This is a genomic window from Croceicoccus mobilis, from assembly GCF_001661965.1.
In the GTDB taxonomy this organism is placed as follows: Bacteria; Pseudomonadota; Alphaproteobacteria; order Sphingomonadales; family Sphingomonadaceae; genus Croceicoccus; species Croceicoccus mobilis.
The window spans coordinates 286,377-341,651 of record NZ_LYWZ01000022.1 but is presented as its reverse complement, the minus strand read 5'-3'; the positions used below and the strand labels follow the sequence as shown (position 1 = coordinate 341,651).

General features: G+C 61.7%; 60 protein-coding genes and 1 tRNA gene (2 of these 61 running past the window's edge). 35 read left to right on the top strand and 26 right to left on the bottom strand.

Annotated elements, in window-relative coordinates; all coding sequences use genetic code 11:
- The 5 genes in view from A9D13_RS09160 to A9D13_RS09140 are tightly spaced (at most 29 nt apart) and all read left to right on the top strand, a layout consistent with a single transcriptional unit that may run on beyond the window.
- Positions 1 to 1,153, top strand: partial view of a TadA family conjugal transfer-associated ATPase gene (locus A9D13_RS09160; RefSeq protein ID WP_066773936.1) — the 3' portion only. It extends 167 nt beyond the left edge of the window; 1,153 of the gene's 1,320 nt are visible here — the last part of the coding sequence; the start codon falls outside the window, past its left edge; it ends in the stop codon at positions 1,151 to 1,153.
- Positions 1,150 to 2,151, top strand: a complete 1,002-nt coding sequence (locus tag A9D13_RS09155; RefSeq protein WP_066772693.1) for a type II secretion system F family protein — start codon at positions 1,150 to 1,152, stop codon at positions 2,149 to 2,151. Before A9D13_RS09160 ends, A9D13_RS09155 begins: the two co-directional genes overlap by 4 nt.
- Positions 2,152 to 2,155: 4 nt before the next feature.
- Complete coding sequence (locus tag A9D13_RS09150; protein WP_066772691.1) at positions 2,156 to 3,133, top strand: type II secretion system F family protein; 978 nt, start codon at positions 2,156 to 2,158, stop codon at positions 3,131 to 3,133.
- Between the two features lie 24 nt (positions 3,134 to 3,157).
- Positions 3,158 to 3,934: a tetratricopeptide repeat protein gene (locus A9D13_RS09145; RefSeq protein WP_066772689.1), complete on the top strand. Its 777-nt coding sequence runs from the start codon at positions 3,158 to 3,160 to the stop codon at positions 3,932 to 3,934.
- Positions 3,935 to 3,963: 29 nt separating this feature from the next.
- Complete coding sequence (locus tag A9D13_RS09140; protein WP_066772687.1) at positions 3,964 to 4,437, top strand: A24 family peptidase; 474 nt, start codon at positions 3,964 to 3,966, stop codon at positions 4,435 to 4,437.
- An 8-nt stretch (positions 4,438 to 4,445) separates the two neighbouring features.
- Here A9D13_RS09140 and A9D13_RS20815 read toward each other — a convergent pair whose 3' ends face one another.
- Positions 4,446 to 4,844 (bottom strand): response regulator transcription factor, encoded by a 399-nt coding sequence (locus A9D13_RS20815; protein ID WP_066772686.1) that lies wholly within the window; start codon positions 4,842 to 4,844, stop codon positions 4,446 to 4,448.
- A 130-nt stretch (positions 4,845 to 4,974) separates the two neighbouring features.
- On the opposite strand from A9D13_RS20815, the gene A9D13_RS09130 reads away from it, so the two are divergent.
- The 6 genes from A9D13_RS09130 to A9D13_RS09105 all read left to right on the top strand — a co-directional run bounded on the left by A9D13_RS09130 (position 4,975) and on the right by A9D13_RS09105 (position 11,852).
- On the top strand, positions 4,975 to 5,682 hold the full coding sequence (locus A9D13_RS09130; RefSeq protein WP_172808136.1) for an energy transducer TonB: 708 nt from the start codon (positions 4,975 to 4,977) through the stop codon (positions 5,680 to 5,682).
- Positions 5,683 to 5,866: 184 nt separating this feature from the next.
- Positions 5,867 to 8,242: a glycosyltransferase family 4 protein gene (locus tag A9D13_RS09125; RefSeq protein ID WP_066772684.1), complete on the top strand. Its 2,376-nt coding sequence runs from the start codon at positions 5,867 to 5,869 to the stop codon at positions 8,240 to 8,242.
- Entirely contained in the window at positions 8,196 to 9,500 is a 1,305-nt protein-coding gene (locus tag A9D13_RS09120; RefSeq protein WP_229665204.1) for a glycoside hydrolase family 130 protein, read from the top strand. The genes A9D13_RS09125 and A9D13_RS09120 overlap by 47 nt, the downstream gene beginning before the upstream one ends.
- 9 nt (positions 9,501 to 9,509) lie before the next feature.
- On the top strand, positions 9,510 to 10,547 hold the full coding sequence (locus tag A9D13_RS09115) for a mannose-1-phosphate guanylyltransferase (RefSeq protein ID WP_066772683.1): 1,038 nt from the start codon (positions 9,510 to 9,512) through the stop codon (positions 10,545 to 10,547).
- Complete coding sequence (locus tag A9D13_RS09110) at positions 10,544 to 11,353, top strand: class I mannose-6-phosphate isomerase (protein ID WP_066772682.1); 810 nt, start codon at positions 10,544 to 10,546, stop codon at positions 11,351 to 11,353. The genes A9D13_RS09115 and A9D13_RS09110 overlap by 4 nt, the downstream gene beginning before the upstream one ends.
- A gap of 58 nt (positions 11,354 to 11,411) precedes the next feature.
- Positions 11,412 to 11,852 carry a DUF2721 domain-containing protein gene (locus A9D13_RS09105; RefSeq protein WP_066772680.1) on the top strand — a complete coding sequence of 147 codons (441 nt, stop codon included), beginning with the start codon at positions 11,412 to 11,414 and terminating at the stop codon, positions 11,850 to 11,852.
- A gap of 4 nt (positions 11,853 to 11,856) precedes the next feature.
- Here the strand turns inward: A9D13_RS09105 and A9D13_RS09100 are convergent, their stop codons facing one another.
- From A9D13_RS09100 to A9D13_RS09085, 4 genes are all read right to left on the bottom strand, one after another.
- Positions 11,857 to 12,153, bottom strand: coding sequence for a polyhydroxyalkanoic acid system family protein (locus A9D13_RS09100; RefSeq protein ID WP_066772678.1), 297 nt, complete (start codon positions 12,151 to 12,153; stop codon positions 11,857 to 11,859).
- A gap of 14 nt (positions 12,154 to 12,167) precedes the next feature.
- A complete protein-coding gene (locus tag A9D13_RS09095; protein ID WP_066772672.1) occupies positions 12,168 to 13,046 on the bottom strand; it encodes a hypothetical protein in 879 nt (292 codons plus the stop codon).
- Positions 13,047 to 13,056: 10 nt separating this feature from the next.
- On the bottom strand, positions 13,057 to 14,265 hold the full coding sequence (locus tag A9D13_RS09090) for a toxic anion resistance protein (protein ID WP_066772670.1): 1,209 nt from the start codon (positions 14,263 to 14,265) through the stop codon (positions 13,057 to 13,059).
- Positions 14,266 to 14,395: 130 nt separating this feature from the next.
- Positions 14,396 to 15,502 carry a transporter substrate-binding domain-containing protein gene (locus A9D13_RS09085; protein ID WP_229665202.1) on the bottom strand — a complete coding sequence of 369 codons (1,107 nt, stop codon included), beginning with the start codon at positions 15,500 to 15,502 and terminating at the stop codon, positions 14,396 to 14,398.
- 124 nt (positions 15,503 to 15,626) lie between these two features.
- Between A9D13_RS09085 and A9D13_RS09080 the strand changes: the two genes are divergently transcribed.
- On the top strand, positions 15,627 to 15,758 hold the full coding sequence (locus A9D13_RS09080) for an entericidin A/B family lipoprotein (RefSeq protein WP_066772669.1): 132 nt from the start codon (positions 15,627 to 15,629) through the stop codon (positions 15,756 to 15,758).
- Between the two features lie 21 nt (positions 15,759 to 15,779).
- Here the strand turns inward: A9D13_RS09080 and A9D13_RS09075 are convergent, their stop codons facing one another.
- Together A9D13_RS09075 and A9D13_RS09070 are read right to left on the bottom strand one after the other, a co-directional pair.
- The gene (locus A9D13_RS09075; protein ID WP_082922239.1) at positions 15,780 to 17,633 is read right to left on the bottom strand and encodes a glycoside hydrolase family 15 protein; all 1,854 of its coding nucleotides are present in this window, start codon (positions 17,631 to 17,633) and stop codon (positions 15,780 to 15,782) included.
- Positions 17,634 to 17,747: 114 nt separating this feature from the next.
- On the bottom strand, positions 17,748 to 18,914 hold the full coding sequence (locus A9D13_RS09070; RefSeq protein ID WP_066773929.1) for a nucleotide sugar dehydrogenase: 1,167 nt from the start codon (positions 18,912 to 18,914) through the stop codon (positions 17,748 to 17,750).
- 232 nt (positions 18,915 to 19,146) lie between these two features.
- On the opposite strand from A9D13_RS09070, the gene A9D13_RS09065 reads away from it, so the two are divergent.
- The 6 genes from A9D13_RS09065 to A9D13_RS21415 all read left to right on the top strand — a co-directional run bounded on the left by A9D13_RS09065 (position 19,147) and on the right by A9D13_RS21415 (position 23,676).
- Positions 19,147 to 19,545 carry an MAPEG family protein gene (locus A9D13_RS09065; RefSeq protein WP_066772667.1) on the top strand — a complete coding sequence of 133 codons (399 nt, stop codon included), beginning with the start codon at positions 19,147 to 19,149 and terminating at the stop codon, positions 19,543 to 19,545.
- Between the two features lie 211 nt (positions 19,546 to 19,756).
- Entirely contained in the window at positions 19,757 to 20,671 is a 915-nt protein-coding gene (gene rfbA, locus A9D13_RS09060; RefSeq protein WP_066772662.1) for a glucose-1-phosphate thymidylyltransferase RfbA, read from the top strand.
- A 4-nt stretch (positions 20,672 to 20,675) separates the two neighbouring features.
- On the top strand, positions 20,676 to 21,221 hold the full coding sequence (gene rfbC / locus A9D13_RS09055) for a dTDP-4-dehydrorhamnose 3,5-epimerase (RefSeq protein ID WP_066773924.1): 546 nt from the start codon (positions 20,676 to 20,678) through the stop codon (positions 21,219 to 21,221).
- The gene (gene rfbD, locus A9D13_RS09050) at positions 21,218 to 22,075 is read left to right on the top strand and encodes a dTDP-4-dehydrorhamnose reductase (RefSeq protein ID WP_066772660.1); all 858 of its coding nucleotides are present in this window, start codon (positions 21,218 to 21,220) and stop codon (positions 22,073 to 22,075) included. Before rfbC ends, rfbD begins: the two co-directional genes overlap by 4 nt.
- Positions 22,068 to 23,138, top strand: a complete 1,071-nt coding sequence (rfbB, locus tag A9D13_RS09045) for a dTDP-glucose 4,6-dehydratase (RefSeq protein ID WP_066772658.1) — start codon at positions 22,068 to 22,070, stop codon at positions 23,136 to 23,138. The genes rfbD and rfbB overlap by 8 nt, the downstream gene beginning before the upstream one ends.
- 379 nt (positions 23,139 to 23,517) lie before the next feature.
- Positions 23,518 to 23,676, top strand: a complete 159-nt coding sequence (locus A9D13_RS21415) for a DUF6961 family protein (RefSeq protein WP_373288737.1) — start codon at positions 23,518 to 23,520, stop codon at positions 23,674 to 23,676.
- A gap of 1,119 nt (positions 23,677 to 24,795) precedes the next feature.
- On the opposite strand, the gene A9D13_RS20460 is transcribed toward A9D13_RS21415, so the two are convergent.
- The 7 genes from A9D13_RS20460 to A9D13_RS09010 form a co-directional block, all read right to left on the bottom strand.
- Positions 24,796 to 25,254: a MarR family winged helix-turn-helix transcriptional regulator gene (locus A9D13_RS20460; RefSeq protein ID WP_156521980.1), complete on the bottom strand. Its 459-nt coding sequence runs from the start codon at positions 25,252 to 25,254 to the stop codon at positions 24,796 to 24,798.
- Complete coding sequence (locus A9D13_RS09035; protein ID WP_156521979.1) at positions 25,251 to 26,012, bottom strand: JAB domain-containing protein; 762 nt, start codon at positions 26,010 to 26,012, stop codon at positions 25,251 to 25,253. Before A9D13_RS09035 ends, A9D13_RS20460 begins: the two co-directional genes overlap by 4 nt.
- Positions 26,013 to 26,305: 293 nt before the next feature.
- A complete protein-coding gene (locus A9D13_RS09025) occupies positions 26,306 to 26,644 on the bottom strand; it encodes a hypothetical protein (RefSeq protein WP_066773922.1) in 339 nt (112 codons plus the stop codon).
- Between the two features lie 39 nt (positions 26,645 to 26,683).
- Entirely contained in the window at positions 26,684 to 27,187 is a 504-nt protein-coding gene (locus A9D13_RS09020) for a helix-turn-helix domain-containing protein (protein ID WP_066772652.1), read from the bottom strand.
- A gap of 163 nt (positions 27,188 to 27,350) precedes the next feature.
- Positions 27,351 to 27,533, bottom strand: coding sequence for a hypothetical protein (locus A9D13_RS09015; protein WP_066772650.1), 183 nt, complete (start codon positions 27,531 to 27,533; stop codon positions 27,351 to 27,353).
- 305 nt (positions 27,534 to 27,838) lie between these two features.
- Positions 27,839 to 28,114, bottom strand: a complete 276-nt coding sequence (locus tag A9D13_RS21410; protein WP_082922236.1) for an HGGxSTG domain-containing protein — start codon at positions 28,112 to 28,114, stop codon at positions 27,839 to 27,841.
- A complete protein-coding gene (locus A9D13_RS09010; protein WP_156521978.1) occupies positions 28,111 to 28,704 on the bottom strand; it encodes a hypothetical protein in 594 nt (197 codons plus the stop codon). Before A9D13_RS09010 ends, A9D13_RS21410 begins: the two co-directional genes overlap by 4 nt.
- Before the next feature lie 229 nt (positions 28,705 to 28,933).
- On the opposite strand from A9D13_RS09010, the gene A9D13_RS09005 reads away from it, so the two are divergent.
- The 7 genes from A9D13_RS09005 to A9D13_RS08975 are packed head-to-tail and all read left to right on the top strand — an operon-like array spanning position 28,934 to position 36,597.
- On the top strand, positions 28,934 to 30,094 hold the full coding sequence (locus A9D13_RS09005) for an isovaleryl-CoA dehydrogenase (RefSeq protein ID WP_066772646.1): 1,161 nt from the start codon (positions 28,934 to 28,936) through the stop codon (positions 30,092 to 30,094).
- Positions 30,095 to 30,101: 7 nt separating this feature from the next.
- Positions 30,102 to 31,055, top strand: a complete 954-nt coding sequence (locus A9D13_RS09000; RefSeq protein ID WP_066772645.1) for an NAD-dependent epimerase/dehydratase family protein — start codon at positions 30,102 to 30,104, stop codon at positions 31,053 to 31,055.
- Positions 31,052 to 31,333: a hypothetical protein gene (locus A9D13_RS08995; RefSeq protein WP_066772644.1), complete on the top strand. Its 282-nt coding sequence runs from the start codon at positions 31,052 to 31,054 to the stop codon at positions 31,331 to 31,333. Before A9D13_RS09000 ends, A9D13_RS08995 begins: the two co-directional genes overlap by 4 nt.
- The gene (locus tag A9D13_RS08990; RefSeq protein ID WP_066772643.1) at positions 31,330 to 32,937 is read left to right on the top strand and encodes a carboxyl transferase domain-containing protein; all 1,608 of its coding nucleotides are present in this window, start codon (positions 31,330 to 31,332) and stop codon (positions 32,935 to 32,937) included. The genes A9D13_RS08995 and A9D13_RS08990 overlap by 4 nt, the downstream gene beginning before the upstream one ends.
- Before the next feature lie 5 nt (positions 32,938 to 32,942).
- Positions 32,943 to 33,431 carry a hypothetical protein gene (locus A9D13_RS08985; protein WP_066772642.1) on the top strand — a complete coding sequence of 163 codons (489 nt, stop codon included), beginning with the start codon at positions 32,943 to 32,945 and terminating at the stop codon, positions 33,429 to 33,431.
- Positions 33,428 to 35,320, top strand: a complete 1,893-nt coding sequence (locus tag A9D13_RS08980; RefSeq protein ID WP_066772640.1) for an acetyl/propionyl/methylcrotonyl-CoA carboxylase subunit alpha — start codon at positions 33,428 to 33,430, stop codon at positions 35,318 to 35,320. Before A9D13_RS08985 ends, A9D13_RS08980 begins: the two co-directional genes overlap by 4 nt.
- 50 nt (positions 35,321 to 35,370) lie before the next feature.
- The gene (locus A9D13_RS08975; RefSeq protein WP_066772638.1) at positions 35,371 to 36,597 is read left to right on the top strand and encodes a mechanosensitive ion channel family protein; all 1,227 of its coding nucleotides are present in this window, start codon (positions 35,371 to 35,373) and stop codon (positions 36,595 to 36,597) included.
- Here the strand turns inward: A9D13_RS08975 and A9D13_RS08970 are convergent.
- The gene (locus A9D13_RS08970) at positions 36,572 to 38,758 is read right to left on the bottom strand and encodes a spermidine synthase (protein ID WP_172808135.1); all 2,187 of its coding nucleotides are present in this window, start codon (positions 38,756 to 38,758) and stop codon (positions 36,572 to 36,574) included. The two genes, A9D13_RS08975 and A9D13_RS08970, sit on opposite strands and share 26 nt — an antisense overlap.
- A 190-nt stretch (positions 38,759 to 38,948) precedes the next feature.
- Here A9D13_RS08970 and A9D13_RS08965 point away from each other — a divergent pair, with 190 nt between their 5' ends.
- The 4 genes from A9D13_RS08965 to A9D13_RS08950 all read left to right on the top strand — a co-directional run bounded on the left by A9D13_RS08965 (position 38,949) and on the right by A9D13_RS08950 (position 42,914).
- The gene (locus tag A9D13_RS08965) at positions 38,949 to 39,866 is read left to right on the top strand and encodes a LysR family transcriptional regulator (RefSeq protein ID WP_066772636.1); all 918 of its coding nucleotides are present in this window, start codon (positions 38,949 to 38,951) and stop codon (positions 39,864 to 39,866) included.
- An 89-nt stretch (positions 39,867 to 39,955) separates the two neighbouring features.
- Entirely contained in the window at positions 39,956 to 40,450 is a 495-nt protein-coding gene (locus A9D13_RS08960; protein WP_082922235.1) for a DUF2141 domain-containing protein, read from the top strand.
- A 122-nt stretch (positions 40,451 to 40,572) separates the two neighbouring features.
- The gene (locus tag A9D13_RS08955) at positions 40,573 to 41,814 is read left to right on the top strand and encodes a Gfo/Idh/MocA family protein (RefSeq protein ID WP_216635496.1); all 1,242 of its coding nucleotides are present in this window, start codon (positions 40,573 to 40,575) and stop codon (positions 41,812 to 41,814) included.
- A 152-nt stretch (positions 41,815 to 41,966) separates the two neighbouring features.
- Complete coding sequence (locus A9D13_RS08950) at positions 41,967 to 42,914, top strand: complex I NDUFA9 subunit family protein (protein WP_066773916.1); 948 nt, start codon at positions 41,967 to 41,969, stop codon at positions 42,912 to 42,914.
- A 21-nt stretch (positions 42,915 to 42,935) separates the two neighbouring features.
- On the opposite strand, the gene A9D13_RS08945 is transcribed toward A9D13_RS08950, so the two are convergent.
- A complete protein-coding gene (locus A9D13_RS08945) occupies positions 42,936 to 43,607 on the bottom strand; it encodes a glutathione S-transferase family protein (protein ID WP_066772633.1) in 672 nt (223 codons plus the stop codon).
- A 278-nt stretch (positions 43,608 to 43,885) separates the two neighbouring features.
- On the opposite strand from A9D13_RS08945, the gene A9D13_RS08940 reads away from it, so the two are divergent.
- Both A9D13_RS08940 and dcd read left to right on the top strand, forming a co-directional pair.
- Positions 43,886 to 44,368, top strand: a complete 483-nt coding sequence (locus A9D13_RS08940) for a UPF0262 family protein (RefSeq protein ID WP_066773914.1) — start codon at positions 43,886 to 43,888, stop codon at positions 44,366 to 44,368.
- Positions 44,369 to 44,468: 100 nt separating this feature from the next.
- Entirely contained in the window at positions 44,469 to 45,023 is a 555-nt protein-coding gene (dcd, locus tag A9D13_RS08935) for a dCTP deaminase (RefSeq protein WP_066772631.1), read from the top strand.
- Positions 45,024 to 45,030: 7 nt separating this feature from the next.
- On the opposite strand, the gene A9D13_RS08930 is transcribed toward dcd, so the two are convergent.
- Together A9D13_RS08930 and yghU are read right to left on the bottom strand one after the other, a co-directional pair.
- Complete coding sequence (locus tag A9D13_RS08930) at positions 45,031 to 46,356, bottom strand: GntP family permease (RefSeq protein ID WP_066772630.1); 1,326 nt, start codon at positions 46,354 to 46,356, stop codon at positions 45,031 to 45,033.
- A gap of 112 nt (positions 46,357 to 46,468) precedes the next feature.
- Complete coding sequence (gene yghU / locus A9D13_RS08925) at positions 46,469 to 47,299, bottom strand: glutathione-dependent disulfide-bond oxidoreductase (RefSeq protein WP_066773912.1); 831 nt, start codon at positions 47,297 to 47,299, stop codon at positions 46,469 to 46,471.
- 82 nt (positions 47,300 to 47,381) lie between these two features.
- Between yghU and A9D13_RS08920 the strand changes: the two genes are divergently transcribed.
- Both A9D13_RS08920 and A9D13_RS08915 read left to right on the top strand, forming a co-directional pair.
- On the top strand, positions 47,382 to 48,245 hold the full coding sequence (locus A9D13_RS08920; RefSeq protein WP_066772626.1) for an XdhC family protein: 864 nt from the start codon (positions 47,382 to 47,384) through the stop codon (positions 48,243 to 48,245).
- Positions 48,242 to 48,823, top strand: a complete 582-nt coding sequence (locus A9D13_RS08915) for a nucleotidyltransferase family protein (RefSeq protein ID WP_066772625.1) — start codon at positions 48,242 to 48,244, stop codon at positions 48,821 to 48,823. Before A9D13_RS08920 ends, A9D13_RS08915 begins: the two co-directional genes overlap by 4 nt.
- Positions 48,824 to 48,881: 58 nt before the next feature.
- Here A9D13_RS08915 and A9D13_RS08910 read toward each other — a convergent pair.
- Positions 48,882 to 48,956, bottom strand: a tRNA-Gly gene (locus A9D13_RS08910).
- 253 nt (positions 48,957 to 49,209) lie between these two features.
- Here A9D13_RS08910 and A9D13_RS08905 point away from each other — a divergent pair.
- Both A9D13_RS08905 and A9D13_RS08900 read left to right on the top strand, forming a co-directional pair.
- Entirely contained in the window at positions 49,210 to 50,118 is a 909-nt protein-coding gene (locus A9D13_RS08905) for a tetratricopeptide repeat protein (RefSeq protein ID WP_066773910.1), read from the top strand.
- Positions 50,119 to 50,132: 14 nt separating this feature from the next.
- A complete protein-coding gene (locus A9D13_RS08900) occupies positions 50,133 to 50,756 on the top strand; it encodes an LON peptidase substrate-binding domain-containing protein (RefSeq protein ID WP_066772624.1) in 624 nt (207 codons plus the stop codon).
- 15 nt (positions 50,757 to 50,771) lie between these two features.
- On the opposite strand, the gene A9D13_RS08895 is transcribed toward A9D13_RS08900, so the two are convergent.
- From A9D13_RS08895 to A9D13_RS08865, 7 genes are all read right to left on the bottom strand, one after another.
- The gene (locus A9D13_RS08895) at positions 50,772 to 51,395 is read right to left on the bottom strand and encodes a MarC family protein (protein ID WP_066772623.1); all 624 of its coding nucleotides are present in this window, start codon (positions 51,393 to 51,395) and stop codon (positions 50,772 to 50,774) included.
- Position 51,396: 1 nt separating this feature from the next.
- Positions 51,397 to 52,143, bottom strand: a complete 747-nt coding sequence (locus A9D13_RS08890) for a hypothetical protein (protein WP_066772621.1) — start codon at positions 52,141 to 52,143, stop codon at positions 51,397 to 51,399.
- A 1-nt stretch (position 52,144) separates the two neighbouring features.
- Positions 52,145 to 53,017, bottom strand: a complete 873-nt coding sequence (gene folD, locus A9D13_RS08885; RefSeq protein WP_066772620.1) for a bifunctional methylenetetrahydrofolate dehydrogenase/methenyltetrahydrofolate cyclohydrolase FolD — start codon at positions 53,015 to 53,017, stop codon at positions 52,145 to 52,147.
- 2 nt (positions 53,018 to 53,019) lie between these two features.
- A complete protein-coding gene (locus A9D13_RS08880) occupies positions 53,020 to 53,319 on the bottom strand; it encodes a YggT family protein (RefSeq protein WP_066772619.1) in 300 nt (99 codons plus the stop codon).
- 102 nt (positions 53,320 to 53,421) lie between these two features.
- Complete coding sequence (locus A9D13_RS08875) at positions 53,422 to 53,904, bottom strand: hypothetical protein (protein ID WP_066772618.1); 483 nt, start codon at positions 53,902 to 53,904, stop codon at positions 53,422 to 53,424.
- Position 53,905: 1 nt separating this feature from the next.
- Positions 53,906 to 54,814, bottom strand: coding sequence for an acetylglutamate kinase (argB, locus tag A9D13_RS08870; protein WP_066772615.1), 909 nt, complete (start codon positions 54,812 to 54,814; stop codon positions 53,906 to 53,908).
- Between the two features lie 67 nt (positions 54,815 to 54,881).
- Positions 54,882 to 55,275, bottom strand: the 3' end of a protein-coding gene (locus A9D13_RS08865; RefSeq protein WP_066772613.1) for a phosphoenolpyruvate carboxylase. The gene runs 2,408 nt beyond the window's last position; the window shows 394 of its 2,802 coding nt (coding positions 2,409-2,802); its start codon lies beyond the right edge, outside the window; its stop codon occupies positions 54,882 to 54,884.

Genomic DNA, 55,275 nt, shown 5'->3' with positions numbered 1-55,275 from the left:
AATTCTCATCCAGCGTCATGAGCCGCTCAACCGATCCGAACGTAACGATCTGATCGACGATGTGATGGATGAACTGCTCGGTCTCGGCCCGCTCGAGCCTTTGCTGCAGGACGATTCGATCACCGACATCCTGGTAAATGGGCCGGAGACGGTTTTCGTCGAACGCAATGGTCTTCTGGAAAAGGTCCCGACCGAATTCCAGAACGACAAGCACCTGATGCGCATTATCCAGAAGATCGTCAGCGCGGTAGGCCGCCGCATCGACGAATCCTCGCCCTTTGTCGATGCGCGTCTTGCCGACGGTTCGCGTGTGAACGCCATCGTGTCGCCGCTTGCTGTCGACGGCTCGCTGCTTTCCATTCGTAAATTCGCCAAGAAGCGGATCGGCATCGAACGCCTGATCGAGCTGGGTTCCGTGCCGGAACCGATGGCGCAGGTCATGCGCGCGGTCGTGGCCTCGCGGCGCAATGTGCTGATCTCAGGCGGCACCGGTTCGGGTAAGACGACGCTGCTGAACGCCATGAGTTCCTTTATCGATCCGCGCGAACGCATCGTCACGATCGAGGATTCGGCCGAACTGCAATTGCAGCAGGACCATGTCGCCCGTCTCGAAACGCGCCCGGCCAATGTCGAAGGCAAGGGCGAGGTTACCCAGCGCGAACTCGTCAAGAACGCGCTGCGTATGCGTCCTGACCGCATCATCGTGGGCGAGGTGCGTGCCGGAGAGGCATTCGACATGCTGCAGGCCATGAACACCGGTCACGACGGATCGATGACTACGGTTCACGCCAATACGGCGCGCGATGCGCTTTCGCGACTGGAGCAGATGATCGGCATGAGCGGCATCGAGATGCCAGCCCGCGCGGCCCGCGCACAGATCGCTTCGGCCATCAACGTGGTCGTGCAGGTGGGTCGTCTGGCTGACGGTCGCCGCCGGGTTCTCAGCCTTTCGGAACTGATCGGCATGGAAGGCGAAACGATCACCATGCAGGAGATCTATCGCTACAAGATCACGGGCCGTGACGAGCACAACAATGTCATCGGCCATTTCGAGGCGACAGGCATTCGTCCCAAGTTCCATGGCGATGCAGTATCGGCAGGAATCACCCTGCCGCCCGAACTGTTCCGCCCAGACTTCGAGATGGGTACATGATCGACGACCTTCTTAGGTGGCTTGCGATCCTGGCCATTGGCGGGACCGTGTTCCTGTTCGTCCAGCTCGGCCTTGATTATACCTTTGCCAAGACGGCGCATACGCGCGCTATCAACAAGCGCCTTTCCATGATCCGCGAGGGGACGAGCCGCGACGAGATCCTAGCCCGCCTGCGCAAGAACACGCCGCAGGATCATGCCAATCTCCCGCCGATTCTTGCAGCGATGCTGCAAAAGCTCGAACGCACGATGATGGCTGCGCAGGTCGGATTCAGCCCGATGCAGATGCTGACCGTGATGGGGTTGGCATTCGTCGTGATTTCGGTGCTGCTGATGCTGTTGATCGGCGGGTCGGGCTTCACCTTTTCTGCCGGTGTCGTGATGCTGGCGCTTGTCCTTGCGGCAACGGCATCCTTCGTCCTGCCGGTCATGGTGCTGTCCGCGATCGCGACGAAACGGCGCAAACGGGTGGAAGAGCAGTTTCCCATTGCCCTCGACGTGTTCGTACGCGCCTTGCGCGCCGGTCATCCGATCGCGGCCGCTCTTGAACTGCTGACGCAGGAGATGGAGGATCCGATCGGCAGTGAGTTCGGCCTTGTTTCCGACGAGGTTGCCTATGGCGCCGACCTTACCGACGCCCTGACAGCTATGGCAGAGCGTTGGGACCTCGACGATATTCGCATGTTTGTCGTGTCGCTTTCCGTGCAAAGCGAGACGGGCGGCAATCTGGCCGAGATCCTCCAGAACCTGTCGGAAGTGATCCGCGCCCGCGCCAGCCTCTACATGAAGGTCCGCGCCCTGAGTTCGGAAGGGCGCATGACAGGGTGGATGTTGACCATCCTGCCGGTTGCCGCGTTCCTTGGCCTGTTCATGGTGAACCCGGAATTCTATCTTTCCGTCGCCGAGGACAGGATGTTCATCATCGGCTTCATCGTGCTGATGACCATGTATGTTGCCGGGTTCTTCTGGATCCGCAAGATCATCGACCTGAAGGTCTGACGCCATGCTCGATTTCATTCTCAACAATCAGGTCGCGCGACTTGCCACGTTGATTGGCCTGTTCGCGATCGTCGCGGCAATCGCCTATCTCGCGATGGGGGCCATGTCACGCCGGGCGCAGATCAGGGCCGGGCTTCAGACCCTTGGCACTGAACGCCGTTCATCGGAAAGCCAAAGCGCGGCCAGCCTTCGCGAATCGAATAATCGGTCCGCCTGGGCGAATCTCGCCGACATGGTTGAGCGAAGCGGTCTCAACCTGACCGATACCAAGAACGAACGCCTGCGCGGCAAGCTGATCGAGGCGGGCTATACCCATCCTTCGGCACCGCGCATCTTTACGCTGGTGCGGCTCGTGCTGCCGTTTATCCTGGTCCTTGGCTTCGTGCTCGTCGTCTATACCCGGCCTGAACCGCCGGGATTCCTGACGATCTATATCTTCGGCTCCGTTCTCGGTTTTCTCGGTCTTTACCTGCCCAATATATTCGTTCAGGCAAAGGCTGACCGGAGGCGGGAGGAGATCGTCAACGGTTTCCCGGACTGTCTCGACTTGCTTCTCGTTTGCGTCGAGGCGGGCCTTGGCATCGAGGCGGGCATGGACCGCGTGGGCCGCGAAATGGTGCAGTCGCATCCGTTGGTGTCGCAACTGCTGTCGGTCGCGGTGCTTCGCCTGCGCGCCGGTGCCAGCCGCGAGGAGGCATTTCGCAAGATGGCGGACATGGCCGGCGTCGACGAGATCCGTTCTTTCACGACTCTGCTGATCCAGTCGGACAAGCTGGGAACCAGCATGTCCTCGACCCTGCGCGTATATGCCGGTGAAATGCGTGAGAAACGCCGCATGCGCGCCGAGGAAAAGGCGCATCGTATCCCGGTGCTGATCTCGATACCGCTGGTCGTGTGCATGCTGCCGACCATGATCGGGGTGCTCATGCTTCCTGCCAGCATTCGTGTGGTGCGGGACATTTTCCCGCTGATGAACAGCTAAGAAATTGAAACGGGGGACTTAGACATGACCATGAACGCACGGCGCGCCAACGGCCGCTTGAAAAGGGCCATCGCTCTAACCGCTCTGGCTGCCGCATCGATGGGGCTTTCGGGCTGCCAGTCCATCTTCGGCACTTCGCATGCCGAGGCCGAGGCAACCAATGTCGACATGGGCGATTATTTCGAAGGGCGGCTCGCCGTCGGCCGTTACTACCTCGAAAAAGGGCTGGTGACGAAAGCGGTCATCGCGTTCCGGCAGGCGTCCTATGATCCCGAATATGCGGGCGAAGCCTATAACGGGATGGCTATCGCCTATGACCGTCTGGGCCGCACCGATCTGGCGCACCGCTATTTCACCATGGCGGTGGCTGCTGCGCCCAGGGATGATCGCTTCACGCGCAATCTTGCCCGGCTGGAAGGCAGCATGCCGATCATGCCCGATCAGCCCGCTACGCAGCAGGTCGAGATGGCGGAACTGGAAATGCCCGTTCCTGCGGCCCGGCAGCGTGAGCATCGCGGGGCGATCACGATTGGTGCGCTGCCGGGGCCGGCAGCGGTGAGTGTCGGCAAGGTCCCGAACAGCTCCGTCAAGGTTGCGAGCCGCGAGGCAGCGGACGCTGCCGCACCCGTGCGGACAGCCTCTCGCCCGGCGATCGTGAAGGTGGGAAGTGCCCAAGCGCCTGCCGTCCGGGTTGAGAAGCGCGAAACCCTGAGCGCAAGCCGGAGCGTGGTGCAGCGTGCCCGACGCAGTGCGCAGGCCCGTCGCGGCTATCCGATCCGCTTCAGCTTCAATGATCAGTGATCGACCTGATCACACAGGAATAGAATATCGTGCAGACTTATCCGGCCGCTTTTCTCGCGGTCTTTTCCATCCTCGCCCTGATCGGGGCGGGGCTGGACCTTCGCAGGCAGATCATTCCGAACTGGCTGAACCTGACGATACTGGTGGTCGGCCTGATCGCCGTGCCGCTGGTATTTGGCTGGACCATACTGCTTTGGGGCCTGTTGCATTTCATCGCTGCGCTGGCGGTTGGCATTGCGCTTTTCGCCATCGGCGTGTGGGGCGGGGGCGACGCGAAATTCTTTGCAGTCTGCGCGCTGTGGATACCGGCGTGGCAGACCGCGGCCTATCTGGTTGGGCTGGCGCTGGCTGGTCTGGTGCTTTTGATCGCTTGGTATTTCTGGTCACTGGCGCGCGGCACAAAGCTGACTAGCAAAAGTCCGCTACCCTATGGCGTGGCGATCGCAATCGGGGGCATCTTCGCCATTGTCTCGAACCCGCTGATGGGCGTGTGGCCTGCCTGACCTGCTGATCAGGCAGGGCCGCCTTGGCCACCGATAGCAGCTCGCGCGGCGAGCACGCCGTCCACCCGGGCCAGAAGCTCGGCGGGCAGGAAGGGTTTCGTCATGTAATCGCTCGCCCCGGCGCGCAGCGCGGCCAGCAGGGCGCTCTGTTCGTGCCCGGCCATCATCATGATGACGGGGATGCCGGCCAGCCGAGGGTCTGAACGTATGTCGGCCAGCGCCTCCATGCCTGAACCGTCAGCCACCGACCGTTCGAGCAGGACCGCATCGGGCCGGCGAAACATCATCCGCTGCCGCAATAATTCGGCCGTTCGGTAATGCGCTGCCGTGTGCCCCTTTGCCGCCAGCAGATCGCACAGCATTCCGGCAAGCATTTCGTCATCGTCCACCACAATCACATAACTCATGTTCCACCTCACGACCCTTGCGATTCCCTGCCAACAAAAGTTACCGCAAGCGTCCCCGGAGTCCTCGCGGCATCGGATCGGGAACGGTGGCAAGGGGATATGGATTTGATCCAGGATGGAGGGATCTCGCTTGAAATCACCGGCGCGCCGGCGCTTCACCCCGCGTAAGCTGGGGATCATGGTTGCGGTCGGACTGCTGCATCTGGTCGCGATCCTCGCGCTCTTGCGCGCTTTCGACATCGACGTGGTGCCGCAGGTGACGCAGACGATCACATCGTTTGCCGTCGATGCACCCGAAGAGCCCGCGCCCCCACCGACAGAGCCTGAGCCTGAGGGCGCCTCTGCTCCGCCTGCGCCCAAGGCGGAGCCCCAGCCCAAGGCCGCGCCAGAACCCAAGGTCGTCGTGAAGCCTGATCCCCCGTTGCCCGTGGTCGTGGCAGATGGGACGGAAAGCCGGTCGGGTGCTTCCGAAGCAGGCGCAGGATCGGGAGGTGGCGGTGATGGCATCGGCACTGGCAGCGGCGGATCAGGCAGCGGCATGGGCGGTGCGCCTATTGCGCGCAGGGCTGTGAAGATCGCGGGCGATATCAATGACGCGCGCGACTATCCGCGCCGCAGTTCGCGCGACCGGCTTGGCACGTCCGTCACGGTATTCTTCGACATCGGCGTGGATGGCGTGCCCCGCAACTGCACGGTCACCAGCCCGTCCGGCGACCCGGAATCCGACCGCATCACCTGCCAGCTGATCGAGCAGCGGTTCCGCTATCGGCCCGCCCTCGATGCTAATGGCAGGCCGGTGCCCGATCGGACCGGGTGGCGTCAGTCTTTCTTTTTATAGACTTAATATTCCGCAAGTGCGAAAACCTGCGCTAATCCTCTTGGGCCGCTTTGTCCCAGCGTTCCGGCGGGTTACCTTGCGGCAAGCCGAGTGATTCTCTCGACGATTTCGCAATCGCGAAGGAACTGCGCCCGGCCATGCCGCGTTAGGCATCTATCGGCTTCTCATATGGGGAATTGGCTTGATGGCAGGCGGAGTTTCGGGGGGCGCAAACGTCAACGGTCATGTGGACGATCCCGGCGGCGTGATCCGCCTCTTCTCCGGCCCGGAAAATGCCACGGCCCGCCGCCGCATCGCCATGATCGGCACCTATGTGCCGCGAAAATGCGGCATCGCGACCTTCACCGGCGATATCGTCGAACAGCTCGGTAAGTTCCATTCCGATATCAGCTGCGATGTCTATGCCATGACCAATCCGGCAAAGCCCGTGGAGCACCACGGAATTGCCGGCGAAATCGGGCAGGACGATCGCGGCGCCTATGCCCGCACCGCACGGCGCATCAATGAAAGCGGTGTCGATGCCGTATGGCTTCAGCACGAATACGGCATCTTCGGCGGCGACGATGGCGAGATGGTGCTGGACCTCGTCGACAGGCTGGCCGCGCCGCTTATCGTGACGCTTCATACCGTGCTGGCCGATCCTTCCGACCGGCAGCGCCGGATCGTCGCCCGGCTGGTGGAGCGAGCCTCGCAGGTCATGGTGATGGCGCGCCATTCGCGCGATCTGTTGATGCAGCTATACGATGTGGGCGATGCCCGCATCACCGTCATCCCGCATGGCGCGCCCGACCGCCCTTTCGGTCGGCAGGAGCAGTTCAAGGCGCAATTCGGCCTGTCGGGCCGGAAGGTGATGACAAGCTTCGGCCTGCTGGGCCCGGGCAAGGGGCTTGAGCGCGTCATCGAAGCATTGCCCGCCATCACCGGGCGCCATCCCGATTTCCTATATCGCATCGTCGGCGCCACGCATCCCAATCTCGTCATCGAGCAGGGGGAGGCTTATCGCGAGCGCCTGCAGGCTCTGGCTGGCGAACTCGGGGTTGCGGATCATGTCGAATGGGTCGACCGCTTTGTCGAAACCGACGAATTGCTCGACCAGCTAGAGGCGAGCGACATCTATGTCACGCCTTATCCCAATCTCCAGCAATCGACCTCCGGCACGCTCAGCTATGCGGTCGCGCTGGGCAAGGCGGTGATCTCCACCCCTTACCTCCACGCGACGGAATTGCTGTCTGATGGCGTGGGTGAGCTGGTCGAACCGCATTCGAGCGAGGCGATAGCGCGGGCCGTGACCGGCCTGCTCGACGATCCCATGGCGCTGGAGGCGCTGCAGCGCCGCGCCTATGCGCGTGGGCGCGAGACGATCTGGCCGCGTTTTGCCGATGGAGTGGCGAAGCTTATCGAGAAGGTCGCGGCCGACGCGCCGCATGGCGGCAAGGCATTGCTGGCGACGCCCGGCCTGTCTTCCTTTTATGGCATGTGCGACGATACCGGCATGATCCAGCATGCCATCGGGCGGGTGCCGGACCGGCGGCATGGCTATTGCCTCGACGATAATGCCCGCGCGCTGATGCTGGTGAACATGGCGGATGCGATGGACGAGGATATCGCCGACCGCCTTTCCGCCACTTTCGCCGCTTTTTTGAACCATGCATGGAATGGCGAGACGAGGCGTTTCCGCAATTTCATGAACTACGACCGCAGTTGGAGCGAACACACCGGTTCCGACGATTCCAACGGTCGTGCCCTGTGGGCGCTGGGCCATACGGCCCTGCATGGCCGGACGGAGGATTTGCGCTGGTGGGCACGCGGCTTGTTCGACGAGGCGTTGCCCGCGTTCGAGGATATCGAATCCCCGCGCGCGCTGGCCTTTGCGACACTGGGGGCGGCCTGCCGCATCGAGGGTGAGCCCGACCACGAGGGCGCACGGGCCCTGCTTCAGCGCAGCGGCGAATTCCTGAACCGCCTGCTGGCCGAATCGCGCAGGCCTGACTGGGCATGGTTCGAGGCGGTTCTGGGCTATGACAATCCGCGCCTGTCGCAGGCGTTGATCGAAGCGGGGCGGATACTCGACCAGGGCGAATGGGCGATGGCGGGGCTTTCCAGCCTGCAATGGATCGCCTCGATGCAGGTTTCGGCCAGCGGGCAGTTCCGTCCCGTCGGCTCCGACAGCTTTTCCCATGCACACGAGGCGCTGCCCTTCGACCAGCAGCCGCTGGAGGCGCAGGCAGCCGTCGAGGCGGCGATGAGCGCCTTTCGCGCCGATGGCACGCAGCGCTGGGTCGATCATGCGCATACCGCCTATCGCTGGTTCCTGGGCCACAATGACCGGGCCGCCGTGCTGGCCGATCTGACCACCGGGGAATGCCGTGACGGCATCACTCCGCGCGGGCCCAATCGCAATTGCGGCGCGGAATCCATTTTGGCGTTTCAATGTGCCCATTATGGCGTGGTAGCTCTCGCCCGTTCCTGCTCCTTCGAGTCGGGAAAAGACATGTTTCCAGCGGGAGATACACTTGAGAACCGGCGACTATCCGAAAAGCCCGCTGCGAATTTCCGATGACAGGCTGCACGCGGATCCATCGCGTGTAGTTCTCAGGCCGTTTCACCTGGGCTGGCAGGCCCGGACCGCCGATGGCAATCGCGCGATGAAGCTGATCGAGGATATCGCATCGCTGTCCGAACGCGCGGCAGAGATCGAATATGGCCGGGTGTGCCATGACTTCCTCGAACGCCACTGGCAGACCGAACAGATGTTCCTGGAACGCTATTCCGAGGTCGAGGAAGTGCTGGGCTTCGACCCGGCGCGGTTTTCCGATCTCAGGAAAAAGCTCATCGGCAGCTATTTCTGCCACGAATATACCTATGCCGCCGCGGCGCTGATGAACCCTTCGATCGTGCCGCATCCCGACCAGAGTGGCATGGCGGGCGATGCCTGTCGCTTCGTCATGAGCCTGCGGGCCGTGGGCGAGGGGCACATCAGCTCGATCGTCTTTCGCGAAGGCATCATGGAAGCGGACGGCAGCTTCCGCCTGTGGCCACAATCGAGCTTTGCCACCGCAGCCGATTCGCGTGATGCGGATCCGGCGGGCGAGGGGCCGGTAGAGGTGTACCGCCATCCCGACTCCAGCCTGTCGAACACGATCATCTTCCCGATCACCGAACAGCAGGCCGGCGGGCTTGAGGATCTGCGCCTTGTCCGTTTCGACCATGGCGATGGCGATTTCGAATGGATCGGCACCTACACCGCCTATTCGGGCCGCTCGATCCGGTCGGAACTGCTACGCACCCGCGACTTCAAGAGCTTTACGCTGGAGCCGATCATGGGGGCGGCGGGCCGCAACAAGGGCATGGCCCTGTTTCCGCAGAAGGTGGGTGGCCGCTATGCCATGGTCGGGCGGCAGGATGGCAAGAATCTGTTCCTCTTGACCTCTGACAAGCTCGATTGCTGGGACGACGAGGGGGTGATGCTGATGGGCCCCAAATACCCGTGGGAGTTCATCCAGATTGGCAATTGCGGCAGCCCCATACTTACCGACGAAGGCTGGCTCCTCTTCACCCATGGGGTAGGTGCGATGCGCAAATATGCGCTTGGCTGTGCCCTGCTGGACAGGAATGACCCGTCAAAGGTCCTCGCACGCTCTTCAGCACCCGTTCTGGCGGCAGAAGATAACGACCGCTCGGGCTATGTGCCTAACGTGGTATATACTTGCGGAGCCTTGAAATTGGGCGAGAGTCTGTTGATTCCATACGGAATATCGGACAGCGCAGTGGGCTTTGCCAGCTGCTCTGTTTCCGAATTGTTATCCATGATGGAGTAGGCTGAGAAGATGACCAAGATGGTGCCGGTTGTGTTGTGCGGGGGTAGCGGTACGCGCCTTTGGCCGCGTTCGCGCAAGAGCTTCCCGAAGCCCTTCCTGCCCCTGGTTGGCGATTCCACCCTGTTTGAATCCACGCTGTCGCGCTGCGCCGACGACACGGCATTCCTGCCGCCGATCGTGGTGACAGGCGAAAGCCATCTCGAACATGTCGACAAGCAGCTGGGCGGCGGTGACGGCGCGCAGATCATCGTCGAGCCGATGGCCCGCAATACCGCAGCCGCCATTGCCATGGCTGCCTGCCGCGTTTCGCCCGAAACCGTGATGCTGGTATGCCCGAGCGACCATTATATCGCCGATGTGGACGGGTTCGAGAGCGCAGCCTGCCGCGCGGCCGAGTTGGCCGACGATGGCTGGCTGGTTGCTTTCGGCATCGTGCCGACCGCTCCGGAAACGGGCTATGGCTATATCAAGCGCGGCGAGCAGCTGGGCGAAGACGCGTTCAAGGTCGAACGCTTCGTCGAAAAGCCCAATCGCGAAACGGCAGAGGCTTTCCTCTCGGACGGCAAGTACAGCTGGAATGGCGGCCTGTTCGCCTTCCGCGCCGATCGTTTCATGGAAGAGCTGGAAAAGCACCGTCCCGCCATTGCAGAAGCGGCTCGCTCGGCGGTCGCGCACGGTGCGCAGGATGGCCGCTGCTTCCACCCGCATGCGCATGAATTCGCCAAGATCCAGTCTGAATCCGTCGACTATGCCGTGATGGAAAATACCGACCGTGCCGCCGTGGTCCCGGCCTCGATGGGCTGGTCCGATATCGGCAGCTGGACGTCGCTGCGTGATGCGCTGATGCGCGATGGTCATGGCAACACCGTCAAGGGCCGCGCCGAGCTGGTCGACTGCAGCAATGTCTATGTCGAAACCGATGGCCCGCGCGTGTCGGTAATCGGTCTCGACGACGTGGTCGTGGTCGTCGATGGCAATGAAGTGCTGATCACCACCGCTGCCGGCGCACAGAAGGTCGGCAAGCTCGAGGGAGCGGCCAAGCAGTGACGATTCTGCCAACGCGCGAGGTGGAGAAGGTCTGGGGGCGTGACACGCTGCCAGCGCCCTTCACCGCGCCCGATGGCAAACGCATCGGAGAGGTCTGGTTCGAACCGCCCGAACAGCTGCCCGAGCTGCTGGTCAAATATATCTTCACCTCCGAAAAGCTGTCGGTACAGACGCATCCCGATGACGACCAGGCCGAAGCCATGGGCAAGGGCAGGCAGGGCAAATCGGAATGCTGGTACGTGATAGACGCCGAACCGGGCGCGACTCTGGGGGTTGGCTTTGCCGATCACATTGACGCTGATGCCATGCGCGCTGCCGCGCTCGATGGGTCGATTGAGAAACTGCTGGTCTGGCATCCGGTAAAGGCGGGCGATTTCTTTTATATTCCTGCCAATACGGTGCATGCCATCGGCGCAGGCGTCAGCCTGATCGAGGTCCAGCAAAATTCCGACATAACCTATCGCATCTATGACTATGGTCGCCCGCGCGAGCTTCATCTGGAGGAAGGCATGTCTGTCGCCAAAGGTGAACCGATCGCGCCCGAGTTGTATCGCCATGTGCCGGAAGCGGGCAGCCAGCGGCTGGTCGATGGCCCCTTCTTCGTTCTGGACAAGGTCGAAGGAGCGCCTGACGCGGCCATCTCGGGCGACTATCCCGGTGCCCTGCTCGTTATCCCGCGTGACGCCGATGTCACCGTGGATGGCGAAGTCGTACATCCCGGCCAATGCGCGCTTGCCTCATCTATTGCTGCGGTCGATTTTGCGCAGCACGGTCATTGCCTGATTACGCGTCCGCTGGCGGCGTGATCCGGCAATCGTCGCGCGACCGCTTGCGGGCGCGGCGAGAGCGATTTACTCAGGCGAAATGATTGCCCAGACCATCCAGCTCGCGCTTGCGCCGGTTTTCGTGCTTGTCGCCATCGGCAATATCCTCAATCTGCTGGCCGGTCGGCTGGCGCGCGTGGTCGACCGGGCACGCGTTCTGCAGGTCAGCTACAAGGAAACCGAAGGCGCCGAGCATGACGAAATCGTGCGCGAGATCCGCACTCTCGACAAGCGTATCGCCATGATCAATCGCGCGATCCTGCTGCTAGTGGTATCGGGCGTGATGATCGGGCTGACCGTGCTGTCGATCTTCCTGACGACCTATTTCTTCGCTCACCTTGGCTGGCTCGATGGGTTTTTCTTTCTCATCGCGCTTTCGTTCCTCATGACGGCGCTGGTGACTTTTCTGGCGGAAACGCGCCTTGCGTCGAGCACGCTGCGCATCCCCGAGGCCTTGCTGGAACTCGATCGCAGACTCTGAGCGGTTAGCTCAGAAGCTTGCGGCCCTTTTCCTCAAGCTTGCCGCCGATCATCGGTTCGACGAAGGACAGCGCGGGCGGCAGGTCGATCTCGAACACGCACTGGCTGTCCTCGATCTCGACCCGGCCATCAAGCTGCTGACCCATGGCGCGGATAACCATCATCATCGTGTCCTCGCCCTGCCAATAGGTTTCGATATCGGCAAGACCGCCGGGCACGAAGCCGGCGATGTCGTCCTTGCGGCTTTCCAACCGGCGATGGACTTCGGCGCGGTCGAGCGAATGAGGGATGGCAACGCGCATGGAAATTCCGGTCCTTAATCGCGGCTGCGCGTCGGCAGCCTGTCCTTTTCGAAAGTGAGCGGCACACCGCTGTCGCTATTGTTCGCCGCCGGCGGAGGCAGCGCTGTATCGGCGGCGCCCGGCGGGGGCAAGCTCGCCTCCTGCGAGGACACCTCTCCGAGCGGCGTTTCAGGTCCGCCATAGCGATAGTCGAGATAGCGCGAGCGAATGGCAAGCTCGTCCAGCGCGCCTTCGGCCAGCTGGCGGGTGACCGTGTCGATCTCGCCGCTGATCCGTTCCAGCCCGTCGATGAGCTGCTTGTCCGGGGTGCCGCCAGCGCGCTGTTCACTGCGCAGATGGGCAGGGATCGCCGTATAGCTCGACACCATGTCGGGCAGGTGATCGCCGACGAGTTTACGCACCTCGACCGCAGCAGGTGTATTCTCGTCCAGCCCCTGTAATTGCACGCCCAGCCCATCGAGTTGACCGCCGATGCGGTTGACCAGATTTGCAGCCGGTGCAGGCAGGGCCGGGGCCTGCCGCTCCAGCCACAATTCGGTGCGCTGCACGGTCTGCGTCAGGCTGCCGCGCGTCAGATCGGCGCGGCTCGGCATCTTCATTTTGGGATAGCGCAGGAAGAAGAACACCGCGACGATCATCAGGAGGAGCGTGATCATCACCCCCTCGAAACCCAGCGCGGATACGAACAGGCCGAAACCCATTGCGCCGACCAGGATCACCGCCAGCGCCGCGGCGAGCCGCACCAGCTTCTTCGCCAGATGCTGCCATTTGAGTTTGGCCGAACCCTTGCCGATGGAGCCGCCGCCCACGCGCCGCCCGCCGCCCTGCTGATAGGCAAGGCTGGAACGGGCATCGGTCATGATGCGGTCGGAGCTATGGGTGCTGTCGGCCATGGGCTGCCCGTTAGCCCTCGATGCTCAACAGGTCGGACTGGCCAATCTCCGCCGCCGCCTTGTTCGCGCCTTCGGCGCGCGCGATATAGCCGCGCGATTTTTCGACCTCGTCCGAAAGCGTGTCGACGGTCTGCTTCATCGAATCTAGCGCCTTCAGCTTGAAACTGTCGATCTGGTCCATCGTGTCATAGATGTTCTGGAAGGCGCGCTGCAGCGTTTCCAGCGGGATCGTGCTGGACGCGGCCTGTTCGTGGATCTTGCCGGTCTGGTCCTTCAGCATGGTCGAAGTGCTGTCGATGATGCCCGCCGTCGTGGTGTTCAGCGCGGTAATCTGGCCCAGCACCAGCTTCTGGTTCGCCATCGCCTGCGCGACGGTCACCGCGGTGCGCAGCGCCGAGACGGTGGTGGTGGAGGCGCGATCGACACCCTTCACCAGCTCGACATTGTTCTTCTTCACAAGGTCCAGCGCCAGATAGCCCTGCACCGATACCGCCATCTGCGTCAGCAGGTCCTGCGTGCGCTGGCGGGTGTAGAACAGCGCGGTTTCGCGGATCGCCTTGGCCTTGGCCGGGTCGGAGATGTCGAGCTCGTTGGCGGCATTCTCCAGCTCGCGGTCCAGCGCCTTCGAAATGTGGATCATCTGTTCCAGATTGCCCATCGCCTCCCACAGCTTGGCGCGCTCGGTGTCGATGGCGGCATTGTCCATCAGCAGCTCGTCCTTGCCGCTGGCAAGGCGTGTAAGGATCGCCTGAATATGGCCTTGCGCGCTGGTGTAGCTGTCGAAATAGTTCTTGAGCTTGTTGCCGAAGGGGATGATGCCAAGGATCTTCCTCGGCCCCGACAGCTTGCCCTGACGGCCCGGATCGAGTTCCTCGACCGTGCGGCGCAGTTCTGCGAGATCGGTGCCGACGCCGCTGTCCTTGTCCATGGCGCGAACCGGGCGGTCGAGGAAGCGGTTGGACTGGCCAGCCGCCGCCGCGATTTCCTTGCGGCCCATGTTGGTGAGCTGGTCGACCTTCTTGCCGAATTCGGGCGAATTGGCGTCTTCGGCGATCAAAGCCTCGACGAAACCCTCGACCTTGGCGTCGAGCTTCGATTTCACTTCGTCCGCCACGGGGACGAGGCCAGCGGCCTTCTCAGGCTTTACCTCGGGCACGGGAGTGGGTGCCTCGAGCTTGAGCTCGGTTGCGGTGGTAGTTTCAGCGCTCAGATCGGCCATCGTTTCCCCGGATGCTGTGGGCACACGAACGTACCCCGTCTTTCCTGTTGGTGTATTAGCAGTGTAAAACAGCTCTTTCAAGAAATCTGGTCATCACTGCCTGATATGGCAAGGGCCGCTCGGCCAGATGTTAACTGCCGTCGCCCAATGCACGGGTCAGCATGCCCTTCCATTCCTCGCCCTCGATCTGTTCCAGCAGGTCGCGGTCGATCGTTTCGCGCAACGGGCTGCCGGGCGGCAAGGCGATGCCATAGTCCTGTCGTCCGAACGATCCGGGCAGCAGGCGCACATCGCCAAGGTCGCTTTTTCTCAGCAAATAGCGCAGTAGCGGATCGTCATGGACAAAGGCGTCGATCTCCCCATCCTCCAGCGCGGCTAGCCCGGCAGAGGCATCGTCGAAACTTGCGTCCGAAGCGATGCCGTCCTGCGCAAGCCATTGCTCCGCCGCCGAATCGCCGATCACGCCGACCTTTTTGTCGAGCAGGTCGGCCGGGCTGCTGATTTCTCCACCCAGCCGTCCGGCAGTGAGCGAGGAGGCGAGCATGCCGGTAAAGGTGCTGGTGATGAGCAGGGCGGCGAACATCCAGACCAGCGCGACGATCTTGCCCGCAGGCGTACGAGGCGCCTTGTCGCCATAGCCGACCGTGGTCATGGTCACGGCGGAAAACCAGAAACCCGATCCCAGTCCGCGAATGTCCCGGGGGAATTCCTCCTCGTTCCTGCGCCTTTCGGCCATCCAGAACAGGAAGCCGACGAAGCCCAGCACCAGGATCAGCGGGGCAAGCCCCATAAGGAAGCTCATGCTGAAAAAGCTGGCCAAGAGGGAAAGCCAGTCCGGACCGCCCGATTTGACCGCGATGCCGAAGCCCGTCGAATGGAAGGCATGCGTGAAATCGACCTGCTTCTCGCGCTCTGCCGTGATGGTCAGCGCGCCGACGCTGGCGTCATATTCGCCGCGCGGCAGGCCGTCGATCATGTCGGACAGGTCGGCTTCTACCAGCCGGTAGTCATAGCCTTCCTTCTGAGCGATTTCATCCCACAGCCCGATGGCAAGCCCTTCCCATTTGCCGTCGGCGGTGCGCATCGCAAAGGGCGGAGCTTCGCGGGTGGCGACGATCATGGTGTCGCCAGAGCTATCCGATGATGGCGGATCCTGCGCGAATGCGGGGGTGGAAAGGACCGGCAGCAAAAGGGCCAGCAGGGCGAGGAGGCGGAGCCAGGGGCGCTTCATCGTCATGTCGGGCAGCATGGCGGGGCGGGGCGCAGATGAAAACCCCCGCTCCCGGCTTTTCATTCATGTTGCGCAAATCTTCATCGGCGCTAACTGTGGCGTAGTTCAACCGTTCGGGACACCAAAGGCGATGTTTCGCAAGACCGTGCTTTTCACCGCGCTTACCGCAAGCTTCATCTCTCTCGCCGCGTGCAACACGGTAAAGGGCTTTGGCGAGGACGTGCAGTCCGTTGGCCGGGCCGGCGAGGAAGCGATCAACTGAGCGCTTCCCGCGCGCGGCTGATCAGCGGTATTCGTTCCAGCTTTTCGTAAGCATGACCGCGCAATTGATGATGCCGACCAGCGAATAGGTCTGCGGGTAATTGCCCCATAGTTCCAGTGATTTGGGGTCGATGTCCTCGCTCAGCATGCCTGCGCCGGTGCGACGGTCGAGCATGGCTTCGAACAATGTGCGCGCCTCTTCGCTGCGGCCGGTGTGGTGCAGCGCCTCGATCAGCCAGAAGGTACAGACGTTGAAGGCGGTGTGCGGCAGGCCGAAATCGTCCTCGCTGTCATAACGCAGCATGTGGTCGCCGCGGCGCAATGCGCTTTCAAGCACGCCCAATGTCGAGAGGAACTTCGGGTCGTCCTTTGAGATAAAGCGCAGGTCAAGGAGCTGCAGCAGGCTCGCATCGCGCTGGTCGCCGCCAAAGGTCGCGGCGATCGCGCCGGTCTTTTCGTTCCATGCCGCTTTCAGGATCGCATCCTGCACGCGGGCGGCGTGGGTTTTCCAATATTCCTCGCGCTCGGTCAGGCCCAGGGCCTGCGCTGCATGGGCCAGCCTGTCGGCAGCGGCCCAGCACATGGCGGCGGAATAGGTGTGGATGTGGGTGGAATTCCTGAGCTCCCACAGACCCGCATCGGGCGTCGACCAGACCTTCAGCGCACGTTCGCCAACGCGTTCGAGCGAGGTGAAATCCTCCACCCCCGACGTGCGCAGCAGGCGCTGGTCGGCAAAGGCCTGCGCCGATGACAGGATGATCTGGCCATAGGCATCATGTTGCACCTGCCGCCATGCGTCATTGCCCACGCGCACCGGACCCATGCCGCGATAACCGGCCAATGCCGGCGCTTCCCATTCGAGTAATTCCCCATTGCCGCGCACGTCATAAAGCGGCTGGATATGTCCGCCCTGTGCATTGTCGACGATGTTGCGGAGATATTGGAGATAGCTTTCCAGCACGTCCAGCGCGCCGATCCGGTTCAGCGCCTGCACCGTGTAATAGGCATCGCGAACCCAGCAATAGCGGTAATCCCAGTTGCGCCCTGAATCGGCATGCTCGGGAATGGAAGTCGTGAGCGCGGCGACGATCGCGCCGGTGTCTTCATGCTGGCACAGCTTCAGCCCGATGGCCGAGCGGATGACCGCGTCCTGCCATTCGAACGGAATGGCAAGCCCGCGCACCCAGTGCTGCCATTCCTCGGTCGTGCGGGTGAGCATTTCCGAAATGCCGGAATCGATCGCGCCCGCAAAGCTTTCATCGGGGCCGAAAAAGAAATGCAGGTCGTTCTCGACCCGGAAAGGGCTTTCCTGCTGCACGAGGCCAACCGGCGCATCGGTGGTGAGGCGCATGCCCATCGCGGGCATGCGATAGGAAACATGGCTCGATCCAAAGCTGCGTTCGGGCGTGGTCGCGCCATATTCGCAGGCCGGACGCAGCGCCATGCGCATACGCGGAGAGCCCGATACGGGGCGCACGATGCGCACGAAGGCGACCGGGCGATACATGCGACCGCGATGCTTGTAGCGGGGGCAGAAATCGAAGACGTCAAAGGCATTGCCATCATCGTCGGCAAAGCTGGTCTTCAGGATCGGGGTGTTGCGGACATATTCCTGCCCCACCACCTTGCCGCCTTCCAGCGAGATCGACCAGAAACCGCGATCTTCCTCGCCCTGTTTGCCGTGGTCGATCAGCGAGCAGAACACCGGGTCGCCATCGACACGGGGCAGGCAGGCCCAGCTGAAAGTTGCTTCGGTGTCGATCAGCGCGCTGCATTGGCAATTGCCGATCGGCCACAGGTCGAGCGAGGCAACGCCCCGGGCCGGAGGAGGGACTGCGCGCGAGACGGCGGCGGAAACGTGATTCGTATCTTGCATCGAATACGTTCCTTACCCGTGAGAGCCGCGCTGTGAAGCACCCAGCCGGATTAAAATTGCGCAATGCAGTATGGTTTCGGCAATTCCCGGCGGGCTATCGCACACCGCGCCCGGTTAGTCGGAACCGAAAAGGTCGCGGGTGAATACCTTGTCCTTCACGTCGACGATCGAATCGCTCATGCGGTTGGCGATAATGACATCGCATTCTTCCTTGAACGCATCGAGGTCGCGCATGACCTTCGATCCGAAGAAACTGTCGACGTCCATGTTGGGCTCGTACACCACGACTTCGACGCCTTTGCCCTTGATCCGCTTCATGATGCCCTGGATCGAGGATTGGCGGAAATTGTCGGACCCCGCCTTCATCACCAGGCGATAGACACCCACCTTCTTCGGCTTCCGCTCAAGGATCTGGTCGGCGAGGAAATCCTTGCGCGTGCGATTGGCATCGACGATCGCGCGGATCAGGTTCTGCGGCACTTCCGAATAATTGGCGAGAAGCTGCTTGGTATCCTTGGGCAGGCAATAGCCGCCATAGCCGAAGCTGGGGTTGTTGTAGTGCCCCCCGATCCGCGGATCGAGGCTGACCCCGTCGATGATTTGCCGTGTGTCCATGCCGCCCGCGATCGCATAGCTGTCCAGTTCATTGAAGAAGGCGACGCGCATGGCGAGATAGGTGTTGGCGAAAAGCTTGATCGCCTCGGCCTCGTCGGCGTCGGTGAAGAGGACCGCGATATCCTCCTTCTCGGCGCCTTCGACAAGCAGGCCGGCGAACCTGCGCGCCCGCTCCGACTGCTCCCCCACGATAATGCGCGAGGGGTGGAGGTTGTCGTAAAGCGCGCGCCCTTCGCGCAGGAATTCCGGGCTGAAGATGATCTGGTCGGCGCCCAGCCTCTCGCGCAGCGCCTTCACATAGCCGACCGGGATCGTCGATTTGATGACGATGGTTGCCTGCGGGGCCGCTTCGATCGCCGTTTCGATGACATCCTCGACCGAGCCGGTGTTGAACTTGTTGGTGTCGACATCATAGTTTGTCGGGGTCGCCACCACGACGAAATCGGCACCATCGAGCGCCTGCTTCGCATCCAGCGTCGCGGTCAGGTCGAGGGAGCGTGAGGCGAGGAAATCTTCCAGCTCGGCGTCGATGATCGGCGACTTGCGATCATTCAGCATGGCAACACGCTCGGCCGAGATGTCGACGGCCACCACCTCGTTGTTCTGGGCCAGCAATACGGCATTGGCCAGCCCGACATAGCCGAGGCCGAAAACGGCGATCTTCATTTTCAAACTCTCAATGACATGTCGGCTTTGGTCCGATCAGGAATGCGGGCCTTGTCGTCGCAAGGGATGGAAAAGGCAAGACAAGGCGTTATCGCTGTGGGATGCGTTGGCCGGCTGGCATGTCTATATCGTGACAGGCCGTCTGGTGATGGACCCATGCGGGAAATTGCCGCATTCCCGAGAAGACAAAGAGGCCGCGAGCGTGGGTGCGGTCAGGCAAGGGAGATAATTGATGGCCGTCGAAATCCGTATTCTGGTTTATGCCGCGATCCTGCTGATGGTGCACGTCTTTGCCGAGGCCCATTTCAAGACCAAGCAATATGGAAAGAAATGGAATACCGGCGCGCGTGATGAAGACCTGCCGCCGCTGAACCCAATCGCCGGCAGGCTGGGCCGTGCGCGTGGCAATTTCATGGAAACGCTTCCGGTTGCGATCATTGCCCTGCTGGGCGTCGTGTTGGCGGGCAAGGCCAGCTTTTGGACGGGCATGGGCGGCTGGATCTGGCTGGGTGCGCGCATTGTCTATTTGCCGCTATACTGGGCGGGCGTTCCGGTGGTTCGCACCTTTGTATATCTGGTCAGCCTGATCGGTCTTGGCATGGTGATCTGGCCGCTCCTGTTCGCTTCATGATGCTGTGCGGGCAGCTTTTCGGCAGGGGTCCGGTCATGCTTTCCTGCGTGAATTATCCCGGCAATTCGTGAAATTACAGCAGGGGAACGATGGGTTAGCCGCCTTGCTTCGCGCCTGAGCTGTTCCTATCGTATTGTGCAAACAGGGCGGGTCAGCCCTTGCCCCAATCCCTCCCGTATCGCACCGGGCGCGCAATCATCAGGACCGAGCAATGACTACCAAGCGTAAGGGCATCGTGCTTGCCGGCGGCTCCGGCACGCGGCTGTACCCGCTCACCCGCGGCGTTTCGAAACAGCTCGTGCCGGTGTATGACAAGCCGATGATCTATTACCCGCTGGCTGTCCTGATGCTGGCGGGCATACGCGAGATCCTGATCATCACCACGCCTGAAGACCAGCCGCAGTTCCAGCGGCTGCTGGGTGATGGATCGGACTGGGGGCTGGCGATCGAATATGCGGTGCAGCCCAGCCCTGATGGGCTGGCGCAGGCCTTTCACATTGGTGCCGACTTCCTCGATGGCCATCCCAGCGCGCTCGTCCTTGGCGACAATATCTTCTATGGCCATGGCCTGCCCGAACAATTGCGCGCCGCCGATGCGCGCGAAAGCGGCGGCACCGTGTTCGCCTATTGGGTTTCGGACCCGAAAGCCTATGGCGTCGTCGGCTTCGACGAAAAGGGCCTCGCCACCAGCCTTGAGGAAAAGCCGGCCGCGCCCAAATCGAATTATGCCGTCACCGGCCTGTATTTCTATGACGAGACGGTGGTGGACCGCGCCCGCGACCTCAAGCCATCGCCGCGCGGTGAGCTGGAGATTACCGATCTCAATCGCCTCTATCTCGATGACAATGCTCTCTCGGTTGAAATCATGGGCCGCGGCTATGCGTGGCTCGATACCGGCACGCATGGCTCGCTGCTCGATACCGGCACGCATGGCTCGCTGCTCGATGCCGGCACCTATGTCCGTATTACCGAGGAGAGGCAGGGGCTGAAGATCTGCTGCCCCGAGGAGATCGCCTGGCGGCAGGGCTTTATCAGCAGCGACAAGCTGCGTGAGATTGCCGAGCCTTTGAAGAAATCGGGTTATGGCGAATATCTGCTGCGCCTGCTCGACGGCGGGCTGCGTTAAGCGCATGGAGATTATCGATACACGACTGCCGGGCGTGAAGATCATCGAGCCCAAGGTTTTCGGCGATGAGCGCGGCTTTTTCATGGAAAGCTGGAACGCTGCCCGCTTTGCCGAGGCGGGTCTCGACATCGCATTTTGCCAAGACAACCATTCGCGCAGCAATCGCGGCGTGCTGCGCGGCATGCATTTCCAGAATCCGGGGCCGCAGGGCAAGCTGGTGCGCGTGGTTTCGGGCGCGGTCTTCGACGTTGCCGTCGACATAAGGCGGTCGAGCGCAAGCTTCGGCCAGTGGGTCGGGGTCGAACTGAGCGCGGCCAATCACCGCATGCTGTGGGTGCCTGAAGGGTTCGCGCACGGGTTCCTCACCTTGGAGGATGGGACCGACTTCCTCTACAAGTGTCGCGGCGGCTATGATCCGTCGGGCGAGCATTCGCTGGCGTGGGACGATCCCGAGGTCGGCATCGAATGGCCGCTTGACGGCATAACGCCGATCCTGTCCGCCAAGGACGAGAAGGGCACGCCGCTCGGCAAGATCGAGGCTTTTGCATGAAGGTGCTCGTCACCGGAGCGTCAGGCCAGCTGGGCCGCGCCCTTGCGGCGAGCGTTCCGGCAAAGGTCGGTCTGGTCGCTCTCGACCGGGGCGGTATGGACCTTGCTGACGACGATTCCATCCGCGGCGCCGTGTCGGCCCATGCGCCCGATCTCGTCATCAATGCCGCGGCCTATACTGCTGTCGACAGGGCCGAGAGCGAGCCGGAACTGGCGCAGCGCATCAATGCCGAGGCTGTCGCCGTGTTGCGCGCCGCCTGTGACAAGGCAGGGGCACGTCTGGCGCATGTCTCGACCGATTTCGTGTTCGACGGCACCAGCGCGCGGGCCTATCGCCCGGATGACAGGCGCAACCCCCTTTCCGCCTATGGCCGCAGCAAGGCGGCGGGCGAGGATGCTGCGGGTAGCGACGCGCTGATCGTGCGCACGGCGTGGGTCTATGCCGCGGGCGGGGCCAGCTTTGTCGCCACCATGCTGCGCCTGATGCGCGAACGCGGTGAGATTGGCGTCGTCGCCGACCAGATCGGTGCGCCGACATGGGCAAACTCGCTCGCGCGCGCAATCTGGGGGCTGGCCCTGAACGGCGTCAGCGGCGTGCAGCATTTCTCGGATGCCGGTGTCGCCAGCTGGTATGATTTCGCTGTCGCCATCGGGGAGGAAGCGGCTGCGCTTGGCCTGATCGACAAGACCATCAATGTCAGGCCGATTGCGACCAGCGATTACCCGACTCCTGCGGTGCGCCCGGCCTTCTCCCTGCTCGACAGCGCGGCCACGCGCGATGCGGCGGGTGTCGCACCGATCCACTGGCGGGAAAACCTGCGTCACATGCTCAAAGAGGTACAACAGCTTGGCTGATCTTCTCGTCACCGGCGGGGCCGGTTTCATCGGCGGCAACTTCGTGCATTACTGGCGCGAGAAATATCCCGATGACGCCATCACCGTGCTCGACAAGCTGACCTATGCGGGTAACCGCGAAACGATCGAGGGCGTAGCCGATGTCGATCTGGTCGTCGGCGACATTTGCGACACCGCGCTGGTGACAGGCCTGCTGGAAGACCGCGGCATCGACACCATCGTTCATTTCGCGGCGGAGAGCCATGTCGACCGTTCGATCAGCGCGCCCGATGAATTTATCGAGACCAATGTCATCGGCACGCACAGCCTGTTGAAGGCTGCGCGCGATGTCTGGCTGGAAAAAGGCAGCGGCCAGCCGCACCGCTTCCACCATGTCTCAACCGATGAGGTCTATGGATCGCTCGGTCCCAATGACCCGGCATTCAGCGAGACGACGCAATATCAGCCCAATTCCCCCTATTCCGCATCAAAAGCAGGGTCCGACCATCTGGTGCGCGCCTATCACCACACCTTTGGGCTGGAGGTGACGACCAGCAATTGTTCGAATAATTACGGGCCCTATCAATATCCCGAAAAGCTGATCCCGCTGTTCCTGCTGAATGCTTTGTCGGGCAAGCCGCTGCCGATCTATGGCGATGGCATGAACGTGCGCGACTGGCTGCATGTCGAAGATCACTGCCGCGGGATCGAGGCGGTGCTGAAGAACGGCAAGCCGGGCGAGACCTATAATATCGGCGGCGGGCAGGAATTGCCGAATCTGATCGTGATCGAAGAGATCTGCCGCGGCGTCGATGCGATCTTCGCCGCTGATCCATCGCTTGCCCAGCGTTACCCCGATGCGCCTGCGGCCAAGGGGCAGCCGAGCGACACGCTCAAAACCTTCGTCACCGACCGCAAGGGGCATGACCGCCGCTATGCCATCGACGAGACGAAGGCGCGCGAGGAAATCGGCTATGTGCCGAGCCGCGATTTTCCCACTGGCTTCGCCGATACCTTGCGCTGGTATCTCGACAATGAGGACTGGTGGCGCGCCGTGCTGGCGTGCGGGCTAGTTGCTAAATAAGTCGGTGGGTGTCGGACCGCTGCAAAATGTGCATTTGCCGGACTTGGTCTGAGCCCTTAGATTTCCTCCAAAGACTAGTAGAGCCCGGCCCTTTCAAGGAGACGGACGAATGAAGCGGAACAGGTTCAGCGAGGAGCAGATCATCGCTGTTTCGAAGGAGCAGGACGCTGGGATGGCGACGGCGGTTGCCCGCCAGGAACTGGAAGCCTGGCGATACGACTAAAACCACTTCTGACCCCACTCCAACCTCGGGAACCGAGCCCCGGCAGAGATCGGGGCCGGATCAAACGCCAAACCGTATGGAGGGCATGCCCCCAATACGGTTGTTGCCATCACGCCCAGCGATGCGCATCAAAACGGCCCAAGGCTCTACTCTTAGCTGGCAGAAACTTCGGGTTCAGGCCACTCCAACGGCACAGAACATATCCGAAGCAGGTTGCGATATTTTGAGGAGCAGAATGAAGACGCCGCCGCGGCTCTCTGGCGGGAAATCGGAAGCAGATTTGAAGCGCTCAACCCAACGGGCATTGAGAAATAGCTGTCCTACATGGAACAATTAGTGAACATGAGCGGCTTCCCGATGATAGGAGGCTCGCTTTGCTGTTTCTCAATCCAGCTATGATTCTGGCTCTCGCCGCTTTGATCTCAGCAGTGTCTACCATGGTTTGGGCGCTGCGGCGTAAGCCTTAACTATGGAGCGTTGTGAGCACGACCGGGCAAGTGCTGAATGAAGTCCAGAAACGCGGGATTCATATGGTGCTCTGTTCCGACGACGGCGATCCTCCGCACCAGTTCTTGCTCGGCTGCCAGTAGCTCTTCGTCGGACAAATCCGCGAAAAACTCGTATTCGGGGCGCTGTGAAAAATGGGGCTCCGGTGGGACGCTTTGCAACCAGTCGCAAAAGCGTATGACGCGATTATTCAACTCTGCTCCTTCACGTGGAAAGGCTAGTCACCGCTGACGCGACGGTCTTGAGTTGCAGATTCATCGAATGTTTTCAATCTGATTGTAAAGCGTCGGCGATGTCGACGGCTTGCCGTCAGGGGCTTAAGCAGCAAAGAAAATTTTAGAGAAGGGATGGGGTGTGCTTGTAACAAATGTGAATCTACATACCGAGGCGTTGGCGTGCTGGCACTTCTCGTATCTGTTTTTATCGTCCCTGCTAGCGAGACTTTAGAATAGCGGCGCGGTGACAATGCCGGCCACAATCTTTGCGGTCATTATGGCAGCCATCAGCCGCCAATCGCCGGGGTGGGCGAACGCATCAACCCAAAGGTCATAAAGACAGGATGCACCAAGCCAACACGACATTCGCAATCATTAATAGAGCAAAGTACACCACAGTCGAAATGGGTGTGGGAAGAGCTTGGCGAAGTGGCTCATGCGATTGCCCTATGTTGCCGCTTGTTTCCATGATCGAGCGGACGGTAGGGGATTGATAATGGTGTTCATCAGACATTTGCGCGCCATATCCGCAAACCCTTTCTTGAAGGTTTAAGCTCGCCGCCAGCTGTACAGTTGCCAATCGACGGTCTGAGCATAGTCTCGGGTTTTTCTGTCGATGTACTCGATGTCTATAAAGTTTACACAAGATACATTAATTTGAAGGTAGGCCCTTTAGTTGCAGAATATCTATATTATCCTAGAAAATTTATATTTATAAAATCTCCATTAATGAGGACCTCATGGCACGCTTACCCTTCTCAGTAAGGATGAGGTGTTTTGTGCGCCTGTCGGAATTTGTATTCGTTCTATAAATGAGACTATTTTCAATTAGGATTGCTATATACCTTAATGCTGTAGTTGGGGGGCACCCGGAGGCAATGCATGCCCGCTTGACTGTAACCGGGCGACCAGCCTGTTCGCAAATGAACATTTCAAGAAGTATCTGCCAACCTCCTTCCGAGAAAAGGAATTCGGGAAGATGATTTCGTCTATTATTTCTTCTCTTTAATTCATCCTTGGCTATTGATGCTAAATATTCATCATCAAGGTTTGTTTCTTTATGCATGTTGCTACTTGCAATTGCTGGGATAACTATATTTGCCTGTAATTCGGCAACCTTTATCAATCTCTCTGCAAGTTCACGCAATTCAGCACTGACTGGATCTTTCAAATCAGCCCCCTATCCTTCATGCTGAAAACTTCACGACGGCCCACGATCAGATGATCCTCGATGGTAATGCCCAAGAGATCTGCTTTGCGAATAAGTAACTGAGTTTGTTCAATATCTGCTTGGCTCGGGGTAGCGATGCCCGAGGGATGATTGTGAGCGATCAAAATGCGGTCCGCATTCAGAGTCATTGCTCTGAAGAATAGCCTCCGAGGCGACAGGTTGAGATGGCTGAGTTCTCCGTCAGTGACCTTTTCAACTGCGGTCACGTATCTTTGAGTGTCTGCAAAAACAGCGATCATCTGCTCTTCACGCAAACCGCACATTGTTTGCAGCAAATATCCTTCTAGAGCGCGACGATCGGCACCTAGTTGGCTCCGCACCAGTTTTTCGCGCATGCCATCAGCAAGTAATTGGCGGATTACGAGGAAAGCTTCAATCCAACGCTCGCCTTCCCTCCAGACCTGACGCAACTCTGGCTCTGTCGCGCTCACTATGGCACTAAGTGAACCGAAGTGCTGCAAAAGTCGTCGAGCTAGGCCAGCGGGCTGGTCGTCGAGCGGGTCCAGCAATGCGGTTAGATGCAGCTCTCTCGATCTTTCGCTCGATGAACGAAATGGCAAGTGCCCCACGCTGTTAGGAGGATTGCCAGCCATACCGGCCAGCGTTCCATCACAACATAAACTTCCGGTCGAATGGGCATGTGAAATGCCTTCAGCAGATGCGCTGTCACTGTCAGAAATTGGGCTGATCCAACCCATAAAGTCCACCACCTGTCAAATTTGAGGGCGACAAAGACGACCATCGATAGGGCGGAAAGGTCCGTCAGAAACAGGCGCATTTGCAGGGAGTTATACCCTTGATTACTCCACTCGCCAGTTATCGCCCAATCCATGACCCCGGCGGTCAGGACGCCCAAATATATGGATGAGACGTAGCGCTCAGGTTTTCCACCTTTTGCCCAAGCAAAGGCAAAGACCGAAAGGATCAGAATGACTTGTAACGAATATCTCGTCATCTCACGACCACTGGTCTTTGCCTCTCTGCTTTTAGGTCATGCCGCGGCGGCATTTCTGTCCCAAGCTGAAGTGAAAGCGTCATCTCCCGGACAGGTCGGCTCTTCCGTGGCACCCATCTCCTGTCCAACCTTCAGCAACTGGCCGTGTGCGCGGCGAGTTTCGGCTTGAACATCGATCAGACCGGCTGCCATCTTGCTGATGCGCAACATGGTGGAGTGTGTCTGAATCGCGGATGCACCCGATACGTCTCGCTGCGCCAGCGCGGCGCTGTGCATCAGTGCGGTTGCAGCCACTAGTGCATCTGCCACGGCAACCTCCGAGGTTGCCATGTCACGCATCAGACGGGCGGTAGCTGTGTGAAGATCAAGCGACATAATAACTCCTCTTTCCGAGCTGGCGAGGAACAAACCGCTTTAGACCATCGTCGCTACTGCATTCGCAAAAGCGATCGAGAGGATGGCGATTACCAAGATGGCAATCGCCCCTCCCAGCATAAACAGAAGTTTTCCGCCCATGCTTAGGTCCGAAGGCTTGATCCTCGGTAGAATCGCAGTGCCTGAATGGTCCCAAGGAGCCCTCACATCGAATGTGAGACTGTCATTGAAGCGCATTCCTTGTTCGGCAGCTTGCAATCCCGCTTCTGGCGCGGAAGCGGTGGTATCAGGTAGTATGATTAGATCATTTATGGGCTGACCATAACTATCGGACCATGTCCGATAGTGACGTAACAGATCAACACGGGGCATCAGGTCTAACTTGGATCGGACTGCTTCGATCCGCTTGTCGATCGTCACAGGTGCAACGCCTAACTCTAAAGCGATTTGCTTCGATGTGAAGTGGTTGGCAGCGAGCCGCAAGGTCTCGTGCTGCTTCTCAGTCAGCGACTCAAAAATCGCGTGGATGGTCTGCGTACCCATGGTGAAAGGTTAATCGCCGCACAGATTTTGCGCAACAATTGTATCAGGAGTTACACCTAGATTAGCCGATCTAGGCGGATATTCGATCAAAGGCCTGTTTAGTGCATCTCCTAGGAAAGGCGCCAAAATGCCACTTTCGGACGCCGAAAGTTCGCATTCTTGGCTAAGAGGCCAAGATGGCTTTCATCTTTTCGATCGCACCAGACAGGTCGATTGCAGCCGCGGAAAGGCCGTTCTGGTCGCAGGCCTCGAGCGCCGCCTCTGCCAGTGAAATGGCTTTGAGGATGGAGGCTGCCCTTAGGTCGGATTTTGGCTGATGCATTGTTTGGCGGAAACCCTTGGGCATGTGGAAATTGGTTCATCCTATTGCTTGGTAAAAATCAGGTTTGAAGTCCATAAGAATGAGTCCGGAGGGCGACTGCTTAATGCACCATTCGAAAACTTTATTGCTCGAACCAAGGTGGGCTTGGAGGCTGTTCGATATACTTACAGCGACGCACACCCAACTGCAGCCAATCTACCCCCTGGCAATAAAAAACGACGCTCTTCTCGTCAAATGAAATGCTCACCTTGTCGTGCGTGCGTCATTCACAAGGCGAATCGGGATTTCTATATAAAAAATATGCCGATATAGTATTATGAAAAATGAAATCATTTTTGATAAATATAATCAATAATCAGTTCAGATTCCCGCAAAATTTTTGCAATATGCTTTCTTAGCTCAATTGCCTCTTTAGTATGAAGGCCGGTTCTGAGCGCACTCTTGTTTCCGGCAGGTGCCCCGCTTCCCCTTGATCCTCCATGCATACGGCAGCGTTTCTTACCCCGTACAGCAGGGGATCTGCATTCGCGCCCGGTCCGGGTTTTAGCCCCGCAGCGCAGAGCGTTTCCTAAACCCGTTAAATTGCGCTTGTGTGTGCTTTTCATTTCTTGTTGGCGCAGGCAGAAAGATTTCCGACAATCGCTTGCCCACCATTTTCGACATTCACATATTCAACGACCATCTTTTGCTGGCCCCCCGCGCGATGCTTATTAATGGCGTTTACCTGTTTGAGGTAAAGGGTCATCAGTTTCTGAGAATCAGAAAGTGCTCGATCACGAGAAGCCATCGGTAAATCTTCTCGCGTTGCCCTATTTAGGCAAGTGAGCGCGGCCTCGTGTGTGCCAAGCATCTGTAGCGCGAGCATGGCCTCTATTCCATCTGTTGGGGCGATGCTTTTTAGCAAATCTAAGGCCTTGATGAGTTTGGCGTCACGCTCTTCCGCATTCATGGACTTTGGCTGCCAGAGGATGGAAATCACCTCTTGTAGCTTGATCGTTTCAATAACTTGACTGTTGGCCAGCAAGGCTTCTGACAGTTCTGGTCTTGAGGTCAGCTGAAACTCATAGGGTGGCAGGCGATTCATTATAGAGCGTGACTTCCGATCGGGAGTCAGCGGTTTCGATCCAACCTTGGGCAAAGGCAATTTAGGCTTCGGCATTTTCATGGAGATGGAGTTGAAGGTGAGCCTTTTCAATATGGCAAATTCTACGGTGTATGGGGTTGAATTCTCCTATAACACTTCGGACCCCCAAATAGCTTAAAACTGACGTAGAGTGAGGGGCCCTTCTGCCAAAAAGGGATCTGCCGATCCAACCGCAATCTTTGCAGTTATTTGCATGGTTTCTGTTGAAACCGGTGGCCGTCTGGGCCAACGGGAACCCGATTGCACCTGGCGGCATAGAACAGGGCAACGAGAGGATAATATGCGAGCTACACCCGAATTCGATTTTGCCTTGGGCGAAACCGCCGAGATGATCCGTGAGACGACGGCCCGTTTCGCTGACGAACAGATCGCGCCGCGCGCCGATGCGATCGACCGCAACGACGCCTTTCCGCAGGACCTGTGGCCGCGCATGGGCGAACTGGGCCTGCACGGCATCACCGTGGCAGAGGAATTCGGCGGCCTCGGCCTTGGCTATCTGGAACACCTTATCGCGGTCGAGGAAGTATCCCGCGCCAGCGCATCGGTGGGCCTGTCCTATGGCGCGCATTCGAACCTGTGCGTGAACCAGATCCACCGCTGGGCCAGCGAAGCGCAGAAGGAGAAATATCTTCCCGGGCTCGTGTCCGGCGAACATGTCGGATCGCTGGCCATGAGCGAGGCGGGCGCAGGCAGCGATGTCGTTTCGATGAAGACCCGCGCCGACAAGGTCGATGGCGGCTGGAAGCTGAACGGCACGAAATTCTGGATCACCAACGCGCCTTATGCCGACGTGCTGGTCGTCTATGCCAAGACCGATCCCGAGGCAGGTCCGCGCGGGATCACGACTTTCCTGATCGAGAAGGGCTTCGCCGGTTTCTCCATCGGTCAGAAGATCGAGAAGATGGGCATGCGCGGATCGCCCACGGCAGAGCTGGTATTCGACGATTGCTTCGTGCCCGATGAAAACGTCATGGGCGGCGTCGGCAAGGGCGTGAACGTGCTGATGAGCGGGCTCGATTACGAACGCGTCGTGCTGTCGGGCGTGCAGCTGGGCATCATGCAGGCCTGTCTCGACGTGGTGATCCCTTATCTGAAGGAGCGTCAGCAATTCGGGAAGCCCATAGGCAGCTTCCAGCTGATGCAGGCGAAGCTCGCCGACATGTATGTCGCGCTGCAATCGGCGCGCAGCTATTCCTATGCGGTGGCGCGGGCCTGCGACAGCGGGCAGACCACGCGCTTCGACGCAGCTGGCGCGATCCTGCTGGCATCCGAAAACGCGTTCCGCACCGCGAACGAGGCGGTGCAGGCATTGGGCGGGGCGGGCTACACGCTCGACTGGCCGGTGGAGCGTTTCCTGCGCGATGCCAAGCTGCTCGACATCGGGGCGGGGACAAACGAGATCCGCCGCATGCTGATCGGACGAGAACTGCTGAAGGACTGAGGCGGCCATGCGCATCCTGCTGACCGGATCGTCGGGCTGGCTGGGCCGTTTTCTGGCCCCGCGACTGCGCGCAGAGGGGCATGAGGTGATGGGCCTCGACATCGCGCAGGGTGCGGATACGCAGATCTTGGGTTCGGTCGCTGACAAGGCGCTGGTCGACGCAGCAGTTGGCGATCACGCGATCGAGGCGATCATCCATTCGGGCGCGCTGCACAAACCCGATATCGCGCGCTATCCGGCGCAGGTTTTCATCGACGTCAATATGACCGGCACGCTCAACCTGCTGGAGGCCGCGACGGCAGCGGGGCATGACCGTTTCATCTTCACCTCGACCACGTCGCTGATGGTATCACAGCAAGTTCGCGACGGATCGGATGAGCTTGCTTATTGGATGGACGAGGATTTCGCTGCCGGTCCCCCGCGCAACATCTATGGCGTGACCAAGCTGGCAGCGGAGAACCTGTGCCGTATTCATGCGGCGCAGACCGGCATGGATATCGCGATGCTGCGCACCGGGCGCTTCTTTCCCGAGGACGACGATACGCTGGGCGATCCGCCGGGGGAGAATTTGAAGGCGAACGAAATGCTCAATCGCCGCCTCACGGTGGAAGATGCGGCAGAGGCCCATGTCGCTGCGCTGAACAATATCGGCGGGCTGGGCTGCGAAGCGTTTGTCCTCTCTGCCCCGCCGCCATTTGCGCGGGAGGATGCAGCAAAACTGGCCCGCGATGCCCGCGCCGTGATCGCGCGCCGCTTTGCCGATGCGCTGTCGCTATATGCCGCTCGCGGCTGGGCGCTACCGGACCGTATTGACCGGGTCTATGATCCCTCGAAAGCCGAGCGTCTGCTGGGCTTTCGCTGCAAGTCCGATTTCGCAGCGGTGCTGGCCGCCCTGCGTGATGGCACCGACATGCCCTTCGCGCATGACCCCGATTACATCCCGCCAAAGGAAATTGCGTGAGCGAAACCACCCTCATGATCCTGCAATATTACGGCGCGGGTGCGGCCTTGCTGGCGGCCTTTCTCGTTTCGCTCAATCTGGGTGAGCGGATTACCGGCTGGGCTTTCGTGATCTTCGTCACCAGCTCGATTGCGCTGATCGCCTGGGGGTTCCTCAATGATGAGGGGCAGGGCATCGGTTGGCAGAACATCGGCCTTCTGTGCATCAACGCGGTGGGCGTCTATCGCCACCTGATCGCCGGGCGAACCCGTGCAAAACGAAAGGAGGCGCAAGCATGAGCGCGCCCGTACTCACATCGAAACTCGATCGCGAAAGCCCGGAGGCGAAGGCCCGCGCGCAGCATAACCGCGATCTGGCGCAGCAATTGCGCGATCATGTGGCGCAGGCTGCGCTGGGCGGCGCGGAACGCCACCGCGAACGCCATGTCGCGCGCGGCAAGCTGCTACCGCGCGAGCGGGTGGAGCGCCTGCTCGATCCCGGCTCGCCCTTTCTGGAGATCGGGCAACTGGCGGCGAACGGCATGTATGGCACCGATGTGCCGGGCGCAGGGATTATCGCCGGGATCGGGCGCGTGTCCGGGCGGCAGGTCATGATCGCGGCCAATGACGCGACGGTAAAAGGCGGCAGCTATTTCCCGATGACGGTGAAGAAACATCTGCGCGCGCAGGAAATCGCCCGTGAGAACCGGCTGCCGTGCATCTATCTGGTCGACAGCGGCGGCGCGAACCTGCCCTATCAGGCCGATGTCTTCCCTGACCGCGACCATTTCGGGCGCATCTTCTTCAACCAGGCGCAGATGAGCGCTGAAGGCATCCCGCAGATCGCCTGCGTCATGGGCAGCTGCACCGCAGGCGGCGCCTATGTCCCGGCAATGAGCGACGAGACCGTGATCGTGCGTGAACAGGGCACCATCTTCCTTGCCGGACCGCCGCTGGTAAAGGCCGCGACGGGCGAAGTCATCAGCGACGAGGATCTGGGCGGCGGCGACCTCCATGCGCGCAAATCGGGCGTGGTCGATCATCTGGCCGAGAATGACGAGCACGCGCTGACCATCGTGCGCGACATCGTCAGTCATCTCGGCGCAAACACCGGCGAGGCCGCCAATATTGCCACCCGCGATCCGCGCCCGCCAAAGTTCGATGCCGAAGACCTCTATTCCATCATTCCCGAGGACGTGCGCGCACCCTATGACGTGCATGAAGTCATCGCGCGGCTGGTCGACGGCAGCGAGTTTCACGAGTTCAAGCCGCTCTATGGCAATACGCTGGTCTGCGGCTTCGCGCATATCTGGGGCATGCCGGTCGCGATCCTGGCGAACAATGGCGTGATCTTTTCCGAAAGCGCGCAGAAGGGCGCGCATTTCATCGAGCTTGCCTGCCAGCGCCGCATCCCGCTGCTGTTCCTGCAAAACGTGTCGGGCTTCATGGTCGGCGGCAAGTATGAAGCCGAGGGCATCGCCAAGCATGGCGCAAAGCTCGTCACCGCTGTCGCCACCGCCACCGTGCCCAAGATCACGGTCGTCATCGGCGGCAGTTTTGGTGCGGGCAATTACGGCATGTGCGGTCGGGCCTATTCCCCGCGCTTTATGTTCACATGGCCCAATGCGCGCATTTCGGTGATGGGCGGCGAACAGGCGGCCAGCGTGCTCGCCACCGTGCACCGCGATGCCGATAGCTGGAGCGAGGAGGAGGCCGAAGCCTTCAAGGCCCCGATCCGCCAGAAATACGAGGATGAGGGCAATCCCTATCACGCGACCGCGCGGCTGTGGGACGATGGCGTGATTGACCCGGTGCAAACGCGCGATGTGCTCGGCCTTGCCCTTTCCGCTACGCTCGAAGCCCCGATCGCGGACCGGCCGCGTTTCGGCGTGTTCAGGATGTGATCCCCATGATGCTGACCTTCACTCTTTCCGCTGCCCTTGCCTCCAGCGCCGCCGCCGTGCCTCCGCCGACCGAAGGCGATGACCGCACCGCGATCCTCGCCACGGTCAACGCCTTGTTTGACCGGCTGGGCGCGACCGGCGAGGAGCTTGCGGAATTCGTCGCGCCCGAAGGCGTGATCTTCATCCATAACGAGATGGATCCCGAAAACCCGAAGCTGATCATCCGCCCCAACACCATCCTGACCGACAAGACCGAGGCATCGGGCGCGAAACTGCAAGAGCGCATGGGCATTCCCACCGTGCTGCAGCATGGCGACATGGCGCATGTCTGGGCACCTTACGCGTTCTGGATGAATGGCGAAAAGACGCATTGCGGCATCGATTCCCTCTCGCTCTCGCGCACCGAGGGCACGTGGCGCGTGACCAACATGACCTACACCGTCGAGCCGCTGGAAAGCTGCGCCGATCTGGGCGCGCCGGAGAACCCCGAGTGATCAAGAAACTCCTTATCGCCAATCGGGGCGAGATTGCCTGCCGCATCATCCGCACCGCCCGCGCCATGGGCATTGCGACCGTCGCCGTCTATTCGGACGCCGATGCGAAGGCGCTGCATGTGCGGCAAGCGGACGAGGCGGTGCATATCGGCCCGTCGCCCGCCGCCGAAAGCTATCTGGTGGGCGACAAGATCATCGCGGCGGCCAGTGCGACCGGGGCGGAGGCGATCCATCCCGGCTATGGCTTCCTGTCGGAAAACGCAGGCTTTGCGCAGGCGGTGATAGATGCCGGGCTGATCTGGGTCGGGCCGAAACCGTCCAGCATCGAGGCGATGGGGCTGAAGGATGCTGCGAAAAAGCTGATGCGGGAAGCGGGCGTGCCGGTGACGCCCGGTTACGAGGGCGAGGACCAGTCGGTCGAACGGCTTTCCGCAGAGGCTGATAAGATCGGCTATCCGGTACTGATCAAGGCGGTCGCGGGCGGCGGCGGCAAGGGGATGCGCAAGGTCGATGCTGCATCCGATTTCGCTGCCGCGCTGGAAAGCTGCCGCCGCGAGGCGAAGGCGAGCTTTTCCAACGACGACGTGCTGCTCGAAAAATGGATCACCTCGCCCCGCCATATCGAGGTGCAGGTGTTTGGCGATAGCCACGGCAATGTCGTCCATCTTTTCGAGCGCGATTGCTCATTGCAGCGCCGCCACCAGAAGGTGATCGAGGAAGCCCCCGCGCCCGGCATGGACCCGGACACGCGCGAAGCGATCTGCGCCGCCGCCGTCCGCGCGGCCAAGGCGGTGGATTATGAAGGCGCGGGCACCATCGAATTCATCGCCGATGCGTCCGAAGGCCTGCGCGCCGACCGCATTTTCTTCATGGAGATGAACACCCGCCTGCAGGTCGAACACCCGGTGACCGAAGAGATCACCGGCGTCGATCTCGTCGAATGGCAGCTGCGCGTGGCGAGCGGTGAGGCGGTTCCGCTGAAACAGGACGAATTGTCGATCAACGGCCATGCGATCGAGGCGCGGCTATATGCGGAGGACCCAGCGAAAGGTTTCCTTCCCAGTCCGGGGCGCGTGGAAACGCTGGTTTTTGATTATCGCGCCCGATTGGAATCTGCTGTTGAGGAAGGTGATAACGTCTCGCCGTTTTACGATCCGATGATCGCGAAGGTAATTTGTCATTCTAAGGATCGAGACTGCGCCATCGACGATCTTTTGAGGTGGCTGGACAACAGTTTCATAATGCCCATCACAACCAACAAGGCTTTCCTCTATGCCTGCGTGGATCTGCCGGAATTCAAGAATGCCGAACTCGATACAGGCCTGATCGGTCGGAGTGACGAGCATCTGACTTCGATTCCGGCTCCCTCACAGCGAGTCCTTGATGCCGCAGGTTGGCGGATCAAGGAGGAGACCCTCGATAGGTATGGATGGAGTGATCGGCGATTTGAAGAGGGCCTTTACGGTTTCAGACTGAATTCAGCCGCGCGACCACGGCATGTGATTTACGCTGGCGGGGAAAAATTTTCCGTTTCCCTTAATGCACCGGCGCAAAAATTGGCTAGCGACCTCGATGGCGACTCAGTCATCGTCACTCAACGCGGCCAAAGCTATGTTTTCTCGCTCGCACCGCCTCATGGAGCAGGTGCCGTTTCCGCCGCCGACGGCGCAATCCTCGCCCCCATGCCGGGCAAAGTCATCGCGTTGGACGTGTCCGAAGGCGACACCGTCACCGAAGGCCAGCGCCTGATGGTCCTCGAAGCCATGAAGATGGAGCACGCGCTGACCGCGCCCTTCGCGGGCACGGTGCGCGATCTGGCTGCCAGCGCCGGCGGGCAGGTCGAGGTGGAGGCCATGCTCGCCCGGATCGAGGCTGACGAGGGCGAGTAACCCGCCCATGGGTTGAACCAGCCTGACATTTGCGGCATCCGCCCGCCGTCATGAACGAACTGCAGACCCTCTTCTTCGAGCAGCCCCTGTGGGCGCAGTCGGCCATCGGGCTGATCGCGCTGGCGCTGGTCGCGGCCATCGTCAATTTCCTCATCAAGCATGTGCTGCTGCGGCTCGCCGCGCCGTTCCTCGACACGCGCAGCCTGACCGCGGACAAGGCGGCGGCGCGGCTTGCCAATGTCGTGCCCGCGATGATCGTCGGCAATGGCATCAATCTGGTGCCCAACCTGCCGCCAAAGGTCGTGCTGGTCGTGCAGAACGTGTGCGATGCGCTGATCGTGGTGTTCATCGCCTTCGCCATTAGCGGGGCGCTGAATTATGTGAACGAGGTTTACGCCCGCCGGCCCGAGGCGAAGAACCGGCCGATCAAGGGCTACGTTCAGGTCCTGAAGATCGTCATCTATTGCGGCGCGGCCATACTTGCGATCGCGACCTTGATGGAGCGATCGCCGCTCTTGCTGCTATCGGGCCTCGGCGCGATGGCGGCCGTGCTGCTGTTGGTGTTCAAGGACACGATCCTGTCGCTGGTGGCATCGGTGCAATTGTCGTCGAACGACATGCTGCGCGTGGGCGACTGGATCGAGATGCCTTCGATGAGCGCGGATGGCGATGTCATCGACATCGCGCTGCACACAGTGAAGGTGCAGAACTTCGACAAGACGATCACCACCATCCCGACCTACAAGCTCATCACCGAAAGCTATCGCAACTGGCGCGGGATGAAGGAGGCGGGCGGCCGCCGGATCAAGCGCGCCATCCATATCGACCAGAGCGCCATCGGCTTCCTGTCGGACGCGGAGGACGAAAAGGTCCGCCGCTTCCGCCTGCTGGGCGATTACCTCGATGCCAAGCGTGCCGAACTGGCCGAATGGAATGAGAAGAGCCCCGGCGAGAACCCGGTCAATGCGCGCCGCCTGACCAATATCGGCACCTTCCGCGCCTATGTCGCCGCCTATCTGAAGGCGCATCCGCATGTGCGCGAAGACATGACCATGCTGGTCCGCCAGCTGGAGCCGGAGCCTGAAGGCCTGCCGCTCGAAATCTACTGCTTCACCGATACGACCGACTGGAACGAGTATGAGCGGATCCAGGCCGATATCTTCGACCATCTGATCGCGATCCTGCCCGAATTCGGCCTCGCCCTCTATCAGCAGCCCAGCGGGCTCGACATGCGGGCGGTGGGCCAGCCGGTCACCAGCGGATCAGCGGCAGGATAGAGGCATTGTCGTCGCTCCACGCCCGGTCCGCAGGCGGGGGAAGGCGGCCCCAGTCGACGGTGCTGGATGCGATCAGCCGGTTGTAGCTGTCATCACTGCGGGTCAGCGCGATCCACAGCGATGGGACGGTGCCGGGGGCAAGATCCTCGGTATCCATGCGCATCGCGCCTTTCCACCCGCCCTGCCGCGCCAGCGCGGACACCATGGGCGCAAGGTCGAAATAGCGGTTCGAGACATGGACCAGCAGCAGGCCATTTTCACTGAGCGCATCGCCATAGACGGCAAAGGCCTCCTGCGTGAGGAGGTGGATCGGAATCGCATCCGATGAAAACGCATCGATGGCGAGAAGGTCGAACGTGCCTCCCGGCTCCTCGGCCAGCCGCAGCCGCGCATCGCCGATCACGATGCGTGCATCGGGCGTGCAATCCGACAGGAAGGTGAACCGCTCCTCCGCCGAGAATTCCGCCACCTGCCGGTCGATCTCGAAAAAGCTCCAGTGCTGATCCGGCTGGCGATAGCAGGCCAATGTGCCGACGCCGAGGCCGACCACCCCGATGCGCGCATCGGGCGCGGCCTGGCTTATGGCGATCCCCACGCCCGATGTGCGTCCGTAATAGCTGGTCGGTTCATCGCGCATGGCAGGGTCGGTGAACTGCTGGCCATGCATGGTGGTGCCATGGGTGAGATAGCGCACCTTGCCGCCCTGCGTTTCGGCAATGGAATAAGCGCCAAAATAGCTGCGCGCGCGTTCTCCGTCGAGCGAGGAGCGGATCGTGGTATAGCCGACATGGCCGATCATGATCATCGCCAGTACTGCGACATAAAGCATGCGCGAGCCCATCACCACGATGCCAAGGCAGGCGAGCAGCCCCATCATCCCGGCGATCTGCGTGTTCATGGCAGCGCCCGACGCCAGCGCCAGCCTCCACGCCAGCAAAGCGCCCAGCATCAGCAGAACGATAGAGATCGTCCGTCCCAGCAGGCCGCGTTTCAGATACTGGCCGATGACGGGGATCTCCTCCATCGGCAGCAGAAAGGCCGCGACGACCAGCAAAATTGCGTGTTCGTAGATCCAGTCGAATATGACAGGTGCGATCAGTGCGGCGAAGACCCCGCCCAGCGCCCCGCCCAATGCGATCATCAGGTAGAACAGCGTGAGATGCGCCGGATCGGGCCGCAGTTCGAACAGGCGGTGGTGCAGCGAAACCGCGATCAGGAACAATAGCGCCACCATGGCCAGCGCGATGCCAAAGCTGGCATCGCCCGTGGGCGAGAGCGCAAAGCCGCCGACGAAGAGCAAGGTGATCGGCGCGATCCGGGTGAGATGGCGCGCCAGTGTGCCATCCTCACTGAAGGCGACGGTATAGCTTAGGAGATAGAGACCAAGCGGGATCACCCATAGCAAAGGCGCGGCCATGATGTCGGTGGTGAGCAGCGTCGTCGTCGACAGCATCAGCCCTGATGGCACCGCAGCCAGCACCGTCCATAATGCGATCAGCCGGCGCGTTACTGCTGGCGGCACGCGTTCGCTGAAATCCTCCTCTTCGGCGGCTGGCGCATTAGCCGCAGCCTGCCTGCGCGACCATCCAGCCAGCACCACCAGCACGAACAGCAGCGCAAAGCCCGCGCTCCACAACAGGCTCTGCGCGCCCAGCGCCATGGTCGGTTCAAGCAGGAGCGGATAAGCGATCAGCCCGGCAAAGCTGCCCAGATTGGACGCGCCATACAGCACATAGGGATCGCCCGCATCGCCAGAGGCTGCGTACCAGCGCTGCATCAGCGATGCCTGCGACGCCAGCATGAAGAATACCGGGCCGATGGAAAGGACGAACAGCGCCGGAACCCAAAGCACTTCCCAGCCCGATGCCGCGGCGGGCAGGTCGAACAGGTCGATGGGAAGCGTCAGCGCGGCCAGCGCCAGCAGGGCGAGATGGACGGGAACCTGCCGCCGCACGGGAAGGCGCGACAACGCGTGGCTATAGAGATAGCCGCCCAGTAGAAGCAGCTGGAACACCAACATCGCGCTGTTCCAGACATTCGGCGCACCGCCCACCATGGGCAGGGCAAAGCGCGCGATCATCGGCTGCACCAGGAACAGCAGGAAGCTGCCGACCAGAATGGTCAGCACGAACAGGGGCTGGCGTGGCGGCATCGTGGGCATGGGAAGAAAAGTCGGGCGTCCGCTGGCGATGGGGCTTTGCCGCCATGCTTAGGCCATCGCGGCGCAGGTGCAACCGGCAAGCCGCAGCTAGCCGGGAGGGGCGGAATTATCCTGCCCTTTGGGATAATTGTCCGGCATTGGCGATGCCGTCATCATGGTCGCAGATGATTGAACTAACCGCAGCGCAGTCATGAAACCGCGCACACCCCTCAACGAACTGCGCATCTTCGTCGCCGTGGCCGAGCGGTGCAGCTTCGTCGATGCCGCCCGCGATCTCAATAGTTCGCCATCGGTCGTGACCCGCACCATCGCCGCGCTGGAGGAGCGGCTGGGCGTACGCCTGCTGACCCGGTCGACCCGCACCGTATTCGTCACGCCAGAGGGCGAAACCTATCTCGAGCGTTGCCGCGACATTCTTGGCCGCCTCGATGCGGCCGATGCGGAAGTCGGCGCTTCGGTCGAGCCGCGCGGCGAATTGCGTCTGTCTGCGCCGATCAGTTTCGGCCGCCGCCAGATCGCGCCGATCTGCGCAGAGTTCCGCAAGCTTTATCCCGAAGTCAGCATCCGCCTGACCCTGACTGACCAGAGCAACGACCTGATGGCGACGGGCGCCGATCTCGCGCTTCGCGTCGGCCTGCCGCGCGAAGGTGATTTCGTGACGCGCCGCGTGCTGCGCGCGCGCCGCGCGATCTGCGCATCGCCTTCCTATTTCCAGCATCATGGCGAACCCAAGAATCCGGCAGACCTTGAGCGGCACGACGGCATCGTCATCTGTCGCGACAATGAACCCATCGACCGCTGGATGTTCGAGGTCGATGGCAGGATGGAGAGTTTCCGCATTCCCGTAGCCCTTTCCAGCAACAGCGGCGAAGTGGTCGAGCAATGGGCCCTGGATGGCGCGGGGATCGCGCTCAAGTCGCTCTGGGACGTTGAGCAGTTTCTGGAAGGCGGGCAACTCGTCGAATGCCTGCGCGACTATTCGCGTGAGGATGCGGACATGTTCCTGATCTATCCCGAACGCCGAGGTCTGCCGTCGCGGGTGCGCGCCTTCATCGATTTCCTCGACGAGCGCTTGCAGCAGCTCGAAGGCCGCTTCGCACGCTTGTGACACGACCCAGAATACACTGTTTCATATTCCGCAATAAACCCGATCGCGTTTGCATCATTGGTATCAGGTACATCCAAAAGGAGACTGTGATGCTAAAGATTGCCGCTATCGCCACCACTGGTGCCGCACTCGCGCTTGCCGGCTGCTCGGCCGAGACCGACACTGCCGCCACCGATGACGCGATGATGGATTCCTCGATGGAAACCACCGCCATGACCGAGCCTGCGGGCGCCATGCCCGTGACCGTCACGATCGAAGGCGTGCAGCCCGGCGGTGGCAAGCTTTTCGTTGCGCTTCAGGGCGAAGGCAATTTCCTGAAGGCAGCGGGTGACTACAAGACCAAGGTCGATGCGACTTCGGGCACCGTAACCGCGACTTTCGACGACGTGACGCCGGGCAGCTATGTCGCGGCCGTAGTCCATGACGAGAACGGCGACGGCGAAATCGAGCTGGGCAGCAAGGGCCCGACCGAGGCCTGGGGCCTTTCGGGTGACGAGCAGAGCGGCAAGCCCGCGTGGATGCCCGCCATGTTCGAAGTGACCGACATGGGCGGTTCGGCCACCGTGATGCTCAGCTACGACTGATAGGCAATTCTGCGTTGGGGCGGCGGCTGCCTCTTTGATTTTCCCCCGGTGGCCGCCCTCCAATCCTCGCGCCACGTCCGGCACCGCGGGCGTGGCGCGTTTTCCCGATTATGGAAGATCTGATGAAAGACGAAAAAGCGCCGCTTGCCGGCACCGCCTACGATCCCGATTATGCCGCGCCGTCCCATGTCGATACCGGCTCGGTCGAGGACGGGCGCGTCGTCTTTCCGCCATGGCGCGGCCCTGCCGATCCGCAGGACGGGCCGACCCCGGCCCCACAGCCGCCCGCCAAACGGACCGGTTTTGCCATCGTCGGGCTGGGTCGCCTGTCGATCAACGAGATCCTGCCCGCCTTTGCCGAATGCAGCCACGCGCGCATCGCTGCGCTGGTATCGGGATCGCGCGAAAAGCTAGCCGCGGTTGGCGCGCAATATGGCGTGGTTGAGGGCAGTCTCTACACCTATGACCGCTTTGAAGAGATCGCGGACAATCCCGATGTCGACGTCATTTACATCGTGCTCCCCAACGGCATGCACCGCGAATATGTGATCCGCTCGGCGAAGGCGGGAAAGCATGTATTGTGCGAAAAGCCGATGGCGACCAATGCCGCCGATGCACAGGTGATGGTCGATGCCTGCGATGATGCGGGCGTGACGCTGATGATCGCCTATCGCATCCATTTCCAGCCCCATAACGTGGAGGCGCGCCGTTTTGTCGCCGATGGCACCTATGGCCGTCTTGTCGGCATCACCGCCAACAACGTCCAGACCGTGAACCAGAACGGGCCGCAGCAATGGCGCCATGACGGCGATCTGGCCGGCGGCGGTTCGCTCCCCGATATCGGGCTCTATTGCCTCAACACCGCGATCTATCTGGCGGGGGAAATTCCGGTGGAAGTCAGCGCCGACATCTATTCCCCGCCCGGCGACCCCAAATATGCCGAGGTCGAGGAGACGGTGTCCTTTCGCCTCAAATTTCCCTCGGGCACGATCGCCAATTGCTTTACCAGCTATGGCGCGCGCGACGATAAATACCAGCGCCTTAACTTTGCCGAAGCCAGCGTGGATATGCCTAACGCCTACAGCTATCGCGGGCAGGATCTTTGGGTGGCGAGCAAGGCGGGCGATACCGACCAGAAAGCGCAGATTGCGATTTCTCCGGCCAACCAGTTCGCAGCCGAGATCGACCACATGGCGCAATGCGTCCAGTCTGGCGTCACCCCCGCCACGCCCGGAGAGATGGGCGTGCGCGACCATGTGTTGATGGAGGCAATCTATCGCAGCGCCCGCGAAGGCAGGCCGGTTGCCACGCCCGATGCCGGTGAAAGGGCTGACAAGGCCCGGCAGCCCGCGCTTCACGACTGATTTCACCTTGGGAGAGGTACAAGGCAGCGGACCGGATCGCCATGGCGCGATTCCGGTCCGTTTCGCGGTTGCAGGAATCGCCGTCCTTGGCCTAAGGCGCAGGGGATGAATTGATGGGTGGCCCGTTTGGCCGCCAAAGCAAGAGGCACGAGATGACGGGTTTGCAGAATAGGCTGGTCACGCTGGTCGGTGGCAGCGGTTTCTTCGGCAAGCATGTCGCGCAGGCACTGCTGGAACAGGGCGCGCGTCTTCGCGTCGCTTCGCGCCATCCCGAAGAGGCGTATTCGCTGCGCCCGCTCGCCAATCTGGGCCAGATCCAGTTCGCCCGCTGCGACATCCGGAACGAGGCATCGCTTGCTGCCGTGATCGATGGCGCGGATGCAGTCGTCAATCTCGTCGGCGCGTTTGAGGGTAACCTTGACGCGGTAATGGGCGCGGGCGCCGGGCAGGTCGCGCAGATCGCTGCCGACAAGGGCGTATCGGCTTTCGTCCATATCTCGGCCATCGGGGCCGATGCGAACAGCGCGATCGATTACCAGAAATACAAGGGGCTGGGCGAACAGGCCGTGCTGGCCGCGTTTCCGAAAGCGACCGTGCTGCGCCCCTCGATCCTGTTCGGATCGGATGACAATTTCCTCAACATGTTCGGCCAGATGATTTCGGCCCTGCCGGCGATTCCCGTCTTCGCGCCGCAGGCGAAGCTGCAGCCGCTTTTCGTCGACGATGCCGCCGACGCGGTGATCGCGGCCCTTGCCGATCCTGCCAAGCATGGCGGCAAGACCTATGAGATCGCAGGGCCTGAGGTCATGACCATGCTGGAGATCAACGAACGCATCGCCGAGGCCGAGGATCGCAAGCGCAGCTTTATCGCGCTGCCCGATGGCGTGGGGCGCATGATCGCAGGCATCAGCGGAATGCTGCCGGGCGCGCCGATTTCTTCCGATCAATACGCGATGCTCAGCGCAGGCAATGTCGCCAGCGACGACATGCCCGGCATCGCAAAGCTCGGCATTGCGCCGCGCCCGCTTAGCCTGTTTCTCGACCGCTGGATGACCCGCTATCGCAAGCACGGGCGTTTCGGCGACAAGCGCGTGGTCTGAACGCGCTCTACCGCAGGATCGTCAGGCGTTGACGTCGCTGTAATGGCGCGGCGGCGCGACGCCGTCGACGCGGTCGGCCAATAAGGGCTGGAAGCTCGGCCGGCTTTTGAACACCGAATACCATCCGCGCGCCGATTCGTGCCCGCGCCAGTCGATGCCGCCCAGGTAATCGGCAACGGAGATCTGCGCGGCTGCCGTCAGATCGGCAAGGCTCATCGTTGCGCCCGCCAGCCAGCGGCGATGGTCGACGAGATAGTCAATATAGTCGAGATGCTGGTCCGCCAGCCGCATCGCATCGCGCAGTGCCCGCGAATCGGGTGCCGCGCGGGCGACGACGCGCTTGGCGTAACGCTCCGACAGCAGGGGCGCGGTGACGTCGCCCCAGAAATTTTCGTCGAACAATGCGACCAGTCGGCGGATTTCCGCGCGGCCTGCCGCCGTGCCGTTGATCATCGGGTTCTTCTCGACCGTTTCGTCGAAATATTCCGCGATCGCGCGGCTGTCGGCCAATGTGATGTCCTTGTCCTCATGGGTGAGGGCAGGGGTGCGGCCGGTCGGATTGATGAGGAAGAATTCCTCGCGCATGGCGAAGGGGTTTTCCTCTTCCAACGTGAAGGGCACGCCCTTCTCGCTCATCAAAAGGCGCAGTTTCCGGCTGAAGGGGCAGAGTGCGAAATGATGCAGCCGCCACATGTGGCTTTTGTCCCGTTATTGTGATTCTGGCGTTTCGGGCCCGGTATCTTTGCAAAGTCCAAGGTCCGCCGCTGGGCGAACAGGGCGCGTTTCCCGCGTGAAACGGGTGATTCCCTGTAAATTCGGATGGGGCAGCGGCGACCCGCCCGTCAACACGATTGACCAATAATAGTCGCCTTGTTCAAAGCTTTTTGGGGATCGCGCAAACGCGATAGACCAAAGGTGCAGTTCTTTGCGGCTTGTGCCCCGGCGGTTCATTTGCGATGGCTCCGCCCCTGATGTCCGACCCGCGCATAATCGATATCAAGCTGGATGAAGCCACCATCGTGTGGCGCAATCCCGATATTGAGCAGGAGCGGCGCGTCGCGATCTTCGATCTGATCGAGGAAAATACCTTCAAACCGATGCGTTCGTGGGAGGCTGGGCACACCGGCCCCTACAAGCTCGAACTGTCGGTGATCGACGGGCGGCTTTCCATCAGCATCGCCGATGAAGCGGACAAGCCGCTCGAAACGCTGATTCTCGGCCTTGCGCGGTTTCGCCGCCCCATCCGCGAATATTTTGCCATCTGCGACAGCTATTACCAGGCCATCCGCAAGGCGACCGCCGCCGAGATCGAAACCATCGACATGGCGCGGCGCGGCATCCACAACCGCGCGACCGAGCTGCTGATGGAGCGGCTGGAAGGCAAGGTAGAGACCGACTTTACCACCGCGCGCCGCCTCTTCACGCTGATCTGCGTCCTCCACATTCGCGGGTGACTGTTCGGCAGGACAGCTTCCCACAGCTTATCGCCTGAAACCCTTGCCCCGCGCCGCTTCGCTTGGGCAGGACCGGACAAAGGCAATTCGGGAAGAAATAATGTCGATTCTTTCGGACAAGTGGATCCGGCAGCAGGCGCAGGAAACGGGCATGATCGAGCCCTTCGTCGAGGCGCAGCGCCGCGATGGCTGCATTTCCTATGGCCTGTCCTCATACGGCTATGACGCGCGCGTCGCCGATGAATTCAAGATCTTCACCAATGTCGACAGCGCCGTGGTGGACCCCAAGGATTTCGCCGCCAACAGCTTCGTCGACCGCCAGACCGATGTCTGCGTGATCCCGCCCAACAGCTTCGCTCTTGCCCGCACGGTGGAATATTTCCGCGTACCGCGCGACGTTCTGGTCATCTGCCTTGGCAAGAGCACCTATGCGCGCTGCGGCATCATCGTGAACGTCACCCCGCTGGAACCGGGCTGGGAAGGCCATGTGACGCTGGAGTTTTCGAACACCACGCCGCTGCCTGCCAAGATCTACGCGAACGAAGGCGCGTGCCAGTTCCTCTTCCTGAAGGGGAACGAGCCTTGCGAGGTCAGCTATGCTGATCGCACCGGCAAATATATGGGGCAACGCGGCGTCACGCTGCCTCGGCTCTAGGGCCGCATTAGAACAAGGTGAACAGCACCAGCGCGAGTATGGTGCCCAGCACCGGCACCAGCACGGTGGTGGCCGCCACCGCGCCATAGGCGCTCTTGTGCGTTTCACCGCAGACCGCGCGAATGGTGGTGACGACATAGCCGTTGTGCGGCAGGCTATCCATTGCGCCCGATGCAATGGCGACCACGCGGTGCATCTCGGCAGGATCGGCGCCCAGAGACAGATAATGCGGCGCGATCAGCGGCAGGGCGATGCTCTGCCCGCCAGAGGCGCTGCCCGTAAGGCCCGCGATCACCGTCACCGCCACGGCGGCGCCGATCAGCGGGCTGCCGGGCAGCGCCTGCACCGCGGCCAATGCTTCGGCAAAGGCGGGGGAAAGTTGCGCCACCGTGCCGAAACCGACGACGGCGCAGGTGTTGGTGATCGCCACTACCGCGCCGGTAGCCCCGCGCGAGAACGCGCCGGACAATGCGCCGCGCTGTGCCCAGCCTACCGCGCAGGCCAGCACGATCCCGGTGCCCAGCGCCGCCAGCAGCGCCCATTTGCCCAGTGCTTGCGTGATGAGGAAGACCCCCAGCACGCCCACCAGCGGCAGGATCGACAATGCGGGGGAGGGCAGCTTCGCGTCGATCTCGAAACGGTCGTCGCTCTCGCGCGCCTCGAACCCTTCGCCCGCCAGCACGGCGCGTTTCACCATGCGCGCGATCAGCACATAGCCCAGCGCTGCCATTGCGAGGGCGACGACAATGCTGACCTGCCAGCCGGCATAGGCAGTGGTGCCCAGATATTGCATCGGGATGAGGTTCTGGATTTCCGGGCTGCCCGCGCTGGTCATGGTGAAGGTCACCGACCCAAAGGCAAAGGCGCCGGGGATGAAGCGGCGCGGCAGGTTCGCTTCGCGAAACAGCGCGACGGCAAGGCCATAGACCGAGAATGCCACGATGAAGACGCTGACCCCGCCATAGGTCAGCACCGCGCAGGCCGCGATCGTCGCGGCGAGCGCATAGCGGCTGCCCAGCTTTTGCGTAATGAACCGCGCGACAGACGCCGCGGCCCCCGAAGCGCCCATGACCTCGCCAAAGATGGCACCCAAAAGGAACATCAGGAACCAGCTGGAAAGAAAGTCGGCAAAGCCCGCCATATAGCTGGTCGCGAAGTCGGGGGCGGGTCCGCCGTCGGCAAGCGTGCCTGCCAGCGGCGGCAGCAGCGGAAGCCCCGCCGTGATCGCGACGACAAAGGCGGCGACGGGACCGGCGATCAAGATATTGATCCCGCGCACCGTCATCCAGATCAGCAACGCCAGCGCGCCGACCAGCCCGACCCATTCTATCATTCAGCAAACTCCGCTACCCGTCGGCCGCGTCAGGGCGCGGCTTTGCAGCCGGTTTAGCGAAGAGGAGCGGGGGCACAAGCGTTGCGGCGGCTTCGCCCGTGCCTGCTGTCCTTTAGGCGAGGTCGGCCGCGCTGTGCCTTTCCGCAATGGCGCCGGGCGTACGATCGGCCGATGCATTGACCCGCAGGCCGCGCTTTACCGCAGGCCGCGAATCGATGGCCTTCGCCCAGCGGACCACGTTGGCATAGCTTGCCACGTCCAGAAATTCGGCTGCCTCGTACAAGCGCCCCAGCGCAAGCTGGCCGTGCCATGCAAAGATCGCCATGTCGGCAATCGAATAATCGCCTGCCACAAACTCGCGCGTGGCAAGATGCTGGTCGAGCACGTCGAGCTGCCGCTTCACCTCCATGGTGTAGCGGTCGATGGGGTACCGGAATTTCTCGGGCGCATAGGCGTAGAAATGGCCGAAACCGCCGCCCAAGAGCGGGGCCGTGCCCATCTGCCACATCAGCCATGACAGGCACTCCGCGCGCTTTGGCCCGCCTGACGGGACGAATGCGCCGAACTTTTCCGCCAGATGCAGCATGATCGCGCCCGATTCGAACACGCGGAAGGGCTCTGCTCCGCTGCGGTCTTCCAGTGCCGGGATCTTCGAATTGGGATTGAGAGCGACGAAACCGCTGGTGAACTGGTCCTGCTCCATGATGTCGATCTTCCACGCGTCATATTCGGCGGCGTGGCCCGCGGCGAGCAGCTCTTCGAAAAGGATCGTGACCTTCTGTCCATTGGGTGTGCCCAGCGAATGGAGCTGGAAGGGATGGTCGCCCACCGGCAGCTCGCGGTCGGTCCGGGCCCCCGCAGTCGGGCGATTGATCGAGGCGAAGCGACCCCCGTTTTCGCCATCTTGCGTCCATACGGCGGGCGGGGTGTAGCTGTCGCTCATGCAATCTCCGGTCGTTCGATAATGGGCTTGGGTGCCGCTTTGGTGGGCGACATCATGCTGCGGGCGCGATATGGGGTGGCCCATGAACACTGCAACCCGCGGCTCCACCCATGGCGACAATGCTGCGCTTCGTTTCGCAGAAGGCGGCAACGCGGCACTGGCGACGATCACCCATATCGACGGCAGCTTTTCACGCCGACTGGGCGCGCAGCTGGCGATCGGGCGCGATGGCGCGCTGGTCGGTAGCATGGCCGACGGCTGCCTCGAAGGGGCGCTGATCTCCCTGGCGCAAGAGGCTTGGGAAGATGGCCGACCGCGCTTCGTGCATTTTGGCGGGGCGGGTGATCCGATGGACCTGCGCCTGCCATGCGGTTCGCGGATCGCGGTCACGCTGGACCCTGCGCCCGATATGCAGGCGCTTGGCGATGCGGTCGATGCCCTTGATGCGCGGCGCTGCGCGGAAATCGCGGTGCCGCTGGCTGACGGTTCGGTCATGAGGCGGGCTTATCGCCCCGGTCTCAGGATCGTGGCTTTTGGCACCGGTCCGGAATTGTCCGCGTTCGAGCGTCTGGCCGAAACGCACGGGGCGATCGTGCAATCGATGCGCCCGCATGGAGAGGGCGCGGATACGGGCCTTTCGCTGGGGCAGGCCCCCGAAATGACGCTGGATGCATGGACCGCGGTCGTCGTGCTTTTCCACGATCACGAATGGGAACGCGCAATCCTGCCCGCCGCCCTGACAAGCGATGCCTTTTATATCGGCGCGCAGGGAGGCGCGGCTGCGCGTGAGGCGCGTGCGGAACTGATCTCGTCTTCTGGCCTGACGGAACGGGCGCAAGGGCGGCTGCATGGCCCGGTCGGACTGATCGGCAGGGCGCGCGATCCGGCGGTGCTGGCGCTCTCTGTGCTGGCGGAAATCGTCGCCGCCTACGAAACGCTGGCATGATCGCTGCGCGAGAGATTTTCGCGGTCACCTTGGCCGCCGGTCTCTCTACCCGCTTCGGGGGTGACAAGCTGGCGGCGCGGCTGGGCGGCACGAACGTGCTCGACGCATCCCTCAAGGCCCTGGAGGGCTTTGACTGGGCAGGGCGCGGCATCGTGCTGGATCCGCGACGTGCGGCAGGCTGGAGCGGCGGTTTGCCGGTCATCCCGAACCCGGCGCCGGAAAGCGGCATGGGCCATTCGCTGGCCCTTGCAGCCCGCGCAGCGATGGACGCCGGGGCGGCCCATCTTCTCGTCACCTTGGGCGACATGCCCAATCTTTCGCGCGGCAGCATCGCGCGCCTTTTGGCCGAAGCGCCTGCCGGGCCCGATTCGCTTGCCGTCATGGTGCCGCCCGGCGGCAAGCCTGCGCCGCCCGCGATATTTGGCGCAAGCTGGCTTCCCCGCCTTGCCGAAACGCGTGGCGACAGCGGTGCGCGCGCCATCCTGCGCAACCCTGCGCATGCGGTGCGTCAGGTCGCCCTTTCCGCCAGCGAAGCCATCGACATCGACACGCGCGAAGACATCGAACGGCTGCGTTGAGAAGCAAACGACCGGGTCCGCCGATGGCGGTTCATATATTTGAACTGATGCGAGAAAATGGAGCGGGCGAAGGGATTCGAACCCTCGACCCCAACCTTGGCAAGGTTGTGCTCTACCCCTGAGCTACGCCCGCTCTGAACGCCTGCAATCGGTTGGCTGGAAGCCCTTCCGATCGGGGTGAGGCGCGCCTTTAACAGTAGGTCTGGGGGTGGGCAAGCGTTAAATGTCGAATTTTTTTCAAACCACTGCAGGCGGGGGAAGGAAACGGCCCTGCACCTTGGAAATTCGCAGCTTTCGTCCCACATAGTCTGAAAGCGATCGGGAGGGACCGGCCAAAGCCATATCCCCCGCAGACACGAAAATCAGGAGAATCGATCTTGGCCAGCATGGGTCTTAACCTCGACGAGCAGAAGGCAGTGGAGCGCTTCCGCAAGGAGGTGGTCGAACCCTCGATGAAGAGCCTCGTCATCCTCGATTTCTGGGCGGAATGGTGCGGGCCATGCAAGGCGCTGACCCCGACGCTGGAAAAGATCGCGGCGGAATATGCCGACAAGGGCGTAATTCTTGCCAAGGTGAATGTCGATGAAGAGCAGTTCATCGCCTCGCAGTTCCAGGTGCGTTCGATCCCCACCGTCTATGCCATGTTCCAGGGCCAGCCGGTCGCGGACCTGACCAGCGCGCGCAGCGAAGGGCAGCTGAAGCAGGCGCTGGACCAGATCCTCTCGCAATTGCCGATCGAGGCGGGCGCGGGCGGTGACGAGCCGAAGCAGGACATCGAACCGCTGATCGCCATGGGCGAGGAATTGCTGACGAGCGGCGATGCCGAACGCGCCATGGGCGTGTTTGCGCAGATCATCGAACTGGCGCCCGACAATGCCGCCGCCAATGCGGGCCTTTTGCGCGCCATGATCGAGGCAGGGCACACCGAGGAGGCCGCCGCCGCGCTGGCGTCCATGCCCGAGGATCTGGCCAAGGACCCCGCCATCGAACGCGCCGCCGCTGCGCTGGAGCTGGCGAAGGACAAGCCGGAAGACAGCGAGCTTGCCGGTCTGCGTCAGGCCGCGGCGGAAAACCCGGCGGACATGGACAAGCAGTTCGAGTTTGCGCAGGCCGCCTTTGCCGCCGGTTCGCGGGACGAGGCTGCCGACACGCTTTTGAAAATGATCGAGGCCGATCGCGGCTGGAACGATGGCGCCGCGCGCGCCAAGCTTCTCCAGATCTTCGAAGCCGTGGGCCTTGAGGATCCGTGGGTCGCGGCAACCCGCCGCCGCCTTTCGCTGATCCTGTTTGGATGAGGAGCGGGGCAGACATGGGTTCTGGACTGGAGACGACGCGGATCTCGATCTTCCCGCTGCCGGGCGCGATCCTCTTTCCGGGCCTGCAATTGCCCCTGCATATTTTCGAGCCGCGCTATCGCGCTTTGGTCGAGGATTCGCTCGCCCGTGACCGCATGATCGGCATGATCCAGCCGCAGCGTTCGTCCGAGGGGGCGCCGCTCTTCAATATCGGCTGTCTTGGCCGGATCGGAGAGGTGGAGGCGCTGGAGGACGGGCGCTACAATATCATCCTCGACGGTGTCAGCCGCTTTCGCGTCGTGCGCGAACTGGAGGTCGAGACCCCGTTCAGGCAGGTCCGGGCCGAATTGCTGGCAGAGGACGAGGATGGCGTGCTGCTTCCGGTGGAACGCGCCGCGTTCGAGGAAGAGGCCAAGAGCTTTGCCGACGCGCAGGGCTATTCGGTCGACTGGGATCAGGTGGCGCGGCTTGACGACATGGCGCTGATCAATGGTGTGTCTCAGGTCGCGCCATTCGATGCGGCGGCAAAACAGGCGCTGCTGGAGGCCGACACGCTGGGCGAACGCTGCGACTTGCTGGTCCAGCTGATGCAGTTCTTCGGCCGTCACGATGACGAGGATGGCCACACGCTGCAATAGGTCGGCGCTTGCGCGTCAGATCCCGAACGCGCCTTCGATCCCGTTGATCACGAATTGCGCGGCCAGCGCCGCCAGCAACACGCCGAGCAGGCGCGTGATAACCGCTTCGACCCTGTGGCCCAAGAGGCGCATCAAGGGCGCTGCCGCGATCAGCGCGCCCAGCGTCAGCACCATCACCGTGCCCAGCGCGCCAAGGATGACGAAGGTCTCTTCCATCCCCTCGGCCCGCGCCATCAGCAGCATGATCGAGGCGATCGCGCCCGGCCCTGCCAGCATGGGCATCGCCATAGGGAAGACCGAGACATCCTCGATCTCGGGCGTGGCCTTGACCATGTCGGCGCGTTCGTGGCGGCGTTCGGTCCGCTTTTCAAACACCATTTCCAGCGCGATCAGGAACAGCATGATGCCGCCGGCAATGCGGAAGGCGTCCAGTTCAATATGCAGCGCGCCAAGCAATTGTTCGCCGAATAATGCGAAGATCAGCAGGATGACGCTGGCGATCAGGGTCGCGCGGATCGCCTGCACGCGCCGCTCATGCGCAGGCATCTCGCTGGTGAGGCCGTAATAGATCGGCGCGCAACCGGGCGGGTCGATGACCACGAAAAGCGTGGCAAAGGCAGAGGCGAAGAGTTCGAGCATGTCAGTTTGCGCAGCCCTGCCCGTAAGCGGCCACGCGATCAAGCACGGGATCGTTCCATCCACTATCCTCGCGAAAACGCACGGTCAGATGGCGGGTGCAATCATCGCCGGTTTCCACGTCCCAGCGCATCGTTTCATCGCGGCTGATCGCATAGGGATGGCCGATGTCGGATCGAGGCTTATCGTTATTGCGGCGCTTGCGATCGGGAGGGCCGCCAGTGCCATCACGGCGGGGCATGACGCTATTGCAACCCGGCGTGTGAGAACGGATCAGGATCGGCGCTTCTCCGGCGTTAGCGCTCTCACCACTCAGCTCCATCGTCCAGCGGTACTCACCGTCCCGCTGCCGCTCCCAAGCAGAAGCGTACCAGCCCTGCGTGCCATCCGGCTTCGTCCAGCCGCCACCGCTGATGGCGAGGGAACCGTCGCAGCTCGACCAGATTTCGTGCGGGCTCCAGTCGATGGCATTGGCGGGTTCGTCGCTGTCCTTTAGCCACTGCTTTGCATCGACGCGCTGCGGCACGAACATGATCGCGCCATCGGCGCCATGCTCCTTGAAGGACTTCCAGCGCCCTTCCTCCTGCGCCAGCAAAGAGGCTGCGATGTCGGCAGCGGCCACTTCGCCTGGCTGGGCGACGCGCGCGATCCGTCCGCCGCGCCCATCGCGCATGCCAGGGCCTGAGGGCTGCGCCAGAGCGGAGGCCGACATTACCAGCAGGGCAGATACGGCGACCGCAGCGGCTTTCAACTCAGGCGATCCCTTCGCGGCGTTTCGCGGCGGCAAGCGTGTTGTGCAGGAGGCAGGCAATGGTCATCGGCCCCACGCCGCCCGGGACCGGAGTCACGGCGGCTGCCACTTCCATCGCCTCGTCAAAGGCGACGTCGCCGACCAGCTTCGTCTTGCCTTCTTCCGCTGCGGGCACGCGGTTGATGCCCACGTCGATGACCGTCGCGCCGGGTTTCAGCCATGCGCCCTTCACCATTTCAGGGCGGCCCACGGCAGCAACGACGATATCGGCGCCGCCAATCACGTGGGCCAAGTCCTGCGTGCGGCTATGCGCGATGGTGACGGTGCAGCTTTCCTTCAAAAGCAGCATCGCCATCGGCTTGCCCACGATATTGGAACGCCCGACGATCACCGCGCTCTTGCCCGACAGATCGCCCAAGCGGTCCTTGAGCAGCATCAGGCAGCCCAGCGGCGTGCAGGCGACGAACCCGTCCTGTCCGGTGGCAAGGCGGCCCGCGCTGGCGGTGGTAAAGCCGTCGACATCCTTGTCGGGATCGATCGCCTCGATCACCTTGGTCTCGTCGATATGTTTCGGCAGCGGCAGCTGGACGAGGATGCCGTCCACCGCCGGATCGGCATTGAGCTGGCCGATCAGCGCCAGCAGGTCAGCCTCGCTCGTCTCGGCGGGCAGGTGGTGCTCAAAGCTTTCCATGCCAGCAGTGACGCAGGCCTTGTGCTTCGACCGGACATAGACCGCGCTTGCCGGATCTTCGCCTACCAGCACCACGGCAAGGCCGGGCGCGCGCCCGGCCTTTGCCGCAAAGGCAGTGACGCCCTCGCGCACCTCTTCGCGCAGACCTGCCGCGAACGCCTTTCCATCAATGATGTCGGCCATGATCAGTAGACTACCGTCGAACGATGGATCGCGCTCAGGATCATGATCAGCACGTTAAGGCCCACGATCAGGACCAGCGGCGAGAAGTCGATCGCGCCGGTGTTGGGCAGGATGCGCCGGATCGGCCGCAGCATCGGTTCGAGCAGGGCGTTGAGCGCGGTATAAATCGAGGAGACGAACTGGTTGCTCATGTTCACGACATTGAACGCGATCAGCAGCGAGAGCACGAATTGCACGATCACCAGCACGACGATCACATTGATCAGATAGCTGAGGATCTGGATGAGAAGGGCTAGGAACACGGAGATGACGAAAGGTCCTTCGGCCGGGAATCTGAGGGGTGGCAGTGATCTAGCCCAAGCGCGCGCGCAGGGGCAAGGCTTGAAGCGGCAGGGGCGGGCCGGTCAGCCTTCCCAGTCGATGCTGTCGATCCGCCATGAAAGCTCGTCCGCGCTGGCGCCCGGCACGTCGTTGACGCGGCGCAGGACCATCGTACCCGTCAGCATCGTCTCGACCTGATCGACATTGGTGCCGGCGAGCCAGACCGGGATGTTGTAATAGACAGATCCCGCCGCGCCTTCTTCGATGCCTTCGCCATAGCTGACCGCGATATCGGTCATATTGGCCCAGCGCGGGGCGGTGCCGCCGGTGCGGATCTCGGCGCGCCATGCGCGGCGCGCGGCATCGGTGTCGCCCGCCTCAACCGCGCCCTTCCAGTAATCGAGGAGGTCCTGCGGATCGCTTTGATCCGGGCCGGGCAGCTCCATGTCGAATGCGGGAAGCGGCGGCGCTTCGCTCTCGACCGGCTCTTCGACGGTGGGCGCCGGTTCGCCGCTGTCGCCGCAGCCTGCGAGCAGCAGGGCGGGGAGGAGGGCAAGCCGTTTCATCTCAGGCGCTGCGGACGATGGTGCCCGCGCCCCGTTCGGTAAAGATTTCGATCAGCATGGCGTGGGGTACACGGCCATCGAGCACGACGGACGCCTCGCAACCGGCTTCAACCGCCTGCAGACAGGTTTCCAGCTTTGGGATCATGCCGCCCGTGATTGTGCCATCCTCCACCAGCTTCTTGACGTCATCGGGGTACAAGTCTGTCAGAAGACTACCCGTTTTGTCGAGCACGCCGGGAACATCGGTAAGGAGCAGCAGGCGAGCGGCCCCCATCGCGGCAGCCACGGCACCGGCCATGGTATCGGCATTGATGTTGTAGGTGTGCCCGTCCTTGTCAGCGCCGATGGGCGCGATCACCGGAATCAGACCCGCCGCAACCGATGCGTCGATGATGCGGGTGTCAACATGCTCGGGCTCACCCACGAAGCCAAGGTCGATGGCCTCCTCGATGGCGGAGCCTTCGACCTTGCGGGTGCGCTGCACCTTGCGCGCGGTGACCATGCCGCCATCCTTGCCCGAGATGCCGATGGCGCGGCCCCCGGCTTTCGAGATCCAGCCGACCAGTTCCTTGTTGATCGCGCCCGACAGCACCATTTCGGCGACTTCGGCGGTCTGCTTGTCGGTGACGCGAAGGCCATCGACAAAGCTCGATTCGACGCCCAGCTTCTTCAGCATCGCGCCGATCTGCGGGCCGCCACCGTGGACGACGACGACATTGATGCCCACTGCGCCCAGCAGCACCACGTCTTCGGCGAATTCGCGCGCGGCTTCGGGATCGCCCATGGCATGGCCGCCATATTTGATCACGAAAGTGCGACCGGCATATCGCTTCATGAACGGCAGCGCCGTCACGAGAGTCTTTGCCTTGGCGAGAAGCGCCTTGTCGTCGGGGTTCAGCGGGTCAACCATAGTGGCACGCGCCTTTGCACGGGTTGGCGCGGGTTTCAATTGATTCCCGCGCCCCCGTTCCATGGGATCAGCCGTGCGCGCCGAACTCGTTGGCGATGGCCGTCGAGATCCTGAGCACCAGCGCATAGGCGCGCTCGATCGGTTCGATGTAATCGCGGCGGATCACCTCATAGCCCTGGTCGCCCCCATCGGGATAATCGCTGGGCTCGTCGATGGCGTAATCGTCGATGCTGGGGAAGCTGGTCGGGAAAGCCCGGCGCAGCTGCGCCAGCGCGTCGTCGATGCGAAGGGTGAAGACCATCTCCATCACGTCCTCGCGGCTGATGTCGTTCGATCGCGAGAAGACCGGCACCTGCACGATCTTGAGCATCATGTGCTGAAGAAGCGCGAGGCGCAAAGATTGCAGCAGGCCGATGGACCGGCGCTTCTGCTCCCGGTCTGGGATCGGCACGCCCCATGCC

Coding starts and splice junctions, on each gene's coding strand:
- A9D13_RS09155 (WP_066772693.1), top strand. CDS start 1,150: ATGATCGACGACCTTCTTAGGTGGCTTGCGATCCTGGCCATTGGCGGG.
- A9D13_RS09150 (WP_066772691.1), top strand. CDS start 2,156: ATGCTCGATTTCATTCTCAACAATCAGGTCGCGCGACTTGCCACGTTG.
- A9D13_RS09145 (WP_066772689.1), top strand. CDS start 3,158: ATGACCATGAACGCACGGCGCGCCAACGGCCGCTTGAAAAGGGCCATC.
- A9D13_RS20815 (WP_066772686.1), bottom strand. CDS start 4,844: ATGAGTTATGTGATTGTGGTGGACGATGACGAAATGCTTGCCGGAATG.
- A9D13_RS09125 (WP_066772684.1), top strand. CDS start 5,867: ATGGCAGGCGGAGTTTCGGGGGGCGCAAACGTCAACGGTCATGTGGAC.
- A9D13_RS09115 (WP_066772683.1), top strand. CDS start 9,510: ATGACCAAGATGGTGCCGGTTGTGTTGTGCGGGGGTAGCGGTACGCGC.
- A9D13_RS09105 (WP_066772680.1), top strand. CDS start 11,412: ATGATTGCCCAGACCATCCAGCTCGCGCTTGCGCCGGTTTTCGTGCTT.
- A9D13_RS09100 (WP_066772678.1), bottom strand. CDS start 12,153: ATGCGCGTTGCCATCCCTCATTCGCTCGACCGCGCCGAAGTCCATCGC.
- A9D13_RS09095 (WP_066772672.1), bottom strand. CDS start 13,046: ATGGCCGACAGCACCCATAGCTCCGACCGCATCATGACCGATGCCCGT.
- A9D13_RS09090 (WP_066772670.1), bottom strand. CDS start 14,265: ATGGCCGATCTGAGCGCTGAAACTACCACCGCAACCGAGCTCAAGCTC.
- A9D13_RS09085 (WP_229665202.1), bottom strand. CDS start 15,502: ATGACGATGAAGCGCCCCTGGCTCCGCCTCCTCGCCCTGCTGGCCCTT.
- A9D13_RS09080 (WP_066772669.1), top strand. CDS start 15,627: ATGTTTCGCAAGACCGTGCTTTTCACCGCGCTTACCGCAAGCTTCATC.
- A9D13_RS09075 (WP_082922239.1), bottom strand. CDS start 17,633: ATGCAAGATACGAATCACGTTTCCGCCGCCGTCTCGCGCGCAGTCCCT.
- A9D13_RS09070 (WP_066773929.1), bottom strand. CDS start 18,914: ATGAAGATCGCCGTTTTCGGCCTCGGCTATGTCGGGCTGGCCAATGCC.
- A9D13_RS09065 (WP_066772667.1), top strand. CDS start 19,147: ATGGCCGTCGAAATCCGTATTCTGGTTTATGCCGCGATCCTGCTGATG.
- rfbA (WP_066772662.1), top strand. CDS start 19,757: ATGACTACCAAGCGTAAGGGCATCGTGCTTGCCGGCGGCTCCGGCACG.
- rfbC (WP_066773924.1), top strand. CDS start 20,676: ATGGAGATTATCGATACACGACTGCCGGGCGTGAAGATCATCGAGCCC.
- rfbD (WP_066772660.1), top strand. CDS start 21,218: ATGAAGGTGCTCGTCACCGGAGCGTCAGGCCAGCTGGGCCGCGCCCTT.
- A9D13_RS09035 (WP_156521979.1), bottom strand. CDS start 26,012: ATGGGTTGGATCAGCCCAATTTCTGACAGTGACAGCGCATCTGCTGAA.
- A9D13_RS09025 (WP_066773922.1), bottom strand. CDS start 26,644: ATGTCGCTTGATCTTCACACAGCTACCGCCCGTCTGATGCGTGACATG.
- A9D13_RS09020 (WP_066772652.1), bottom strand. CDS start 27,187: ATGGGTACGCAGACCATCCACGCGATTTTTGAGTCGCTGACTGAGAAG.
- A9D13_RS09015 (WP_066772650.1), bottom strand. CDS start 27,533: ATGCCCAAGGGTTTCCGCCAAACAATGCATCAGCCAAAATCCGACCTA.
- A9D13_RS21410 (WP_082922236.1), bottom strand. CDS start 28,114: ATGAAAAGCACACACAAGCGCAATTTAACGGGTTTAGGAAACGCTCTG.
- A9D13_RS09005 (WP_066772646.1), top strand. CDS start 28,934: ATGCGAGCTACACCCGAATTCGATTTTGCCTTGGGCGAAACCGCCGAG.
- A9D13_RS09000 (WP_066772645.1), top strand. CDS start 30,102: ATGCGCATCCTGCTGACCGGATCGTCGGGCTGGCTGGGCCGTTTTCTG.
- A9D13_RS08990 (WP_066772643.1), top strand. CDS start 31,330: ATGAGCGCGCCCGTACTCACATCGAAACTCGATCGCGAAAGCCCGGAG.
- A9D13_RS08985 (WP_066772642.1), top strand. CDS start 32,943: ATGATGCTGACCTTCACTCTTTCCGCTGCCCTTGCCTCCAGCGCCGCC.
- A9D13_RS08975 (WP_066772638.1), top strand. CDS start 35,371: ATGAACGAACTGCAGACCCTCTTCTTCGAGCAGCCCCTGTGGGCGCAG.
- A9D13_RS08970 (WP_172808135.1), bottom strand. CDS start 38,758: ATGCCCACGATGCCGCCACGCCAGCCCCTGTTCGTGCTGACCATTCTG.
- A9D13_RS08965 (WP_066772636.1), top strand. CDS start 38,949: ATGAAACCGCGCACACCCCTCAACGAACTGCGCATCTTCGTCGCCGTG.
- A9D13_RS08960 (WP_082922235.1), top strand. CDS start 39,956: ATGCTAAAGATTGCCGCTATCGCCACCACTGGTGCCGCACTCGCGCTT.
- A9D13_RS08955 (WP_216635496.1), top strand. CDS start 40,573: ATGAAAGACGAAAAAGCGCCGCTTGCCGGCACCGCCTACGATCCCGAT.
- A9D13_RS08950 (WP_066773916.1), top strand. CDS start 41,967: ATGACGGGTTTGCAGAATAGGCTGGTCACGCTGGTCGGTGGCAGCGGT.
- A9D13_RS08945 (WP_066772633.1), bottom strand. CDS start 43,607: ATGTGGCGGCTGCATCATTTCGCACTCTGCCCCTTCAGCCGGAAACTG.
- A9D13_RS08940 (WP_066773914.1), top strand. CDS start 43,886: ATGTCCGACCCGCGCATAATCGATATCAAGCTGGATGAAGCCACCATC.
- dcd (WP_066772631.1), top strand. CDS start 44,469: ATGTCGATTCTTTCGGACAAGTGGATCCGGCAGCAGGCGCAGGAAACG.
- A9D13_RS08930 (WP_066772630.1), bottom strand. CDS start 46,356: ATGATAGAATGGGTCGGGCTGGTCGGCGCGCTGGCGTTGCTGATCTGG.
- yghU (WP_066773912.1), bottom strand. CDS start 47,299: ATGAGCGACAGCTACACCCCGCCCGCCGTATGGACGCAAGATGGCGAA.
- A9D13_RS08920 (WP_066772626.1), top strand. CDS start 47,382: ATGAACACTGCAACCCGCGGCTCCACCCATGGCGACAATGCTGCGCTT.
- A9D13_RS08915 (WP_066772625.1), top strand. CDS start 48,242: ATGATCGCTGCGCGAGAGATTTTCGCGGTCACCTTGGCCGCCGGTCTC.
- A9D13_RS08905 (WP_066773910.1), top strand. CDS start 49,210: ATGGGTCTTAACCTCGACGAGCAGAAGGCAGTGGAGCGCTTCCGCAAG.
- A9D13_RS08900 (WP_066772624.1), top strand. CDS start 50,133: ATGGGTTCTGGACTGGAGACGACGCGGATCTCGATCTTCCCGCTGCCG.
- A9D13_RS08895 (WP_066772623.1), bottom strand. CDS start 51,395: ATGCTCGAACTCTTCGCCTCTGCCTTTGCCACGCTTTTCGTGGTCATC.
- folD (WP_066772620.1), bottom strand. CDS start 53,017: ATGGCCGACATCATTGATGGAAAGGCGTTCGCGGCAGGTCTGCGCGAA.
- A9D13_RS08875 (WP_066772618.1), bottom strand. CDS start 53,904: ATGAAACGGCTTGCCCTCCTCCCCGCCCTGCTGCTCGCAGGCTGCGGC.
- argB (WP_066772615.1), bottom strand. CDS start 54,814: ATGGTTGACCCGCTGAACCCCGACGACAAGGCGCTTCTCGCCAAGGCA.